Raw genomic sequence first — 57,125 nt, 5'->3', positions numbered from 1 at the left:
CGGAAGGCGGGCAGCCGCCAGCCGCGGGCCGTCCGCATGTAGTCGGTGTCGAGCACGACCGCCGTCTCGCGGCGGACGACCCGGGAGATGGTGCAGATCGGGCCGATCACGATCGCTGCGACCGGCAGGACGAACGACGCGCCCCCGAACCGGGGCGCGTAGGCCGGCGGGAAGAGCGGCACCAGCCCGATGCCGAGGGCGAACATCACCACCAGGAACGAGGCCATGATGTAGCCCGGGATCGAGTCGAGGAAGCCGGTGACCACCCCGAAGGCGACGTCCAGCCACCTGCGCCGGCCGCCGCGCGTCAGCACGCCGATGACCATGCCGAGCGGGACGGCGACCAGCAGGACGACGACGATTCCCGTCACCGCGATGGTGGCGGTGAAGGGGAGACGGTTCATGATGATCGTCTCCACCGGCTGCCGGTACATGAACGACGTGCCGAGGTCCCCGGAGAAGACGCCGCCCGCGTAGACGAGGAACCGTTCCCAGATCGGGCGGTCGAGCCCCAGCTCGGCCCGGACGCGCTGGACGTCGGCGAGATCCGCGTTGGCCCCGGCGACGCCGACCGCCGGGTCACCGGGGATGAGCTGGACGATGAGGAACGACACGACCAGCAGCGCGATGAAGATCACGACCAGGCTGGTGAGCCGTCGTGCGGCGAAACCGGGCCAGGCGGAGGAGCTCCGCGACCGGGCTGCCGGACCAGGCGTGGAAAGAGAGGTCATGGCGGCTACTTGAGGATGCGGAGGGTGGCGGGGTCGAGGTAGTCGTCGAAGGTGCGGATGGCGAATCCGCCGGCGACGACGGTGGTGGAGGGCAGGGTCGACAGCGGGACCGCGTCGACCCGCTGGAGGAACGACTTCTGCGCGGACTGGAGGGCGGCACAGCGCCCGCCGTTGTCGATCGCGCTCATGGCCTGGGTGACGAAGCCGTACCCCTCGTCGTTGACCGATCCCGTCTTGTTGCGGCCGCCCTTCTCGGTCACCGGGCCCATCACCCGGAGCAGGGAGGAGGTGAGGGTGCCCAGCTGGTTGTTGTCGCCCTGGACGTTGATGTCCCAGTCCGAGCCGCCGGCCGTGGTCAGCGTGGCCCAGTTTGCGTTGTCGAGGGAGTTGACGGTGACGGTCGCGCCGGCGTTGCGCAGCGCCTCGCCGATGTAGTCGTTGCCGCCCTGCAGCAGGGTCGTGCCGACGAGGCGGATGCGCACCCCGGCCAGCTTCTTCGCGGCGGCGGCGGAATCCTGGGGGGTCAGCAGCGACCGGTCGGTGTTGACGCAGGGGAGCTTGGCCGATCCGACGGACAGGGTCGTGCTGCCCCGCTTGCCGCTGATGATGTCGCTGAACGTCTGCGGATCGACGGCCTGGGCCACCGCGGTACGCAGGTCGGCCTTGTCGGCGAACGCCGTTCCCGGACGCTCGTTGAACAGCAGGTACGTCGTGGTGTTGGAGGCGCTCGACGTCGAGAAGCGGGTGTTGCCGTCGAACCGGGCCACGTTCTCGTCGGCGACCACGCCGACGTCCAGGCTGCCGGCCAGCAACTGGGTGGCGATCGTGGCGTAGTCGGTGATCGGGGTGAGGTTCAGCTGCTTGGCGGGCACGCCCTCCAGGGGCTTGGCGAACGCCGGCCAGGCCGTGTAGCCGTCGCGCAGCGTCAGCTGGTAGGACACCGCCGCCTGGGACGAGGTCAGCGTGTAGGGGCCGGAGAACGCTCCGGCGGCCTTGCCCGCGGCGAGTCCCTTGAGGTCGCTCAGTCCCGCCGGGCACACGATCCCGGCCTGCGGCAGCGTCAGCCCGGTGAGGAAGTCGAACCACGGGACGGACAGGGCGGCCTTCACCGTGCCCGCCTTGTCGTCGGCGGTGAACGTCGCGGTGCCCGAACCCAGCGCCAGCGTACGGCCCGAGGAGCCGGTCTCCTTCGCCGCGAACCGCGTCAGCGAGGCGGCCACCGCCGACGCCGTGATCGGCGAGCCGTCCGAGCAGGTCAGCCCGCCGCGGATGGTGAACGTGTAGTTCGCCGCGTCCTCCGCGCGCCACGCGGAGGCGATGCCGCCCACGAGGGCGTTGCCCGAGTCCTTGCGCACCAGCGTGTCGAACAGCAGCCGGGCCACGGTGAAGTCGTCGCCGCCCTTGGCCAGCGCCGGGTCGAAGGTCGCCGGATCGGTGTTCAGCGACATGTTGATGGTGTCGGTTGCCCCCTCGGCGACGCCGCATCCGGCCAGGCCCGCCACGAGCACCATCGCGAGAATGGAATTGCGCAACACTGATCCTCCAGCGCACTCGCGAGAATGAATGGCGCCGAGCCTAGGTGTCGCCTGCCGATCTCAGGTCTTTCGCGACGCAGAGCGCACGGAATTGCGCGATATCGCGGCCCGGGCGCACGATCCTTCCCGCGGGCTTCGCCGGCGGTTTCCTTCACGTTACGGCCGCCTGCACGCGAGCGTGCCTCATCCCGGCCGACGAGCCGATCTTACGCGGTGGTCCGGCAGGCGGTACACGATTATGGGCGGATCCGGCCTTTGCCTGCAGGATGAGCGCATGGTCGACGGGCTGGACTTTCAGATCATCAACGCGCTCCAGATCCACCCCCGGGTCCCGTGGGTCCAACTCGGCAGGATTCTCCGGGTCGATCCTTCGACGATCTCGCGCCGCTGGTCGGCCCTCACCCAGCAGCGGCAGGTGTGGACGAGTTGCTTCGAGTGCGAGCCGCGTACCGGCCAGCAGGAGATCTCGGCCCTGGTCGAGATCCGATGCGCGCCCGGCCTGCGGGGCGACGTGATCGCCGAGCTCAGCCGGCAGGGGCCCATCATCAGCGTGCACTGCACGTCGGGCGCCCGCGACCTCTATGTCATGATCTCGATGCGCACCCTGCTCGCCATGGACCGCTACATCGACGAGCACGTCGCCAGTGTCCCCGGCATCGTCGGCACCCGTACCCACTACCTGCGCAGGATCTTCCTGGAGGGGTCGGGCTTTCGGCTCAACGTGCTCTCCGACGCGCAGGCCCGCGCGCTGCACCTGCTCCGGCCGTCCGAGCCGCCCGAGCACCGCAAGCCCGCCCACCTCGACGTCGTCACGGCGCTCAGCACGGACGTGCGCCGCACCGCCGCCGACATGCAGCGGGAGCTGGGCCGCTCGATCTCGGTCATCTCCCGCGACATCGACGCGCTGCTCGCGGCGGACTGGGTCAGATGGCGCGTGGACTTCGCGCACACCCTGCTGGGCTGGTCGGCGGCGGCGGTGCTGTGGCTCGACGTCAAACACCCCGACCTGGAACGCCTCATCGCCTCCCTCCGGCTGCTCTGCCACGTGCGGCTGTGCGCCTCGGTGACCGGCGAGGCCAACCTCGCGGTCTTCCTGTGGCTGCGCAACCTGCAGGAGCTGGACGAGATCGAGGGCCGGCTGTCGTCGTTGTTCCCGAAGCTGCTGGTCAAGGACAGGTGGATCGTGCCGAGGATCGCCAAGCGCACGGGTTACATTCTCGATCTCGACAGCCGGCGCCTGCGTTACGTGCCCGTCGGCGGCCAGCCGGTGTTCGATGACCAGCTTCGTGCGGGCTCGGCGCGAAAATCCGATGTTTCATGCGGGATCAACGCCGATCTACGCCCATTCGCGGCGTCTTTCCTAGCCTGAGCGGGACGACCGCCCGGCCGTTGATCATTTCGCAGAGAAAGAGGTCGTGTGGACATCGAGGAGCTCAGGGCATTCCGGCGAGAACTGCATCGCAATCCGGAACCCGCGTTCGTGGAGATCGGCACGGCGGCCCGGATAGCAAGGGCCGTCGAAGACCTGCCGGTAAGCGTCCTGACCGGAAAAGACGCCCACGACCTCTCCCCCGTCGTGAACTATCCGTCGCCGCGCACGCTCGGCGAATGGGCGGCCCGCGCCGTCGATTCCGGCATCCCACCGGAAAAGGCCAGGTATTTCAGGGAGAACGGCACCGCGCTGGTCGTCGAACTGGCCGGCGTCCGGCCGGGACCGCGCTGGGGCCTGCGCACCGACATCGACGCCCTGCCGATCCGGGAGTCCGCCGACCCGGCCCATTTCCCGGCCGCGAACGGCTTCGCGGCGGTGAACGGCGCGATGCACGCGTGCGGCCACGACGCGAACGCCACCATCGGCGTGGGCCTGCTGCACCGCCTGGCCGACCGCGACTTCGCGGGCTCGCTGAGGGTGCTGTTCCAGCCCGCGGAAGAGGGGGTGCGCGGAGCGCAGACGATGATCGACGCCGGCGTGGCCGACGACATCGACATCATGCTCGCCGTGCACATGGCCGGCGACCTGGACGTCGGCCACGTGGTGGGCAGCTTCACCGGCGGCATGGCCACCCGCAAGCTGAAGGTCGACTTCACCGGCCGGGCCTCCCATGCCGCCGGCGCGCCCGAGTCGGGGCGCAACGCGCTGCTCGCCGCCGCCATGGCCGCCCTGGCGATCATGGCCATCCCCCGCTACCGGTCCGCGGACACCAGGCTCAACGTCGGCACGCTCGTCGCCGGTGAGGGCGTGAACATCGTCCCGTCCTCGGCGGTGATGACCTGCGAAGCGCGCGCCACCGACGACGAGGTCGTGGACGAGCTGGTGGACCGGATCCGGTCCATCGTGGACGGCGCCGCCCGCACGCAGGACGTGGCGGCGGCGCTCGCGATCACGGGCCGATCCGCCACCGTGTCGCCCGACGACGACCTGGTCGACCGCATCGTGGAGGTGGCCGGAGGACGCCCCGGCGTCACGGAGGTGACCAGGACCCAGGCGTTCGCCGGCAGCGACGACGCCAACCTGCTCATCCGGCACGTCCAGCGGCGCGCGGGCAAGGGCGCGTACCTGATGATCGGAGCCGGCAGCCCGGGGCCCCACCACAGCGCGGACTTCGACGTGGCGGAGGAGTCGATCCCGATCGGGATCGACCTCCTCGAATCGCTGATCCGCCAAGAATGAGCGCCGCTCACCGGAAGGCGGGGACGGTGGGCGGCAGGCCCATGAGGACGGCGCCCGCGGCGTCGTACATCGCCGGGCTGAGGAAGGCGTGCTCCTGCGGCACCAGCGCGTCGCCGAGCAGGGCCGGCAGCGGGTGGTCCTGGTAGATCGCGGCGGTGCCGGAGAGCGAGACGACCTTGTGGACCACCTCCGAGGAGGTCCGCGCGAGGTGGGCGGCGGACAGCCGCAGGTGGGCGTTCTGCTCGTCGCTGACCAGGCCGCCGGCGACCAGCGCCTGCCAGGCCTCGTCGGCGACCTCGTAGAAGTAGGCGCGGGCGGAGCGCAGCGTGGCCTCGGCCTCGGCGATGCCGGCGCGGTAGTAGGCCCGGTCGGCGAGCTTGGGGGCGCCGGTGATGCTGCCCCGGCCGCTGCCGACCTCCTCGGCGAAGTCGAGGGCGGCGCGGGCGACGCCGGCGGAGACCACGGAGAGCGACTGGGCGACGTACGTGATCGCGGGGTAGCGGTAGAGCGGCTCGTCGATCACGGGCTCCCCGCCGCGGATGAAGGTCCACTCCCGGTCGACCTCGACGTCTTCGGCGACCAGGTCGAAGGAGCCGGTGCCCCGCATGCCGACGACGTCCCAGTCCCGCACGATCTCCAGGCGTTCCGGGCGCACCAGCGCCCCGCGCGGCTTGCCGGAGGTCAGGTCGTCGCCGGGGATGCCGACACAGATGATGTCGGCGGCCATGCAGCCGCTGGCGAACTTCCACCGGCCGTTGACGAGGAAGCCGCGCTCCGTCGGGGTGGCCTGCTGGATGGGGAACAGCGCCCCGGCGAAGACGACGTCGGGGCCGCCGGCGTACAGCTTGGCCTGGGTCTCCAGCGGCAGCGAGCCCAGGTAGACCAGCTGGGAGCCGAAGCTCGCGACCCAGCCGGTGGAGCCGTCGACGGCCGAGATCCGCTCGATCTTCTTCAGGAACTCGGCGGGCGGCATCGTCTCGCCGCCGAACCGCTCCGGCGTCGCGGACCGGTACAGGCCGAGCCGCTTGAGCCGCTCGACGAAGTCTCTGGGGACGTAGCGCTGCTCGCGGAACTCCTGGCGACGCTCGGCCAGCTCGGCCAGCATCGCGTCGAACGCGGCGGGATCGTCCTGCGCCATCCTTGCTCCTCATGGGTCTCGCGGTGTGCTCTGAGGTTAGGAAGAACGCTCCCGCCCGTCAGTCGTCATTTCCTCACCTTGACGTAGGGGATATCTTCATCGTCTGCCCCTTCTCCGGGTGACTTACCCTGTGTCGGTGCGAGTAGATCCGCGGGCTCCCGAGCTCGTCGCCGCGGACTTCGTGGCGATGATGAACGCCTCCCGGATGTGCGTCCTCGTCCACGACGCGGCGACCAAGAACATCCTGTGGGCCAACCCGGCCGCCTGCGAGCTGCTGGAGTTCACCCTGAGTGAGATCCGGCCGCTCAAGGCCGACCACATGAGCAGCTCGGCGCAGCAGTACGACCGGGTCATCGGCCGGGCCTGGCTGCAGGACGCCGTCGAGAAGGGCACCAGCCGGATCGAGTGGCACTACCGCTCCAAGTCCGGCCGGGTGATCCCGACGGACGCGCTCGCGGTGCGGGTCGAGCTCGCGCGGGGACCCGCGGTGATGGTGCAGTTCCGCGACATCGAGCGGGAGCAGCGGGTGGAGCGCGAGCTGCGGCTCACCACGTCGTACGTCGACGCGCTGGCCCACTACACCTCCACCCTCGCCCTGATGCTGGACGAGACCGGCACGATCAGGTTCGCGACCGACACCGCGCTCACCGCGATCGGCGCCCCGGTGGAGGGGCCGATGCGGCCCCTGACGGCGTTCGCCCGGCTGCGGCTCGACGGTCGCGACGCCAGCTGGGCCGACGTGCTCGCCCGCGCCACCCCGGTCACCCCCGTCCAGTTGGAGGCGGGCCGCGTGTGGCTGGAGGGCTCGCTGGAGCGGCTGCGGGAGGAGGACACCACCGCGCTGCTGATGATCCTGCACGACGTCTCCGACCGGGTTCAGGACCAGGTCCGCCGGGCCCGGGAGCTGCACAGGGAGAACTACCTGGCCCGCTACAACGCCATGGGCGACATGGCGATGGCGATCGCCCACGAGCTCGGGCAGCCGCTGGCCGCGGCCGCCAACTTCCTGGCCGGCGTGCACAACCGCGCCGCCCGGCTGCCGGAGGCCGGCGGGCTGGCCCAGGGCGTCGCCAGCGCGGTCAGCCAGATCGAACGCGCCTCGGCGATCGTGAGCTCGGTGCGGGCCTTCGTCGGCCATCTGGAGCAGGTGGAGCAGGTGGCCGACCTCAACGACGTCGTCGAGGAGTGCCTCTACTTCGTGCGGCTGCGGGCGGCGCCGCTCGGGGTCGAGGTCCGGGTCCGGCTCTCCCCCGAGCCGGTCCCGGTGCGCTGCGAACGGGTGCTGACCGGCCAGGTGGTGCTCAACCTCTGCTTCAACGCCGTCGACGAGATGGGGCAGTCTCCGGCGGCCCCGAAGCGGATCGACGTGGCCACCGCCCCCGACGGCACCTTCACCGTCGAGGACCGGGGCCGGGGGCTGCCGCGCGACCCGTTCGCGGAGTCGTTCACGTCCAAGGAGCACGGCAGCGGGATCGGCCTGGCGCTCAGCCACCGGATCATCACCCGCCAGCACGGCACGATCTGGGCGGCCAAACGGGAGGAGGGCGGGTCGCGGTTCGGGTTCGCGCTGCCGCTCGCCGAGCCGGAGCGGCCTGCCGGCGAGTAGGGGAAATCCTCAGCCGGCGCGGATAAAGTCTCGATTTCGGCGCCGGCGGGCGCGGCCTAGCTTCGGAGGGAGCCGATCACATTCAGGAGGCAGCCGTGACCGAGGCGCAGCGCCGTTTCCGTGCCGCGATGGCGAACCTGTCCGCCGCCGTCAACGTCGTCACCACCGACGGCCGTCACGGCCGGGCCGGGGTGACCGTGAGCGCGGCGTGCTCGGTCACCGACTCCCCGCCGACCATGCTGGTCTGCGTCAACCGCTCCAGCAGCTCGCACGACATCGTCATGGCCAACGGACGGGTCTGCGTCAACGTGCTCGGCACCGACCAGGAGGAACTGGCGATGCACTTCGCCGGCGCGACGAACGTGCCGACCTCCGAGCGGTTCGGCGCGGGCTCCTGGGACTTCGGCACCTACGGCGTGCCGGTGCTGCGCGACGCGCTCGCGTCGGTCGTCGGGCGGATCGTCACCAGGCGCAGGCAGGGCTCGCACACGGTGGCCTTCGTCGAGATCGACGCGGTCACCTCACGTCTGGACAGCGGTGCCCTGGTCTATTTCCAGCGCCGTTTCCACAGTCTCACCGCCTGAAGCCGCCGGGCTCGTCTCTCAGAGCTCGATCCGGCACTGGAGGACGTCACGGACCAGCGCGCCCAGGCTTTCCGCGCCGGTCTTGGCCTTGATCCGGGCCCGGTGCACGTCGACGGTCTTGACGCTGGTGCCGAGCCGGCGGGCGATGAGCTGGCTGGGCAGGCCGTCCACGACCAGCCGGAGCACCTCGCGCTCACGCGTGGTGAGCGACTCGACCCGGTCGCCGACGACCCGCCGGTGGGCGTGCTCGCGGAAGCGTCGCCCGGCCTCCCGCAGCTGTTCCTGGACGACTTCGAGCATCTGCTGCGGTTTGTAGGGCTTCTCCAGGAAGTTGACCGCGCCCCGTCGCAGGGCCCGTACCGACATCGCGATGTCACCATGGGCGGAGCAGAAGATGATCGGGGCGGGATAGTCGAGCCCGAGCAGCCGTTCCTGCAGCTCGAACCCGCTCAGGCCGGGCATCCGCACGTCGACGATCAGCACGGCGGGCTCGGCGGCGTCGTACTCGGCCAGGAACGTCGCGGCGTCGGGATAGGTGAGCGCCTGGACCCCGACGCTCTCGAAAAGGAAGACGAGCGACTGTCTCAGGTCGTGGTCGTCGTCGACGATGTGCACCACCGGACTGACCACGTCCCTGTCGGTGTCGCTCATCCCCGCACTATGCGCGGCCCGCGGGAGCGGATCAATCCCGGCGGTTCGGCCAGCGAAACGCGAGGACGGGGTCCGCTGATCGGACTGGCCGGCTTGAGGGCGGAGCGCGGGCGGACATTCACTTCCATTGGCCCCGTACGCAATCAAAGGATGGAAACACGTGCACCACCGCATCGGCATCCTCGGCACCGGCAACATCTTCGGCCGGTACGTCACCGGCATGGCCCGCTACCCGGAGCTGGAGATCGTCCGCGTCGGCGACATCGACGCCGGCCGGGCCGAGCGGGCCGCCGCGGAGCACGGCATCCCCGCCTGGGGAGACGGCGACGAGCTCTACGCCGACGACTCGATCGACATCCTGGTGAACCTGACCCCGCCGGCCCACCACGCGAGCACCGTCATCAGGGCGCTCGAGTCCGGCAAGCACGTCTACGTCGAGAAGCCGCTGGCCGCGACCGTCGCCGAGGCGCGGGAGGTGCTGGCGGCGGCCGAGGCCGGCGGGCGCGTGCTGGGCTCCGCGCCGGACACGTTCCTGGGCAGCGCCTCCCAGACCGCGCGCAAGGCGCTGGACGACGGGCTGATCGGCGAGCCCATCGGCGTGTCGGCGTTCGTCCGGCACAGCAAGGCCGAGACCTGGCACCCGGACCCGCGCTTCCTCTTCCAGCCAGGGGGCGGGCCCGTCCTGGACATGGGGCCGTACTATCTGGCCATACTGGTGAACCTGCTGGGCCCGGTCAGGTCCGTGGCGGGGGCCGCACGCGTCGGCGCGCCGGTGCGCGCGGTGACCGCGCCGGACCGCGTCGTGGACCGGATCGACGTCGAGGTGGCGACGCACGCGTCCGCCGTCCTCGTCTTCGATTCGGGGGTCATCGGCACCACGCTGATGAGCTTCGACGTCTGGGACAGCGGTCTGCCCGCCATCGAGGTCTACGGCACCGAAGGGACCCTCACCTTGCCCAACCCCAACCACTTCGACGGCGACGTACGGGTGCGGCGGCACGGAGACGCGGACTGGTCGGTCCTGCCGCCCGTCGTCGACCTGTTCGGCGCGGTCGGCACCAAAGAACAGACGCGCCGCGGGCTCGGCGTCCGGGATCTGGCCGACGCGATCGAGGGCGGCCCGCACCGCGCCAACGCCGCGTTCGCCTTCCACGTGCTCGAGGCCCTTTCGGCGATCGACGGGCCGGGCCAGGTCGTCCGCCTGGAGAGCACGTGCGAGCGCCCGGCCCCCCGCTTCGCCGAGTGACCCCGCCGCAGGCCGCGACGCTGAGCGCGGTCGTCGACACGATCGTCCCCGCCGACGACTACCCGAGCGGCACCGAGGCGGGCGTCCTGGACTACCTGGCGGGGCAGTTCGACCGTGACCTGGCCGGGCTGCGCGCGTACTACGCCGCCGGGCTCGACGCCGTCGAGGCCGAGGCGCGCGAGCGGGACGGCGCCGCCTTCCCCGAGCTTCCGCCCGCGCGGCGCGAGGCGCTGCTGCAGGCGTTGGAGGCCGGCGACACCCGCGTGCCGTGGCCGTTCGAGGCGGCGGCGTTCGTGGACACGGTGGTCGGGCACGTCATGGAGGGCTTCTACGGCGACCCCGGCAACGGCGGCAACCGCGACGCCGTCTCCTGGCGGATGATCGGATTCGAGGTCGCCGAAGTTGAGGTCGCCCGATTCGAGGTCGCCGGATTCGAGGGAGAAGGCTGATGCGGGTGGACGCGGTCGTGATCGGGTCGGGGGCCGGGGGCGGGGTAGCCGCCGCGGTCCTCGCCGAGGCGGGCAAGCACGTGCTCGTGCTGGAGCGCGGCCGCGACCTCACCTTCGAGGAGATCGGCCGCGACCATCTGCGCAACCACCGGCTCACCCGCTACCCGCACCGGTCCGGGCCCGACTACGAGGGCGGCCCGCGCGTCGTCGTCGACGCGACGGGCCGCGAGCAGGTGGTGCGGCCGCACGAGCCGGGCTTCCACGGCAACGCCACGCTGGTCGGCGGCGGCACGCGGCTCTACGGGGCCCAGGCGTGGCGGTTCCTGCCCGCCGACTTCACCATGGCGAGCACGTACGGCGTGCCCGCCGGCAGCAGCCTCGCCGACTGGCCCATCGGCTACGACGACCTGGAGCCCCACTACGAGCGCGCCGAGTGGGAGGTCGGCGTCTGCGGCGACCACGCGGCGGCCGGCCGCCACTGGCGGCGTGCCAGGCCGTACCCCATGTCCCCGCTTCCGGCGGGCCCGCAGGCCCGCGTCCTGCGCAGGGGGGCCGCCGCCCTCGGCTGGGACGTGCTGCCGGTGCCGCTGCTGATCAACTCGGTGCCGTACGGCGGGCGGGCCGCCTGCACCCGCTGCCGGCACTGCGTCGGCTTCGCCTGCCCGGCGGACGCCAAGAACGGCTCGCACAACACCGTCCTGAGCCGCGCGCTCGCCACCGGCCGCGCCCGGCTGCTGCCGGAGGCCGTCGCCGAACGGATCGAATGCGACCCGTCGGGCCGCGTCACCGGCGTGCGCTGGGTGGACCGCTCGGGGGCGCGCCACGTCGTCGAGGCCGAGGTCGTGGTCTGCGCGGCCGGCGCGATCGAGACGGCGCGGCTGCTGCAGAACTCGCCGACCCGGCGCGAGCCCCACGGGCTGGGCAACAACCACGATCAGGTGGGGCGGCACCTGCAGGGCCACGCCTACGCGTGGGCGCTGGGCGAGATGGACGAGCCCGTGTACGACGGCCTGGGCCCCGGCGTCTCGCTCGCGACGCTGGAGTTCGTTCACCACAACGACGGCCTCGTCGGCGGGGCGATGCTGGCGGACGAGTTCATCGTGCTGCCGCTGGCCTTCTGGGCCCGGAACCTGCCGCCGGACCTGCCCCGCTGGGGCGCGCGCAACAAGGCGTACCTGCGGGAGAACTACCGCCGCGTCATGCGGGTGGGCGGCCCGGTCCAGGAGATCCCCAGCCCCGAGGCGAGGACGCGGCTCGACCCCCACGTGCGCGACCGGTGGGGCATCCCCGTCGCCCGCCTGTCCGGCACCACCCATCCGGAGAGCGTGCGCACCGGGGATTTCATCGCCGATCGGGCCCGCGAATGGCTGCTCGCCTCCGGGGCGCGCCGGACGTGGTCGGCACCGATGCCCTTGACCCTGCACGCCGGGCAGCACCAGTCGGGCACGTGCCGGATGGGCGACGACGAGCGGACGTCGGTCGTGGACCGGTGGGGCAGGGTGCACGGCCACGACAACCTCTACGTCGCCGACGCCTCCGTGCACGTCACCAACGGCGGGGTCAACCCCGTACTGACGGTCATGGCGCTGGCGTTCAGGACCGCCGAGCGGCTGTGCGCCGAGTGGTGACGCCTGCGGGACTTGCCGAGCCGGTTACGGGGCGAGGCCGGGCAGGCCCGCGAGCTCGTTCACCAAGGCGGCGACGGTCTCGGGGTGCTCGTCGGTGACGAGGTGTCCGGCGTCGGGGATGGCCCGTAGCCGGGTGTCCAGCAGGGCTTCGGCCGCCGGGGAGAGGCGGCGCGGGGGCAGGAAGGTGTCGTGTTCGCCGGTGGCGACGAGGGCGGGGACCAGCCGGCGGCGGGCGAGCAGCGGTGCGGGCAGAGCCGGCGGGGCGAGGGTGGTGCGGCAGTGGCGGGCGATGAGGGTGTACCACTCGGTCAGGTCGGGCGGTGGGGTGTGGCCGGGGGCCAGAAAACGGCGTACGAGCGCGCCGCTGGTCTTGGGGGTGGGCCGGGCCATCCAGGCCATCGTGGCGGTGAGGGTGGCGACGCCGAGCCGGAGCCGGGTCAGGCCGCCGGGGGCGATCAGCACTCGGCCGGCGATGCGCGGGGAGTCGCAGGCCAGGGCGATGGCGCCGCCCAGGGAGTGACCGAGCACGATCGCCTGGTCGATGCCGGTCGCGTCGAGGACCTCGCCCAGCCAGTGCCCGTACCAGGTCAGCCGGTCGGCGCGGGGACGTTCGGGGCCACTGAGGCCGGGTTGCCCGGGAAGATCGGCGATGACCGTGGGCCGGTGGGCCGCCAACGCTTCGGCCAGGGGTAGGTAGGTGGCGGCGTTGGCGCTGGTGCCGGGGATCATGACGACCGTACGAGGGCCTGAGGCCGGTCCTGCGGTGAGCAGGTGGGTCTGGCCGTGGGAGGTGTGCAGGTCGCGGCGCCGGTGCGACACGGGCCACCGGTCCAGTCGGCGGGCGCACCAGTCACGGACGATCTGCTGTCCCTGTGGGGTGCGGTAGGCCGATTCGGTGTCAGCGGGCATCGGGCACGTCCTCTCCGGTGGCGCTCGCCACGATGGCCAGGGCGCGGGTCATCAGGTCGTCGAGGTCGGGATCGCCGTCCTGCTCGACCCAGCGGACGAGTGCGGCGCTCGCGGCCGACAGGCAGACGCCGACGCTGACCCAGAGCCGGAATTCCTGCTCCCCGTCCTGCCGGTGGCCGCGCAGGGCTTCGACGATGGCCTTGTGGGTGGCGTACTGGTGGTCCCACTGGCGGGCGCGCAGCGCGGGCGTCGCCAGGGTGAGCCGCAGCCGGTCCAGCAGCATGCGGCGGTCGTCGGGAGAGAGCTCGGCGACGCCGAGCAGCAGGCCCTCGCACAGCCGCCGCATGAGGGGCTGGTCGGCGGGGCGGGAGGCGATGCGGTCGGCCATCAGCGGGTCGTACTCGTCGGCGAGTACGAGGTCCTCTTTGGTGGGGAAGTAGCGGAACACGGTCATCGAGGAGACCTCGGCGGCCTGCGCCACGTCGCTGACGGTGGTGGCGTCGTAGCCGCGTTCGAGGAACAGCCGCATCGCGTGCTCCTGTATGGCGCGCCGGGTGCGGGCGCGCCGACGCTCACGTAGCCCTGCGGTTTCGTCGCTCACATGTTAGAGACTAACAGATGTTAGTCTCTAACATATAGCACGGCACCGTTCAGGAGGTGGTGACGTCGAGCACCACCTTGCCGGTGACGTGGCCGTCCTCCACGAGCGCGAGCGCCTCGGCGGCCGCGGCGAGCGGGAAGACCCGGCGCACGCACGGGTCCAGCTTCCCTGCGGCCACGAGCTCGGCCAGGGCCGACAGCGTCCCCGGGTCCCCGGTCCGCGAGAGCGGGCGCGCGCCGAAGCGCGCCGCGGTCTCCTCGGCGGCCACGGTGAGCACGCGCGTCCCGGCGGTGAGGACCCCGGCGACGCCGTGGAGGGCGTCACCGCCGACCAGGTCGAGAACGGTGTCGGCGCCCCCGGGAAGGAGCTCCCGCAGCCGGTCCCCGACGCCGTCGTGGTCGTAGGCGACCGCCGTGGCGCCCAGGGATTCCACGAACGCGCGCTTGGCCCCGCTCGCCGTGCCCACGACCCGGACCCCGTCCATGGCCGCGAGCTGGGCCGCGACCGCGCCGACTCCCCCGCCCGCGCCCAGGATCAGCAGCGTCCGCCCGGCCGCCGGGGCGAGGGTGGCGAGCCCCTCGTACGCGGTCCCCGCCGCGATCGGCAGCGCCGCCGCGTCGGTGAAGCTCAGCCCGTCCGGCATGCGGGCGGCCCGATCCGCCGGCAGCACCGCCAGCTCGGCGTACCCGCCGCTGCCGCCGACCGTGCTGCCGAAGACCGCGTCCCCGGCGGCGAGCCCGGTGACTCCCGGCCCGGTCCCGACCACGGTCCCGGCCACCTCGCGCCCGAGGATCGCGGGCAGGCTCAGCGGCAGGAACGCGCGATGCATGCCGGCGCGGACCTTCCAGTCCACCGGGTTGACCCCGGCCGCGCGCACCTCGACGAGCACTTCGCCCTGGCGCGGCTCGGGTGCGGGAACGTCGAGGAACCGCTGGACGTCCGGACCGCCGTAGTCGATGAAGCCGTAAGCGAGAGGCATGGTCAGGGACGCTACTTCCCGGGCCCCGACCGAGGTGAAGGGCTGTTCCGGTCAGCGAACCGGCGCGGGAGCCGCCCGAAATTTCCGGCTCTAGGGTGTGAGGCCACCACCTGAAGAACGGTGACTCCGCGTCCGGCAACAATTCGGGCAATTAGTACGATGCCCGACACCTCGTTACACCGCACGCCCCCAGATTGTCTCGAGGAGTACCAATGTCACTGACGAAGTCAGTTTGGCGCCGTCGTCTCGCCACGGGCGCCGCCGGCGCGGCCCTGCTCGCCTCCGCCGCGTGCAGCGCCGCCAACCAGGGCGCCATCGGGAACTCCGCGAGCGCGAGCGAAGGCCCGGTGCGCGGGGGCGGCACCCTCATCGTCGCCCAGACGAGCGACGCCGACCCGGGCTCGTTCCTCAAGACCTCCTTCGGCAACGTCGTGGCCGAGTACGCGGTCTTCGAGACGCTGACCCTCATCGACGGCAAGACGGGCCAGCCCAAGGGCGTCCTGGCCGAGTCCTGGACCCTGGCCCCCGACGGCAAGAGCCTGGACGTCAAGCTCCGCGACGACGTGACCTTCCACAGCGGCCGCAAGCTGACCGCGGACGACGTGATCTTCGCCATCCAGAAGGTCCAGGACCCGGCCACCGGCGCGGCCAACCAGTCGATCGCCGCCCAGATCTCCGACATGAAGGCCAAGGACGAGCACGAGCTGACGCTGACGTTCAAGCAGCCGCTGCCCAACATCTTCGACCTCTTCGAGACGATGCCGATCCTCAACAAGGACTCCTACGCCGACTACGCGGCGGGCACGAAGGTCGACGGCACCGGCCGCTTCACGTGGAAGTCGTGGACCCCCGGCGGCAAGCTCGTGCTCGGCAAGTACGCGAGCTACCGCGACGCGGCGGGCACCCAGCTCGACACCATCGAGATCAACCTGATCAAGGACCCCACGGCCATGGTCGCGGCCATCCGCAGCGGGCGCGTCCAATACGGCGTCGGCATGGCGGCCCTGGACGCCAGGACCCTGAGCCAGCAGCCCGGCTTCTCCCTCGTGACGTCGGGCGGCGCGGCGATCCCGCTGGCGTTCGACGTGACCAAGCCACCGTTCGACAACAAGGCCGTGCGCCAGGCGGTCCACTACGCGATCGACCGCGACCGCATCGTGCAGCAGGTCATGGGCGGCCAGGCCGACCCGACCAACGTGCCCTGGCGGACCTCCACGGTCGGCTACGACGCCGCCCAGGCCAAGCAGTACGCCTACCAGCCGGACAAGGCCAAGCAACTGCTGGCCGAGGCGGGGGTGAAGAACGTCTCGTTCGACGTGCTCACGCTGAACTCGCCCGAGGCCACCGGCGTCTTCCAGATCGTCAAGAACAACCTGGCGGCCGTGGGGCTGAACGCCAACCCGGTGGTCGTGCCCGTGGCCGACTACGACGCGCGGATCGCCAAGAAGGACATGGGCGCCCCGGCCTTCCTGATGCAGAACAGCAACGGCCTGTCCCCGGCGACCGCCGTCGTCAGCCGGCCGGAGCTGCTGGCGGACGGCAACGTCTCGCACTTCAAGAGCCCCGAGTACACGAAGCTGGTCAAGTCGGTCACCAGTGCCAGCACCACGGAGGACCAGCAGAAGGCCCTGCGCGACTATGACGCCTACTTCATCGACCAGGCGTTCGTGCTCCCGCTGGTCACCCGCCCCACCCTCACTCTGCGTGCGAACTCCGTGAACGGCATCAAGTCCACGCAGATGGGCTTCCTCGACCTCAGCCAGGCCTGGCTGTCCAAGTAACCGGAGGCAGGACGAATGGTCCGGTTCCTGATACGCAAGCTCCCTTCGCTGGTGTTCGTGCTGCTCGCCAGCTCGATCGTCGCCTTCGCCCTGCCCCGGCTGGCGCCGGGCGACGTGGCGGTCACGCTCGCCGGGGCGGATCCGACCGCGGCCAACATCGCCGCGATCCGCCAGCAGCTCGGCCTCGACCGGCCCCTGGTGATCCAGTACGCGGACTGGATGGCCGGGCTGCTCCAGGGCGACCTCGGCCAGTCGTACCTGCTGCGCCGCAGCGTCGCGAGCCTCATCGGCGACCGGCTGGAGAGCACGGTCGAGCTGGCCGCCCTGGCCACGTTGCTGGTCATCGCGATCGGCACGGCCCTGGGCGTCGTGGTCGGCTCGGTCCGCAGCCGCTGGGCGCGGGCCGGCCTCGACCTGGTCAACAGCTTCTTCGTGGCCGTCCCGTCGTTCGTCACGGGGCTGGCGCTGATCCTCGTCTTCGGCGTGCTGAACCGCTGGCTGCCCGTCAGCGGCGAGGTCGCCTTCCTGGACAATCCGGTGATCGGCTTCCAGTTCCTGATCCTGCCGGCGATCGCGCTCGCGCTGCCGCCCGCGGCGGTCGTGGCCCGCCTGCTGCAGGCGGAGATGCTGGTCGCCAGGAACGAGGACTACGTGGACCTCGCGCTCAGCAAGGGAGCCTCGGGCGCCCGGATCACGATCAGGCACGTGCTGCGCAACAGCGTGGGCACCGCCGTCGTCGCGGTGGGCCTGCAGGTCGGGAACCTGCTCGCCGGCGCGGTCATCATCGAGGCGATCTTCAACCGCAACGGCCTCGGCCAGCTCGCCGTCTCCAGCGTGCAGTCCCGCGACTTCACCGTGCTGCAGGTGCTGATCCTGGCCGTCGTCTTCGTGGCGGTGATCTGCCAGATCCTCACCGAGATGATCCTGGCAGCACTCGACCCCCGGATCACGTTGGGAGCGTAGGCATGGCAGACATTCCACTCGAAGGGGGAATCCCGCGGGCACACCGGCTGAACCCGACGCTCGCCCGCTACCTGTCGGCGTTGCGCACGCCGAAGGGCCTCATCGGGCTGTCGATCCTCGCCGTCATGAGCCTGGCCGCCCTGCTCGCCCCCGTGATCTTCCCCGGCGGGTACGACGAGCAGGGCCGGGACGCGCTGACCGGGATCTCGGCCGGGCACATCTTCGGCGTGGACGAGTTCGGCCGGGACATCCTGGTCCGCAGCGTCTACGGCCTGCGCGTCGACCTCAGCCTGATCTTCACCGCGGTGCCGCTCAGCATGGCGATCGGGACCCTGCTCGGGCTGGCCGGCGCGCTGTCGGAGCATGTGGGCTCGGCGGTGCAGCGGCTGCTCGACGTGATCATCGGCTTCCCCGGCCTGATCCTGGGGATCTGCCTGGTGGCCATCCTGGGGCCGGGCTGGCCGGCGCTGTTCCTGACCATTCTGATCAGCGGGCTGCCCACGGCCGGGCGGCTGGCCCGCGGCGCCTGGCTGGCCCAGCAGGGCAGGGAGTACGTCCTCGCCGCCCGGGTCCTCGGCGTAACCCGCGCGCAGCTCCTGGTCCGGCACGTCCTGCCGAACGCCATGGACTCGGCCGTCGTCAACGCGGCCGTGTGGATGGTCGTCGGCGTCTACATCGAGGCCGGGCTGAGCATCGTCGGCCTCGGCGTGCAGCCGCCGACGCCCTCGCTCGGCGTGCTCCTGAACAACGGGCTGCGGTTCGTCACGCAGTCCCCCACCTACATCGTCGGCCCCGCCCTCCTGCTGCTTCTGCTGGCGGTGGGCTTCAGCCTGGTGTCCGACGCGCTCAACGAGGCGGTGAACCGTCGGTGACCTCCACCGAATCCCTGGTCCCCGTGACGGCCAAGGACGTGCCGCTGCTGCGGGTCGAAGGCCTGCGCACCGAGTTCCGTCTGAGGAACGGCGGCGTCAAGGCCGTCAACGACGTCAGCTTCGACATCTACCCGGGCGACGTGCTCGGCATCGTCGGCGAGTCCGGCTCGGGCAAGTCGGTGACGGCGCGCTCCATCATGCGCATGCTGCGCCCGCCGGGCGAGGTCGTGGCCGGCTCCGTACGGCTCGGCGGGGAGGACCTGCTCGCCCTGCCCGAACGCGAGATGCGGCGCCGCCGCGGCAGCAAGGTCGCGATGGTGTTCCAGGACCCGCAGGCCGCGCTCAACCCCGTCATGAAGGTCGGCGACCAGATCGCCGAGGCCATGACGCTGCACGGCGCCGACCGGCAGACCGCGCGCAGGCGCGCGGCCGAGCTGCTCGACCAGGTCGGCATCCCGGACGTGCGGACGAAGATCGACCATTACCCGCACCAGTTCTCCGGAGGCATGCGCCAGCGGGTCGTCATCGCGATCGCGCTGGCCAACGACCCCGCGCTGCTGATCGCGGACGAGCCCACGACCGCCCTCGACGTGACCATCCAGGCGCAGATCCTGCGCCTGCTCGCCCGGCTGCGCACTGAGCTCGGCATCGCCATCGCGATCATCACCCACGACATGGGGGTCGTGGCCGAGCTCTGCACCGACGTCGTCGTCATGTACGGGGGTCGCACGGTCGAGAAGGGCACCGTCGAGCAGGTGTTCGAGCATCCGCGGCACCCGTACACCGCGGCGCTGCTGGCGGCCATGCCCAGGCTCGACGACGACCGGATCGGACAGCCGCTGCCGGCGATCCCGGGAGCGCCGCCCGACCCGGCCGCGCCGCCCCCTGGCTGCCCCTTCGCCCCGCGGTGCCGCTTCACCGAGGACGCCTGCGAGCACGAGCCGCCTGAGCTGCTCCAGATCGGCTCCGCCGGGCAGGCGGCGGCCTGCTTCGTCGCCCAGCGCGCCACCACGGACGTCTCGGTCCCCGCCCCCGAGCCGCCCACCGCCGACGTCCCCGGGCCCCAGACCGTCCCGGACACCACGACGCCCGTCCTCGAAGTGCGTGACCTGCGGATCGACGTCGGGTCCCGGCGGCGCGGGCTGTTCCACCGCGACCCACCCGTGTACGCGGTCGACTCGGTGAGCCTGTCGGTGCACGCCGGACGTACGCTCGGGCTGGTGGGCGAGAGCGGCTGCGGGAAGTCGACGCTGTCGAGGAGCATCGTCGGGATCAACCGGGTCGCGGGCGGGTCGGTGCTCGTCGACGGCGCCGACGTGAGCACGATGGGCCAGGCGGATCTGGGACGGGTCAGGTCCTCGGTGCAGTACCTGTTCCAGGACCCGTACGCGTCGCTGAACCCGCGCCGCACCATCCGGCAGTCGCTGGCCGAGGCGCTCGCGTTCAGAGGCATCGGCGGGCGGGAGCGCGAGGAGGCGGCGCGGTCCCTGATGGCGCAGGTGGGGCTGCGCGCGGAGCACCTCGACCGCTACCCCCACGCCTTCTCGGGCGGCCAGCGCCAGCGGATCGGCATCGCCCGCGCGCTGGCCAGGCAGCCGCGCGCGCTCATCCTCGACGAGCCGGTCTCCGCCCTGGACATGTCGATCCAGGCGCAGATCATCAACCTGCTGGAGAAGCTGCAGCAGGAGCTCGGGCTCGGCTACCTGTTCATCGCCCACGACCTGTCGGTCGTGCGCCACCTCAGCGACACCGTCGCGGTGATGTATCTCGGCCGGATCGTGGAGCACGGCGACGCCGCCGACGTCTACGCCAACCCGCAGCACCCCTACACCGCCGCCCTGCTGTCGTCCTCGCCCGTCCCGTCGGTCTCGGCGCGCACGCGCGAGCGCATCGTGCTCCCTGGCGACCTGCCCAGCCCCGCGAACCCGCCGTCAGGCTGCCGGTTCCGCACCAGGTGCCCGATCGGGCCGCTGGTCAACCCGGACCGGACGATCTGCACGGAGATCGACCCCCAGCTCACCCCCACGGCCACCGGCCAGCGGGCCGCCTGCCACTTCGCCGGCGAGCTCGCCAAGAAATAGCCGCCGGAACAAGAGAGGAATCTGAATGACCGCGAAGATCGCGCTCAACCCGATCCAGTGGATGGCCAGCGCCGACGGCTGGCTGGACCCGTCGCTGGCCCCCGCTCCGAAGGAGCTGCTGACCCGGATCAAGCAGGCCGGCTTCGGCCACGTGATGTCCGAGCTGCCCGCCGGTTTCAGCGTCGAGGAGTACCGGGCGCTGCTGGACGAGGTCGGCCTGTCGCTCGCGCCCGGCTACTTCCCCTGCCGCTCGGACGGCAGGGACGGCAACGAGGCCACGGTCGTGGCCGCCGCCGCCGAGGTCGCCCGCACGCAGGCCCAGCTCGGTCTGACCGAGATCGGCCTGGGCCTGGGCATGGGCAAGGAGGCGCCGCGCGTCCTGAACCCGGCGCTGGCACACGACGCCGACCCCGCCCGCGTCGAGGCGGTCACCGAGCTGATCGGGAAGATCTGCGACGCCATGGGCGCCGAGGGCGTCCGGCCGTGCCTGCACCCGCACGTCGGCACGTGGATCGAGTCCGAGGAGGAGGGCCGGGCGGTGCTCGAGGCCCTGCCGGCGGACCGGCTCGGCTTCCTGCCCGACACCGGGCACCTGGCGTGGGCGGGCGCCGACGTGGCCCGGCTCGTCGCGGACTACGCGGACCGGATCCCGTTCGTGCACGTGAAGGACTGCCGGCTCAGCGTCGCCGCGGAAGGCCGCGAGAAGGGGTGGGACTACCGTCAGACCGTGCTCGCGGGGCTCTGGGTCGAGCCCGGCCGCGGCGAGCTCGACCTGACCGGCATCATCGGCAACCTGCCCGACGCGTTCGACGGCTGGCTGATGGTGGAGGTCGACCGGCCCGACATCGCCGACCCGTACGAGAGCGCGCAGGTGTCGGCCCGCTGGATGCGCGGCGCGTTCTGACCCCAGGCTGATCGTCAGCGTTCCCGTTCGACGGCGCGGGAGATGCCGTCGGCCGCCGCGAGCAGTCCGGGCACCAGCCGCCTGGCTCCCAGGCGGGACAGCGGCGCGGCGGCCGACACCGACGCGAGGACCGTTCCATCGGCCCCCATGACGGGCACGGCGATGCTGCCGAAGCCCAGCAGGACCTCCTGCCGCTCGACGGCGTGACCCCGTTCCCTGACGACCGCGAGCTGGTGCCGCAGGTCCTCCACGGACGCGACCGAGCGCGGCGTCAGGCGCGGCAGGCCGGTCCGCGCGAGGCGGCGGAGCCGTTCTTCGAGGTCGGGGAGGTTCGCGAGCAGGGCCTTGCCCGTCGCCGTGCACGACGCGGGCAGGCGCCCGCCCACCCGGGAGTGCGTGTTCACGTTCGCCTCCCCGGCGACCTTCTCCACGTAAAGCACGTGGCCGCCGTCGAGGACCGCCAGGTGGATGGTCGCCCTGGTGGCCGCGAACAGGTCGGTGAGGAGGGGGCGGGCCACCCGGCGCAGCACGGCGGAGATCGGCACCCGCTGGCCCAGCTCGAACATGCGCACGCCGAGCTGGTAGGAGTCCCCCTTGCGCTCCAGTAACCCCCATTGCACCAGCTCCTGTGCGAGCCGGTACGCCGACGCCTTCGGCACCCCCGACCGCCGGCTGAGCTCGGTGAGCCGGAGCTGGACCGCCCCCGACTCGAACGCCCCGAAGATCAACTGGGCCTTGCCGAGGACCGAATTGGGGTATTCCTCATCGCCGTCGGGGTCCGTCGGCACCGCCACGAACACCTGTGAGGACATCGGGACTCCCCTCGCGACCACTTTCCATTTGTCCCATGAATAGTGCAGAACGTCTGAAATGTATAGGTTTCGCCGGGCGGGCCGATGTAAAGATCAGGTGACGACCCGGCATGAGGGAGGACCCCTTGGACATCACGGCGCCGCTGCGCTTCGGGTACGCAGACTCGCCTTTCGGCCAGCTTCACTACGCCGAGCAGGGCACGGGCGACCCCCTGCTGCTCCTGCATCAGACCCCCAGGTCGTGGGACGAGTTCCGCGAGCTGATGCCCCTGCTGGCACCGCACCGGCGCGTGCTGGCCATGGACATGATCGGCTTCGGGGCCAGCGCGAAGCCCCCGGCGCCCCACACGATCGAGCTGTTCGCGGCCGGCGCCCTGGCGCTGATGGACGGCCTCGGCATCGAGCGCGCCGACGTGCTCGGCCACCACACCGGCGGCGCGGTGGCCGTCGAGCTGGCGGCGGCCGCGCCGGAGCGGGTCGGCCTGCTGGTCCTGTCGTCGGCGCCGTGGACCGACGCCCGCTACCGCGCGTCCCACGCGGGCGGCCCGGGGGTGGACGAGGCGGAGGCGTCCCCGGAAGGGGATCATCTGGTCAAGCTGTGGCGGCTGCGGCAGCCGTACTATCCCGAACCGGTCACCGGCCTGCTCGACCGGTTCGTCCGCGACGCCCTCGCGCCGGACGTCGATCCGGCGGAAGGCCACCGGGCGTGCGCGCGCTACGTCATGGAGGACAGGATCGGCCTGGTGACGGCGCCCGTGCTGCTGCTGGCCGGCGCGGCGGACCCGTTCGCGCTGCCGAACCTGGCCCCGCTCCGGGAGCGTCTCACCGGGGCGGCGAGCGTGACGTCGGCGGTCATCGAGGGCGGCACGATCCCGCTCATGGAGCACAAACCCGCCGAGGTCGCCGCGGCCGTGGCGGCGTTCCTGACGGCCTGATCAGGTCCTGCCGCCGTCGGCGGCCATGATCGACTTCGTGATGCGCCTGCTCACCATGCTGAGCAGGCCCACGTACTTGTTGACGTCGGCGCGGAAGGTCGGGGCCGTCACCGACAGCGCCGCGACCATGGTCCCGGTGGCCCCGGTGAGCGGGATGGCCACGCTGAGGTAGCCGACCCGGGTCTGCTCCCGCTCGACGGCGTACCCGGCCTTCCTGGCCTGCTGGATCTCCTGGGCGAGCAGTCTCGGCGCGGTGACCGTGCGCGGCGTCACGCGGGCCAGCGGGGCGGCCACGACGTCGCCGAACAGGGCCGCCGGGCCGAAGGCCAGCAGGGCCTTGCCGGTCGCCGTGCAGTGCAGCGGCATGCGCCCGGCGATGCGCGACGGCCGGGACACCTGGCCGTGGCCGGAGACCTTCTCCAGGTAGATGACCTCCAGCCCGTCCAGCACCGCCAGGTGGATGGTCTCCCCCGTCGCCTGGTAGAGGTCCTCCATGAACGGCCGGGCCGCCTCCCGCAGGATCCGCTGGCGCGGCACGCGCTGCCCGATCTCGAACAGGCGCATGCCCAGCCAGTACTCGGACCCGCGCCGCTCCAGCAGGCCCCACTGCAGCAGCTCCTGGGCCAGCCGGTGGACCGACGCCTTGGCGACGCCGGTGCGGCGGACGATCTCGGACAGGCCCAGGCTCTCGTCGTCCGGGCCGAACGCCTCCAGGATCAGCCGCACCTTGCCCAGTACGCTGTTCGCCGCCGCGTCGTGCTCGGGTGAAGGGACGGGTGAAGGGACGATGGCCAGGGGCTGGACGTCGTGTGGCGTCGGGGAGTGCATAAGAGCCATTGGCCGATAATCGGGCCCATGCCCGTTCCGGACAACGGCACCGTCTCGCTGAGCGGAACGGGCCCGGCGGCTACCCGAACGTGACGACCGCACGCCCGCGCACCCTGCCGGCGCGCAGCGCCTCCAGGGCCTCGGCGATCTCGGACAGGTCGAACCGCTCGACCTCCACGCCGAGCTCCCCCGAGGCCAGGCGGGCGACCAGCGACGGGGCCACCTCGCGCGCCCGGCGCTCGTGCCGGACCATGTTCACGGGCAGCAGCGCCACGTCGTCGAGCAGCCACGACGGCAGATCGACCGTCACCGACGCGCCCAGCACGTAACCGATGACGACGGCCCGGCCGCCTGGGCGGACCCAGCGCGTCCGCTCGACCAGGCCGGCGCCTCCGAGCGTGTCGACCAGCAGGGACGCCGAGCGCGCCGAGGCCAGCTCCGCGAGCGCCGCGGCGTCGTCGGCCGCCACCGCGCGCACCCCTTCGGGCACCCGGTCGAGCTGATCGGCCCGCCCGACCAGCCCGGTCACGGTGGCCCCGGCCAGCCGCGCCTGCTGGGCGACCATCGCGCCGACCGCGCCGGCGGCACCCGCCACGACGACCTCCTCGCCCGGTTCCAGGCGGGCGACGTCGTGCAGGGCGACGTACGCCGTCGTGGCCGGGACGAAGAACGACGCGGCGACCTCATGGGGCAGCGGCGCGGCCAGCGGGCTGACCGCCTTGGGGCTGACGCTGACCCGCTCGGTCCAGCAGCCGTCGCGCAGCAGCCCCAGCCCGCCCCCGCGAAGGAGCACCTGCGTGCCTGCGGGCAGGTCGTCGGCGGCCAGGACCACCCCGCTGGCCTCGACCCCGCCCACGTACGGGAGGGCGGGCTTCATCGCGAAGGACCCGGTGGCGACGGTCAGGTCGAGATGGCTCAGCGCCGCCGCCTTGACCTCGACCAGCACCCTTCCCGGCTCGTGCACGGGCTCGGGGACGTCCTCCACGACAGGGGACGCGCCCCAGCCGTGGAACCGCGCCGCGCGCGTCACCGGCCCGACACCCGTCCGGAGAAGCCCGCCGCCGAGCTCTTGGCCAGGAAGGACAGGCTGAGCGGGTTGTAGCGGGCGGCCTGCTCGTGCTGGGGCCAGTGGCCGCACTCCTCGAACAGCTCCAGCTGCGAGCCCGCGATGGCCTCGTGCATGGCGGTCGCCTCCGGCACGTCGCCGAACGGGTTCTTGCGTCCCCAGACGATCAGCGTCGGCTGGGAGATCCTGGCCAGGTCGTCGGGGCGCAGGATGTTGCGCTGCCGGGTCTCCATGTCCTGCAGGCAGAGCAGGTTGTCGACGCCTGCCACGAACGCGGGCTCGTGGTAGATGGCGTGGCGCACCTCCACCAGCTCCTCGGTGGCGTCGGCCGGGTCGGCCATCAGCAGCCGCAGCCGCTTGCGGGTGAGCTCCACGTCGTCGCTGAGCACGGCCTCGCGCGTGCTCGTCCTGATGCGCTCCATGACCTGCGGGTTGGCGACGGTGCCGCCCGCGCAGAGGAGCTGCAGGCTCGCCACGCGGTCGGGGTGGTCGATCGCGGCGCGCCCCCCGACCCAGCCGCCCAGCGACTCCCCCACGATGTGCGCGCGCTCGATGCCCACCGTGTCGAAGTACGCCAGCAGGTGCTCGACGTAGCGCGGGATCTCATACGGATAGTCCGGCTTGCCGGTGTAGCCGTGGCCCAGCATGTCGATGGCGTGGCACTCGTACCCCTCCGCGTGGGCGGCCAGGTTGCGGGTGAACGCCTCAAGGTGCCCGCTGGTCCCGTGCAGGAACACCACGGGCTCGCCCGAACCGGCCCGCAGGCTGCGGGTCGGCACTCCCCCGGCGTCCACGTACGAGACGCTCAGGCTCAACGGGCTCAACTCGGTCCATATGGTCATCGTCACGTCACCTTCAGCGATCGAGAGAGGGTTTGTCCTGGTTGATGCGGTGCACCTGGGTGTTGCTCCGCGCCGCGAGCAGGCGGGCGAGGAGCACGGCCAGCACGACGGCGGGCACGGCGATCAGCAGCTTCCTCATCCGGCGACCCCCGTCAGGAACCCGGTGACCACCGCGTGGTACGCCTCGGGGCGCTCCTCCTGGAGGTGGTGTCCCGCGTGGTCCATGACGTACAGGTTGCCCCGGGGCACCATGCGCGCCAGCATGAGCGGATAGTCGGGCGTCAGGAAGGCGTCCTGCATGCCCCACATGAACAGCGCCGGCGCCTGGATCTCGGCCAGTTCGGCGGTGAGGTCCTGCCATTCGCCGCGCGGCGAGTCCGACATCGCGGCCAGCGCCCGCTCCTCGGGGTCCAGGCTCTGCTCGTAGCGCAGGTCCAGCGTGGACTCGGGCAGGCGGTCGCCGTCGTACCACTCCAGCCGGGTGATGAGGTCGCGCATCTTCTCCCGCGTGGGCCCCTCGCCGCCGTAGTAGACGTCCCGCGCGTTGCGGCCCCGGCGGCCGCCCTCGGGCAGGGGCGCGAGCGGGCCGTAGAAGACCGGCATGCTGCCGGTGATCACCAGCGAGCGCACCCGGTCGGGGAAGCGCGCGGCCAGGCACAGCGCGATGGTGCCGCCCCAGGAGTTGCAGACGAAGTCGGCCCGCTCCACGCCCAGCGCGTCCATGAGCGCGACGGTCCTGGCCGCGTGGAAGTCCCACATCGGGCCGGTGATGACGCACTTCTCCGACTTGCCGTACTGCAGGATGTCGACGATCAGGCAGCGGCGGTCGGCGGCGAACAGCGGCGCCACCGGGCCGAAGTCGCTCCATCCGGTGCAGCCGGGGCCGCCGCCGTGCAGGAAGATCGTGTCCGGTCCCGACCCGAGGTCGAGGTAGTGGTATTTGACGCCGTCGGCGTCGGCGTACGAACCGTTGGGCGGTTCCATGTCGCCTCCTCAGTCGTTGGTCTCGTCGATCTCGGCGCGCGTGCGCGTGACGGTGTCGGCCGCCACCCGCAGGAGCACCTCGCACAGGCGGCGCATGGCCCTGACGTCGACGGTGTTCATGCCGAGGGCGAAGTCGACGTCGACGCCTTCCGGCGCGACCTTCGGCATGCCCACGCGGGCGGTCGGGATGCCGCGCGCCCGCAGGATGTTGGCGTCGGTGGCGCCGCTGTTGCCGTCGACGGGCTCGTGCGGGCGCCCGTTCACGCTCTCCCAGGCGCGGATCGCGCTGCGCACCACCCAGCTCTCCGGCGGCGTGCGCGTGCCGGGGATGGCCAGCGCCATCTCGACCGTGAGCTCCGTGCCCAGCTCCGCCGACACCTGCCGGACGTACGCCGCCAGCTCGCGCTTGGCCTCCAGCGGGGTCGTGCCGGGCGCGATGCGCAGGTCGAGCCGGATGCGGCAGGCCGCGGGCGTGACCGCGAGCATGCGCTCCCAGCCGCCCGCGATCGACCCGACGATCCCCTGGGGGGCGGCGGTCGCGGTGCGGTGCCGCTCGGGATAGTCCGCCAGCCACCGCTCCAGCCGCGTCACCACCTCGGCGGCGGTCACGATCGGGTTCCGGTACGGCAGGCGGTGCCGGCTCCCCGCGTACGTGTGGGTCCCCGGGACGACGATCTCGAACCAGCACAGCCCGACCTCGTCGTGCGCGACGAAGTCCCCCGGCTTGGCGATCACCGCGTGGTCGGGGTGCCAGCCGCGTTCGAGCAGGAACGAGCAGCCGACGCCGTGCCCCGTGTTCGCCCGGCCGGCGCCGTCGATCGCGTTGGTGGGCATGCCGCCCGCCCCGAAGGCCACCAGCAGGTCGCCGGCCGGCCTCGGGCGCAGGGCGGCCAGGGCCTCGCCCACGACCAGGACGCACGCGGCGTGGCCCTTGGGGTTGCTCGCACCGAGGCCGCTGACGTAGGGGCCCTCGCAACGGGCCTCTGCCCGCATGTCGGGGCGCAGCTCCGGGCCGATCCAGGGCACGTCCAGGTCCGGGTCGCCGGTGGTCAGGGTGTCGATCGGGGCGTACAGCATGAGGTCGGCGCCGGTGCCGTCGCCCTTCAGCCGGCCGACCGCGTTGGCCTGGCCGTCGTCGATGCGCTGCGCCTGCGCCTCCAGGCCGGCGGCGGCGAGCCGGTCGGCCAGCCACCGGGCCAGCGGCGCCTCGCCGCCCGTGGGGCTGGCGATGGAGGTGACGTCCACCGCCGCCGCGCGCAGCCGGTCCTCGGTGATCGAGGCGAGGGCCTTTCTTACCAGCTCGTCGCCGTTCACGACGACGGCTCGATGACGGCGACTCCCATGCCGGTCAGCCACTCGGGCATCGGCTCGTAGGCCAGCGTCCGTCCGGGCGCGAAGCCCAGCGCCGCCGCCATGGCCAGCCACGACCGCAGCTCCTGGCCGCCGTTGCCGGCCGCCTCCTCGATCTCCGCGGTGGACAGGCCCGCGTAGCGCTCCAGCTCGCCCCGCTCCAGCGCGGCCAGGAACTCCCCGTCGAACTCGGGGAAGATGGTCGGCCGCGCGGCGGTGATGATCTGCCGCCGGCGCGCGTCGTAGCGCTCCCAGTCGCCCCGGCCCTCCCGCCAGGCCTCCACCAGGAACTCCTCGTCCGCCCCCTGGGGGTCCTGCCAGCGGCTCGGCCACGGCAACCGGTGCGAGAGCCCGCCCGAGGCGATGACCGCCACCCGCAGCCCGTCCGGCAGCGCCGCCACCGCCGCGGCGAGGTTGCGCCCCAGCTCGGCGCAGCGCCGCATCAGCGGCAGCGGCGTGGCGAACACGTTCACCACCAGCGGGATCACGGGCACGTCGAGGTCGCGCAGCAGGTACTGGATGGCGTGGCTCTGGCCGTGGTCGATCTGCAGCTTCGCCGAGATCGCCACCTCGGTACCGGCGGCCACGAGGGACTCCGCGACGGCCTGGGCGACGGCGGGGCTGGTGCGCTGGGGGCCCGACGGCGTGCCGGACTCGCCGGACGCGACGACCTCGTCCACGCCGAGGGTGAAGGCGGGGATCAGGTCCAGCCAGAAGCCGCGGAAGTGGTTGGACCCGATGATGACCGCCACGTCGGGGCGGGCCGCGGCGAGGGCGTCGCGCGCCGCCCCGAGCGCGTCGCGGAAGCGTTCCGCCCGGTCCTTGTGCTCGACCTGGTCCCAGTGGGTGTTCATGAGCGTCGAGTGGGACGCGCCCACGCCCAGGACGATCTCGCCCATCAGCCGAGGTCCCCGGCGCTCTTGAGGCGTTCGGCGCGCTCCTCCGTGATCTCCTCGGCCAGCTTGCGCCACTGCAGGAGCGAGTCGTCGGGACGGTAGAGCCGCTCCGGCGGCGCGTCGGTCACCTCGACCATCCACTTGTCCTGGCCGGAGAACTGGCCGTGGAAGAGCCAGCGGATGGCACCCAGGTATTTGGCGTAAAAGGGCAGCGTCCTGATGCCCTTCTCGAAGTTGGCCATCACGCCGACGTAGAGGTGGTTGTCCGCGTCGACCGGCACGTAGAACTCGTAGTGGATGAAGGTCGGGTAGACGATGCGCAGCACGCCCGGCATGCTGACCGAGGCGAACCCGGGGAACTCCTCGGCGGCGATGGCCGGGTTCACCTTGCGGTGGCTGCCCGTGTTGCCGATGTTGGCGACCTGCTTGGGCGGCTTGAGCTTGTACCACGCCTGGTTGCTCCACGGGCCGAGGCCGGGGAAGTCGGCGTCCCAGTGCTGGGCGTCCTGCACCCGGTAGATCCACCGGCCGCGGCGCACGATCCGGGTCTCGTTCCAGACCGGCATGGCCTTGAACAGCCGCCACAGCGCGGTGCGGTGCAGGTACTTCGCGTGTCCCTCGTCGTAGCCGTTCTCGCAGGCGAAGCGCCAGTTGCCCTCGCGGGTCTGGATGCGCGCGCCGATCACGGCGGGGTTGTCGCGCAGCTCCTCGGGGAGCTGGTCGTCGATGGGCGGGGCGTCCTCGCCGTCGCCCACGAAGATCCACACCATCCCGAGGCGCTCTTCGGCCTCGTACGTCGGCTGCGTCACCTTGCCGCAGATCGGCGACTGCGGCCCGTCGGTGATCACCGCCTTGAGCTCGCCGGTCTCCAGGTCGAACGTCCAGCCGTGGTACGGGCAGGAGATCGTCCCGGGGAACTGCTGGTTGCCGTAGCTCAGCGGCACGCCGCGATGCGGGCAGCGGTCCTTGAGCGCGTAGACCTTCCCGCCATCTCTGATGACGGCGATGCGCTCCCCGAGCAGGGTGATCGCCTTCGGCTTCCCCGTGATGTGCGAGGAGAACGCCACCGGATACCAGTAGCCGCGGAACCCGCTGGCCGCCGCCTGATAATGGGGCCAGCTCGACCAGTCCTGACGACCCGGCAGCCGCCCCCGCCGCGACGGCCGGCGCCTGGCGTCACCCCCGGTCGCAGCCGGCGTACCCGCCTCCGCACTCATTCTCGCCTCCGCTTCCATGGCTTGTCGGCGGCTCCTGATGCGCCGCGACAGGCAGTTCACCATCCGCGGGGCCGAGTGGCCCAGTGCGGCATCCCGCCCAGCGGACCGTGTCCCGCTGAGCGAGCCGTGTTCCGGTCAGCGGGCCGCGACCCGTGGGAAGCCGCCCCGGCGCTGTGTAGCTTCCGTGGCCTGAAAGGAGACCGACGTGGAGATCGAAACCGATATCGCGATCATCGGAGCGGGGCCGACCGGGCTCTACGGCGCCTACTGCGCCGGCTTCCGCGGCCTGCGCGCCGTGCTCGTCGACGCGCTGCCCCAGGTCGGCGGGCAGATCTCGGCGCTGTACCCGGAGAAGGAGATCAGGGACGTGGCCGGCGTCCCCGGCGTACTCGGGCGTTCGCTGGTGGCGGCGCTCGCGGCCCAGGCGGCCGCGTACGACCCGGTCCACCTGCTCGGGCGGCAGGCGGTCGAGCTGCGCCGCGACGGGGACCCGCGGCCGGTCGTGGTGCTGTCCGACGGCACGGCGGTCCGCGCCGGGGCCGTCGTGCTCACCTCGGGCATCGGGACGTTCACCCCGCGGCCGCTGCCGGCCGGTGAGGAGTGGCTGGGCCGGGGGCTGACGTACTTCGTGCCGGACCCGTCCGCGCACGCCGGCCACCACGTGGTGGTCGTGGGCGGCGGGGACAGCGCGGTCGACTGGTCGCTGGCCCTGGCGCCGCTGGCCAGGTCGGTCACGCTGGTGCACCGCAGGGCGGCGTTCCGCGCGCACGCCGGCGGCGTCGCGGCCGCCCGCGACGCCGGGGTCCGCATCGTCGTGGACAGCCAGGTGGTCGGCCTGTCCGGCGAGGAGCGGGTGGAGCGGGCGCACCTGCGCACGCGCGGCCAGGCCGACAGCACCGTGCCCGCCGACTCCGTCGTCGCCGCGCTCGGGTTCATCAGCGACCTCGGCCCGCTCGCCGGCTGGGGGCTGTCGCTGCGCGGCAGGTCCGTCCTGGTCGACCAGCGCATGCGTACGGGCCTGCCCCGCGTGTACGCGGCCGGCGACCTCGCCGAGTACGACGGCAAGGTCCGCCTGATGTCGGTGGGCTTCGGCGAGGTGGCTACCGCGGTGAACAACGCCGCCGTCGAACTCGACCCCGAGCTGTCCCTCTTCCCCGGGCACTCCACGGAAAGCGTCTGACAGGAGACATTCATGAGCTACGTCATCGGCCCCGCCTGCGTCGACGTCAACGACCGCGCGTGCGTGGACGTGTGTCCCGTCGACTGCATCTACGTCGGCGACCGCAAGAGCTACATCAACCCCGCCGAGTGCATCGACTGCGGGGCGTGCGAGCCGGAGTGCCCGGTGGACGCGATCTTCGTCGACCGCGCCGCCCGGGGCGACGAGACGCGCACGCTCTTCCTCGACGACTCCAGGGCCTTCTTCACCGAGGTGCTGCCCGGCCGCGACGAACCCCTCGGCAGCCCGGGAGGCGCCCGCAAGGTCGGCGACCTCGACGCCGACACCGCGCTGGTGACCGGCTACGGCACCTGATCAGCGGCCGGTGAACCGCGGGGGGCGCTTGTCCAGGAACGCCTGGAGCCCCTCGGCGGTGTCCCCGGTGCGGATCAGCTCCAGGACCGCCTGCCACTCCAGTTCGAGCGCCTGGTCGAGGGGCAGGTCGTACCCGGCGTCCACGACGCGCTTGAGCAGGCCGATCGTCGCGGTCGGCCGGGCCGCCAGGTCCTCGGCGTGCCCGGCCACCACGCGGTCGAAGTCGTCGTCGTCGGCCACCACGTCCACCAGCCCCAGGTCGAGCGCCTCGGCGGCCGACAGGCGGGCGCCGTCGATCATCAGGCGCTTGGCGCGATGCGGGCCGAGCAGGCGCGGCAGCCGCTGGCTGCCGCCCGCTCCGGGGAAGAGGCCCAGCTTCATCTCGGGGAAGCCGATGGTCGCCGAAGCCGCCAGGATGCGCAGGTCGCAGGCGAGGGACAGCTCGGCGCCGCCACCCAGGGCGTGGCCGTTCATCGCCGCGATCACCGGCTTGGGCGCGCGTTCGAGCAGGCGCTGCACCTCGACCCAGCGGCGCATCCTGACGTGGTTGGCCTCGGAGAGGTCGCGCATCACGGCGATGTCGGCCCCCGCCACGAAGAAGCGGCCGCTCCCGCGGATGACGAGGCAGCGGACCGACGGGTCCTCCGCCAGCGGCGGGATCACCTCCAGGAACTCCTCGATCAGCGCCGGGTCGACGGCGTTGGCGGGCGGCCGGTCGATGACGACGGTGGCCGTCCCCCCATCACGCAGCACATCCAGATATTTCGCCATCCGCGCTCCTATTCCAGGACGCCGGCGTCACGCAGCCGGGCGAGCTCTTCGTCATCCATGGCGAGCAGGTCCTTCAGCACCCGATCGGTGTGCTCGCCCAGCAAGGGGGCCGGTGCGGTCAGCGCTCCCGGGGTGGCGGACATGCGTACCACGATGCCCTCGTGCCGTACCGGGCCGATCAGCGGGTGCTCCAGCACCGGGTAGAAGCCGCGTGCGGCCAGGTGCTCGTCGCCCTCCACCAGGTCCCGGCCGGTGGCGACGACGGCGGCGGCGATGCCGAGCCCCTGCAGCTCGGCGGCCAGCTCCGCCCCGTCGCGCTCCGCGCACCAGGCCGCCAGCGCGGCGTCGATCTCGTCCTCGCGGCGGCGCCGCTCCTCCAGGCTCGCCGACGCCGGCTGCGGGAGCCCGGCGTGCCCGGCCAGCCGCCGCCACTCCTCGTCGCCCTGTACGGCCAGCGCGATCCAGCGGTCCTCGCCCCTGACCGGGTAGACGCCGTGCGGGACCATGCGCGGGTGCCGGCCGGGCCGGGCCCCGGATAGTGGGCCGGAGCTGCGCTCACCGAGCTCCGCCTCCAGGACGGCCGGTCCCATCGACGCGGCCATCGCCTCCAGCTGGGAGAGGTCCACGTGTCCCCCGCGCCCCGCCGCGACCAGGTCCAGGACGGCGAGGACGGCCGAGTTCGCGGCCACCATGTCGCCCAGCCCGAAGGTCAGCCCCTGCGGCGCCTCGCCGGGATCGGCGGTCTCGCTGGTGAGGCCGGACATGGCGGCGAGCGTGTCGGCGAAGGTCACCGCGTTGCGCCAGGGGCCGCTCTGCCCGACCCCGGCCATCGACACCAGGATGACGCCGGGCCGCAGCTCCGCCAGCCGGTCGTAGGACAGCCCCCACCTGGCCAGGACCCCGGGGCTGAAGTTCTCGACGACCACGTCGCACTCGGCGGCCAGGCGCCGCAGCACGTCGAGGCCGGGCTCGGTGCGCAGGTTGAGGGCGACGCCGCGCTTGCCCCGGTTGAAGTTGACGAAGTAGCCGCCGTCGTCGATCCCGGCATCGGGCCGCAGCCGCATCGACGGGGCGAAGCGCGTGGGGTCGCGCCGGTGCCGGGATTCGATCTTGATGATGTCCGCGCCGTGCTCGGCCAGCGTCCTGGTGGCGTACGGGCCGGCCAGCACCCACGTCAGGTCCAGGACGCGGATCCCGTCGAGCGGGCGCGCGGCGGGTCCGCGGCTCCCGTCCCGGCGGTCACGGGGGCGCTCGCTCCGCCAGGGCGCCTCGGCGGGGGCGGGCCGCGGCTCGGTGAGGCGTACCGGACGGGGCAGGGCCTCGAACGGGAACCCGACGTCGACGACGCCGTCCTCGGGCAGCCCCTCGCCCAGGACGCGGGTGAAGAACCCGCGATCGGCGAGTTGCGGGTTGGCGGGCAGGCTCGTGGCCGTGGCGACCTCCGCCCACGGCAGCGCCCGGGTCCGCCCCTGCTCCGCGAGGGAGGCGGCGGAGCGCCTGGCGGCGAACCTGGCCACCACCTCGTCCACGTGCTCACGCCCCCGCCAGCGGAAGACGGGGTCGGACCACTTCTCCTCGGTCAGGTCCTCCGCCTCGCCCGATTCCGCCATCCAGGCGAGCAGGTCGGTCCACATCCGGTCGCTGCCGGAGTATCCGCCCGCGACGTGCCCGTCGGCGGCGCGGAAGATCCGGTGGGCCACGTGCTCGTACACGCCGCCGGTGCGGGACGGGTAGCGCCCCGCGTGGATCCAGGCGATGGCGCCCGTCTCAAGGGTGGCGGCCACCGCCTCCTGCGCGGAGACGTCGATGAGCTGCCCCTGTCCCGTACGGTCGCGGGCGATGACGCCGAGCAGCGCGGCGATGGCGGCGTGCGCCCCCGCGAGCTGCGTGGCCTGCTCGCGGGGCGGGGGCTTGGGCGGCCCGCCGGGCTTGCCGCCCAGCCAGGCCATGCCGCCGGCCGCCGCGGCCACGAGGTCGTCGGCGCGCCAGCCGCTGCGGGGGCCGGTCGTGCCGAACGGCGTGACCACGACGTGGACGGCGTGCGGCCAGCGCGAGGCGACCGCGCCGGACTCCGTCCGCACGCCGCGCAGCTCCGCGAGCGGGCCGCTCTCCACGACCACGTCCGCCTGCCCTGCCAGCCGGTCGAGCGCGTCAGGGCTCACCGGCGCGCTCACGACCCGCTTGCCCGCGTGCCAGTGCAGGGCCTCCGCCCGCGACAGCGCCGGGAGCCGCGGGCGTTCCACGCGTACGACGTCCGCGCCGAGGCCGACCAGCAGCCGCGCCCCGTTGAAGGCCAGATCGTCGGTGAGGTCGAGAACCCGCAACGTCGTCTCCTCCCGTATGTGCCGGAGGCTCGACGCTAGAGCCCGGAATTCACCGGGCGCGACCGTACCGGTCTGTCCAGCGGTCCACGTCGTCACGTCGGCGTGGCGCAGGCGTCCCACGCGTCGGACGGCACCCCCTGCTCGCGCAGGTCGCCCTTGACCACCTTCGTCGAGGCGTTGCGCGGCAGGGCGTCGAGGACGCGCACGTACCGGGGGACGGCGTGGCGCGGGAGGCGGTCCAGGCACCAGGCGTGCACCTGTGACGGGCTCAGCACGGCTCCGGGCGCCGCGGTCACCGCCACCAGCACCTCCTCCTCGGTCAGCTCCGACGGCACGCCCACCGCGGCCGCCTCCAGGACGCCCGGCATCGCGGCCACCGCCTGCTCCACGTCCCAGGTGGCGATGTTCTCGCCGCGCCGCCTGATCACGTCGGCGCGGCGGCCGGCGAAGTGGAGGAAGCCGTCGTCGTCGAGCCGGCCGCGGTCGCCCGTCATGAACCAGCCGTCGCGCAGGACCTTGCCGGTCGCGGCGGGGTCGCCCGCGTACCTGCTGAAGATCATCCGGTCGGCCCTGGGCCTGACGGTGATCTGCCCGATCCCGCCCGCGGGGACCGGCAGGCCGTCCTCGTCCCTGATCACCACCTCGTACTCCGGGACGGGCCGTCCGGCCGAGCCGGGCCGCCGGGCGCCGGGCGAGCTGGCCGCCACGTCGCCGAGCTCGGTGCACGCGTACGCCTCCAGCAGCAGCACGCCGAACCGCTCCTGGAACCGCCTCGTCAGGTCCGCCGGCGCCGGCCCCCCGTAGGCGCGGCGCACCTGGTGCCGGGTGTCGGAGCCGGTGGCGGGCGCGCGTTCCAGGATGGCCGCCACGGCGCCCATGAAGTTGAACGCGGTGACCCCCTCCCGCCGGCAGATCTCCCAGAACCGGGAGGCGGAGAAGCGCGGGTGGGCCACCAGCGTGGCGCCGGAGATCAGCGCGGGCAGCAGGCCCGCGTGCCGGACGTTGATGTGGTTCCAGGGGAAGACGTTGAACAGCACGTCCCCCGCCTCGTAGCCCATGGTGCGGGCCACCCGCCGGGCGTGCCGCACCCCGGCGAAGTGCGGCAGCAGCGCGCCCTTGGCGCGGCCGGTGGTCCCCGAGGTCGCCATGACGACGGCGGGGTCCGCCGGTCCTGGCCGCCAGGCCGGAAGGCGGCGCGGGGCGGCGAGCAGGTCGTCGAGATCGGCCGCGCCCGGCAGCCCGGCCTCCTCCCGCCCGGTCACGAGCACCACGTGCTCCGTCGCCTCGGCCAGCGCGATCAGCTCGGGGTTGGCGCGCAGGGCGTCCGTCCCGGCGATGAGCAGGCGCGCCCCGGTTGCCTCGGCGAGCCGCCGGGCCGCGTCCAGCCGCACGTCCAGGGGCAGCGGCACCTCCACGGCACCCAGCCTGGCCAGGGCGAACATCACCTCGACCAGCCTCGGCCCCGGCGGCAGGCACGTGAGGACCCGGTCCCCGCCGGTCACCAGGCCCGCGAGCCCGGCCGCGACTGCGGTCGCCCGCTCCAGGCACTCCCCGACCCGCAGCGAGGCGCCGTCGTCGAACCGTACGAGCTCCGCCTCCGGCGCGGCGGCTGCCCGGCGCTCCAGCAGGTCGAGCATCGTCTCCGGCGAGGCCGCGACATCGTCCATGTTCTCCCTCACGATCAGGACATTCCACCCATCGGACGTGGATGACAGGATGTCCCATCCCTCGGCGGAGGGCCCACCGGGGGTGCCCAGCGGGGGTGCCCGCGGGCCGTTCCCGCCCGCGGGGCCTGGTCGCCGATAGGCTGGCCGGCAGCTGGCGCCGCGGCGACGTCCCTGTTCGGGCGATGTCGCCGAGTCCTCCTGCGCCGTCGGCCGGCCCGCGCGACCCGACGACCAGGAGGCGACCATGACTTCCGTCCACCATCTGACCGAGGACGTCGACGGCCTGAGCGTGTTCCACCGCGAGGCGGGCCACGAGGACGCGCCGACGATCGTGCTGCTGCACGGCTTCCCCAGCAGCTCGCACATGTTCCGGCACCTGATCCCGGCCCTCGCCGACCGCTACCACGTGATCGCGCCCGACCACATCGGCTTCGGCTACTCCTCGGCGCCGCCGGTCGAGGACTTCACCTACACCTTCGACTCCCTGGCCGAGGTGACGGCCGCCTTCCTCGCCCGGCGGGGCATCCGCGAGTACGCCGTCTACGTGCAGGACTACGGCGCCCCGATCGGCTGGCGGCTGGCCATGGGCGCGCCCGGCCGCATCACCGCGATCGTCACCCAGAACGGCAACGCCTACAGCGACGGGTTCGTCGACGCCTTCTGGGCCGGCCTGTTCGCCTACGCCGCCGCTCCTGGCCCGGACACCGAACCTCCGGTACGGGCCGCGCTGGGCCCGGACGTCACCCGCTGGCAGTACGAGAACGGCGTCCCCGACCCCTCCCTCCTCAGCCCGGACTCCTGGACCCTGGACCAGACGCTGCTGGACCGGCCGGGCAACGCCGACGTCCAGCTCGCACTGTTCCGCGACTACCCGGCCAACGTCGACCTCTACCCCAGGGTCCAGGAGTACTTCAGGACCAGCCAGGTGCCGCTGCTGGCGGTCTGGGGCGCCAACGACGGCATCTTCGGCCCCGCCGGCGCCACGGCCTTTCTCCGGGATCTGCCGGAGGCCGAGGTGCACCTGCTCGACGCCGGGCACTTCGCGCTGGAGAGCCACCTGGACGTGATCGCCGGATACATGCGCGGCTTCCTCGGCAGAGTGCTGTGACTTTTCGCTACCGGACGATCACCGACAGGGGCGCGCTCCTCGTCGCGCCGAGGGCGTTGGCGAACTCCACCACGTACTCGTACTCCCCCGCCGGCTTGCCCGTGACGTCGAGCGACGCCTGCTGCGCCTTCGGCGTCGCGGCCACGAGGTCGCCCTGGCCCACCTGCACGCCGTTCTCGAAGAAGCGGTACCGCGTGGCGTTGGTGCCCCACCACAGGTCGGCGCGGACGGTGAAGGTGCCGTCGTGGTCCCGGTTGTCATCGCCGAGCGACGGCGTGCCGGGGCCTGCGTCGCGCACCGTGACCTTGAGCGGGTCGACGGCGCGGACGCCCTTCGAGTTGACCAGCTCGCCGGTGTAGACGTACGAGCCGTTCCGCCGTCCCGAGAGCTTCACCTCGGCGTGCTGCGCCCCGGGCGAGTTCATCGTCAGCGGCGTGGTGCCGATCAGCTCGCCGTTCTCGAAGAGGCGGAACCGGGTGGCGTTCTCGCCGTGCCAGAGGTTCATCGAGATCGTGTACGCGCCGTCGAGCAGGCCCGTGTCCCACCCGTTGTCCGACGTGAGCCGGCCCGCGGCCGGGACGGTCGCGGCCCCGTCCTCCACGGCGGTCACGGTCCACCGGTCGAAGTCGTAGACGACGGAGGCGCCGTCCAGCGACGCGGTGAACGTGGACCCCAGCTTGTCCTGCCGCAGCCACGGGGTGTCGAACAGTTTGAACGAGTCGTAGTCGATCGCCGTGCCGTTCACCAGGTGGGCGGGGCCGGGCGCCTGGGCCGCGGAGTCGAAGGTGATGTCGAGTTCGTCCCCGTTCAGGCTGTGGTAGACGAGCCGGGGCTCGGCGTCGTCGAGCCGGCTGACGTCCATGCTCGTGGTACGCACCAGGGCGCTCGCGAACGCGTCGAGGTCGGCGTACGCGGACTTGTCGGCCGTCTCCAGCGCCCACCCGTTCCTGTCGGCCTGGCTGCGCAGGATGTCGTAGCTGTAGCTGAGCGCGGCGGTCGGGTGGGTCTGCGCCGTCGTCTTGACCTTGTTCGCCGGGTCGTTCGGCGTCTGGTGGTACCACTTGCCCGGCTTGACCAGCTTGTACGCGAAGTACATGGACCCGGCGTCGGCGACCGTCCACCCGTCGACCTCACGCCGTTCGCGGATCGACCCGGAGGTGGGGAACAGCGCGTTGAGGTAGTTGGAGGTCTGGTCGCCCGACGACTTGTAGACGCCCACCGCCGTGGGGCCGTGCTGCATCACCCGCTGGTTGGCGGGCTGGTTGTAGGTGCCGATCGGCGCGGTGCCCTGGTCCGCCGACAGCCGGAACAGCGGGTTCGCGGCGTCGGAGTGCCAGCGGAGCACGACGGGCAGGTCCTCGATCCAGTTGTCGACCCGGCGGTACTGGACCTCCGTGCCGAGCCCCCAGGTGGGCCGCACGTAGCTGGTGCGGTAGATGTCCATCGCGCGCCCGCTCGAGTTCTGCAGGTTCGTCTTGTGGGAGGTGTACGACTTGTCGGTCAGCCGGCCGATCCGCACCGCGAGCTCGGGCGGCGCGTACGTCATCCCCTTCCAGGCGGCCAGACCGGCGTACTCCAGGTTCGGACGGTACGCCGCCGGCGCCGGGTTGTCCGATTCGCCGACGCCCTGCTGCGCGCGGTGGGCGCCGAAGTACGTCCAGGCGAGCGTCGAGTGGTCCGCGGCCCGCCACGTCGGGTCGTTGGCCGCGTGCGCGTCGCCCTTGGCCCGGCTCTCCGACGAGATCATGTAGCCGTCGATCCAGTCGTTGGCCCACTCGAACCACATGACGTCCATCGCCATCTTCACCCGCCGGCGGAGGTCGGCGTCGTCGGCCCACTGGTAGACGGCGTTGAGGCAGAAGTACGTCATGAAGGTGTACTCGGGGCTCTGGTACTCGGCCCAGCCCCGCCGCACGCCCGCCTCCACCATCTCGAGGATGTTGGCCTTGTTGACGCTCTTCAGCTGCGCCCCGGAGTTGCCGTTCAGGTCGGCGAGGTCGGGGAAGTACTGTCCGACGAGGTAGCCGGTGGCGTAGTTGCTCATCCGCAGGTTCTCGGTCTGCGCGAGCTTCTGGTAGGCGTACGAGGCGAAGTAGCTCCGCACGTGCGCCAGCATGCCGGCGCTGAACTGGTCGCCCACCATGAGGTACGCGTACATCTTCGCCATGGTCTTGTACTGCTCGTAGTCGTAGCTCTGGAAGAGCGTGTCGAGCTTGGCGAGGTTGGCCGCCACGTTCTCGTGGTCGGCGAGCTGCGCCGCGTACTGCGCCACGTTGACGGCGCCGCTCTCCTCCTCCATGGCCTTGGTCTTGTCCCACAGCCAGCCGGCCCGGGTCTCGTGGGTGCCGGGGAACGGGGCGGGCGACTCGGGCACGTACGGGCCGGTCGCGACGGTGAGCGGGGCGCTCGGCGCGCTGACGTTGCCGCTGGCGTCCTTCGCCCGCACCGTGAACTCGTAGCTCGTCGCGGGCACCAGGCCGCTCACGACCGCGGAGGTGGCGTTCCCGCCGGCGGACGCGGCCAGGTAGCCGTCCCGGTAGACGTCGTACCCGGTCACGCCGACGTCGTCGGTGGACGCCGTCCAGCTGAGCGAGACGCCGCTGGCGGACACGTTCCCGCGGGTGAGCGCCGTCGGCGCGGTCGGGGGCCCCGCGTCGGAGACGCTGCCCAGCTCGTAGACCCCGAGGTTGTCGACGGTGATCGCCTCGTCGGTGCCGCCGGTGTCGACGCGCACCGAGAATCCGAGCTCGACCGTCGAGATGACCCGCTGCCCGCCGTTGGGCACGATGGTGAAGCGGTACTGCGGGAGGTCGGTGTCGTCGACCCGCGACAGCGCGCCGGAGGTGCCGGTGTAGGCGGAGGTGGTCGTGACGCTCACGGCCGGGACCGGGAAGCGCGGCACCAGGTTGTTGTCGAAGTTGCCGAACTGGATCTGCGCGTAGATGTCCTTCGCGACCGGCTTGTCGCCGGCCGCGCTCCGCTTGAGGTCGTAGGCCAGCGTGAACTGCTGGGCGGGGCTGCCCACGGGCTGGCGGTAGACGGCGTTGATGCGGTCCTTGAGCGTGCCGGCGGACCACCGCCGGTAGAAGTAGCTCGAAAGGTTCGCGCCCTGGGCCGCGTCCCGGAGTTCGACGGCGTTGTCGCCGTCCACGCTCACGATCTGCTGCGTGCCTCCCGACGCCGGGTTGGCCACGGTCAGCGAGCTCGTGCCGCTGTCGAACCCGGTGTCCATGTCCGCGGCGAGGAGGTTGGTCGGCGACGGGTCGGCGACGGCCGCGTGGGGGGCTCCTTGGGGGGCAACGAGCAGCGCCGCGGCGCATAAGGAGGCCAGTGCCCCGGCCAGGATGGTCATGAGTCACCCTTTCGCTGGTGTGCGGGTCGGCTACTTGACGGCCCCCGTCGCGAGGCCCTTGCTCCAGAACGACTGCAGCGACAGGAACATGGCGACCACGGGCACGACCGAGACGAGCGCGCCTGTGACGACGGTGCTGTAACCGATGGGATAGCCCTGCAGTTCGCGCCAGCCGACGAGGCCGACGGTCACCGGCTGGAGCCAGGTGTCGGCGAGCATGAGCGAGGGCAGCAGGAAGTTCGTCCAGATCGCGACGAACTGGAAGAGAAAGATCGTGACCATCGCGGGCGCCATGAGCCGCACGCCCATCGCGAAGATGCGCAGCTCTCCGGCGCCGTCGATCCGGCCGGCCTCCAGCAGGGCGTCCGGGATCGAGGACGCGGCGTAGATCCGGCTGAGGTAGACGCCGAAGGGGCTGACGATGCTCGGGATGAAGACGGCCCAGAACGTGTTGATGGTGCCGGTGAAGCTGAACACGAGGTAGAGCGGGATGGCCAGCACGGGCGCGGGCAGCAGCACCGCGGCCAGCACGGTGCCGAAGACCGCCTCGCGCCCCGGGAAGGAGAACTTCGCGAGCGCGTACCCGCACATGGACGCCAGGATCGTGGAGACGATCCCGCCGCCCACCGCGTACAGCAGCGAGTTGAGCAGCCAGCGTGCGTAGATGCCGCCCTGGGCCTGGAACAGGGTCTGGACGTTCTCCACGAGGGCGAAGTCCTTGCCGAACCAGAAGCCGTTGCCCGAGAAGATCTCCCCGCCGCCCTTGGTGGCGGAGACGACCAGCCACCACACCGGGAGCAGGAAGTAGACGGCGAAGATGGTCATGACGGCCAGCACGAACGCGCGTGAGACGGGGCTCACGGTCCTCAGCGGATGCGTCCGGGGCCGCTTGCGGCGGCTCGGCGCCTTGGCGGCGGGTTCGGTTCGCGGGGGCGATTGCAGTGCGGCGGTCATCGGGTGACGCTCCTGGCCGATGCGCGGAAGACGAGGACGGACAGCACGCAGATCAGGGCGCCGAGCACCACGGACTGCGCGGCCGCGTAGTTGAAGTCATTGGCCGAGAGCGAACGCACCGCGGCCATGATCGGGGTGTAGGTGGAGGGCAGGTTCGGCGCCACCGACTTCATGGTGACCGGCTCGTTGTAGAGCTGGGAGGTGCCGATGATGGAGAAGACGAGGGTGAGCAGCAGGGCCGGCCGGATCAGCGGGACCTTGATGAGCAGCGCGGCCTTCCAGCCGGAGCAGCCGTCCAGGGCGGCGGCCTCCATCGTCTCCTCGGGGATGGCCTGCAGCGCCGCGAAGATCAGGATCGTGTTGTAGCCGGTCCAGGCCCACGTCAGGATGTTCGCGATGGAGAACGGCAGGGCGCCGTCGGTGACGAAGCTGACGTCGACGCCGATCGAGGCGAAGAGCCGGGTGACGGGGCTCAGCGTGGGCGCGTACAGGAACGACCACACCAGGGCCGCGATCACGCCGGGCAGCCCGTAGGGCACGAAGTACGCGATCCTGAAGAACTTGCGTCCCCTCGGCACGGACGAGTCCAGCAGCAGAGCGAGGACGAGCGCGATGCCCAGCATCACCGGCACCTGGATGACGCCGATGAAGCCCACCCGGCCCAGGGACGCGATGAACTCCCCGTCCTGGAAGACCCGCACGTAGTTGCCGAGCCCCGCGAAGACGGTCTCGGCGCCGCCGAGGCCCAGGCCGGAGCGTTTCACCGCGAAGAAGCTCTGCACCACGGAGTAGCCGGCCGGCACCAGGTACACGACGAAGAAGAGCAGGAGGAACGGCAGCACGAACGGCGCGGCCCGCCGAAGCTCGCGAAGTCGGCTCGGCCGCTGTCTCGTCAGAGGGGACACGGTGACCTTGTCTTTCGAAGTACCGGGGAACGCTCGGGGCTACTTGCTGACGGAGAAGCCCTGGGCCTGCAGTGCGGACACCGTGCCCGTCTGGGCGCCGTTCAGGGCGTCCTGGAGGGTGGCGCTCTTGGCGGGCACCTTGCCGAGGCCGTCGCCGAGCGTCGAGGCCGTGGTGGACATCACCGGCCCCCACCGCCAGTTCGGGTTCACCTTGGCCGACTCCGCGCGGAACAGCTGGTAGATGGCCTGGCCGCCGTAGTAGCTCTCCGGGGCGTCGAGCGCCGGGTTGGCGAGCCCGGACTTGGAGGCCGGCAGGATGGCCGCGGATTTGATCAGGTTCGACACGGACTTGTCGTCGGTCGACATCCACAGGGCGAACTCGGTGGCCTCCTTGGGATGCGCGCAGCCCTTCATGACGGCCGTGGCCGAGCCGCCGGAGTTGCCGACCGTGTCTGTGGTGGCGTCCCAGCGGGGCATGGGCGCGACGGCCCACTTGCCCGCGGAGCCGGCGGCGTTGTCCCGGATCAGCGACGCCGACCAGACGGGGCCGACCTCGGCCCACACCTTGCCGCTGTTCCACGCGGTGTAGAGGGCCGCGTCGAAGGCCGGGTACGACGTGACGAGATCCTGGTCGAAGAGCCCCTGCCAGTAGCCGGCGACCTTGCTGTTGGCGGCGCTGTTCAGGGAGACCGTCCAGGCGTCGCCGTTGACCCCGAACCAGGGGGCGTCGCCCTGCCAGGCGAACCCGGCGTAGAGGTACGGGTCGGTCGGCAGGTTCATGATGCGGGACTTCGGGTCGGCGGCCTTCACCGCGGCGGCGGCCTTGCTGAACTCCTCCCAGGTCTTCGGGACCTCGATCTTCGCGTCCTTGAAGAGGTCGGAGCGGTAGAACAGGCCCATCGGCGCGGTGTCGACCGGCACGCCGAAGGTCTTGCCGTCGATGCCGACGTTGCCCCACACCCAGTCGGGGAACTCGGCGCGCCGGGCTTCGGTGTGCTCGCCGACGTCCTGCAGTAATCCGGCGGCGAGGAAGCTGGCGAACGTCTCGTAGCCGATCTGGGCGAGGCACGGGGCCGTGCCCGCCTTCGCGGCGGTGAACATCTTGTCGTAGCCGCCCGCGCCGCCGTTGGCGATGGCCTCGTACTTCACCTGGATGCCGGGGTGGGACTCGTTCCACAGCGCCACGGACTTTTCGTAGCCCGAGGCCCAGCCCCAGAAGGTGATGGTCGCCGGGCCGCTGGTGCTCGCCCCGGTGGTGCTGGAGCACCCGGTCAGCGCGAGTCCGGTGGCGGCGAGGGCGGCGGCCGCAGTGAGTCGCGCGTTTCGGTTGAGCATGACGTCCTCTCAACTGTTCGTTCAGGTCTTTGTCGGGTGATCACCGGCGGCATGCACGAGCCTTCAGCGCCTGCTACGGGGTCCGGCGGCTGACCGTGTCTCGGAGGGCATTTATTTCCCCTTTACGACGATCAGGTTAATGGCTGGATACTTGCATACAAGCCCCTGGCATGCAACGATCAATTTCGTGAGTTCCCATCGAGCGCTCGTTCCCGAGCCCACGCCCGCCGGGCGCGATCCGATGCTGTCGCCGGTCACCCGAGACCGTGCGCCGGCACGGACCTCCGATCGCGTCTATGACGAGTTGGTCTCCGCGATCCGGGACCTGCGGCTCGCCCCTGGAGCCTCTTTGTCCGAGACGGACCTCGCCGAGCGGCTGCACGTCAGCCGCACGCCGGTGCGGGAAGCCCTCGCGCGGCTCGTCGACGCGGGGCTCGTACGGGTCGTGCCGCAGGTCGGCACCCGGGTCGGGTTGATCAGCATGCGCGATGTGGAAGAGGCGCGCTTCGTCCGCGAGAGCCTGGAGGTCGCGGCCTTCGAGGTGGTGTGCGCCGATCCGGCGCCCGACGTCACCGTGCTGCGCGAGCTGCTCGACCGCCAGGAGCACAGCTACCGCACGGAGGACTACGACGCCTTCTTCGCCGCCGACGAGGCGCTGCACAGCGAGATCTTCTCGCTCAGCGGCTATCCGCGCGCGTGGCAGGCGGTGCAGCGGATGAAGCTGCAGCTCGACCGGCTGCGCCGGCTCGCCCAGCCCGACCTGGCCGCGGTGCGCGAGCTGATCGACGAGCACACGAAGATCGTCGACGCGCTGGAGGCCGCCGACCTGCCGACCGGCCGCGCCCTGATCAGCCGGCACGCCAGGCGCGCCCTCGAGCTCGGCCCGTCGCTGCGCGCCAAGCACCCCGACTACTTCACGGACTGAGCGCGTCACCCATGACCATCCGCATCTCCCTGGGCCACATCGACAGGTACGACTCCCGCGTCGCGACCTTCGCCCACCAGCTCGGCCTCACCGGCGTTCAACTGCACACCCCCGACCTGCTACCCGGCACCGACGGCTGCTGGAGCCTGGCCGAGCTGCGAGCCCTGCGCGAGCGCTGCGACGCCGACGGGCTGTCGATCGACGGCCTGGAGAACGTCCCGCTCGCCCACTTCTGGAAGATCCAGCGCGGCCTGCCCGGCAGGGACGAGCAGATCGAGAACTACCGGAAGACCCTCCGCAACCTCGCCGCCGTCGGCATCGACCTGCTCGGCTACAACTTCCTCGCCACCTACGTCTGGCGCACCGACATGGCCGCGAAGGGCCGCGGCGGCGCCATGGTCACCGCGTTCGACCTGGACGACGCGCACCGCGGCAACGCGCTCGCCGGCTACCGGCTGACCCCGGACCAGCCCGTGGACGAGCCGATCACGGCCGGCCAGATGTGGGCAAACCACCAGTACTTCCTCGACGCCGTGCTCCCCGTCGCGGAGGAGGTCGGCGTGCGGCTCGCCCTGCACCCGGACGATCCGCCCGTCGACGAGCCCCTCGGCGGCGTCGGCCGGATCTTCACCTCCCCGGCGGCCATCGGGAAGGCGCGCGAGCAGGCCGGGGGCAGCCCGTCATGGGGGCTGAACCTCTGCCTCGGAACGGTGTCGGAGATGGCCGGCGAGCAGAGCGTCAACGAGGTCATCGACCTCCTGGGGCCGGCCATCTTCTACGTGCACTTCCGGGACGTACGCGGGACGGTGCCGCGCTTCAGCGAATGTTTCCTCGGTGAGGGGAACTACAACCCGGCGCGGGTGATCCGCCGGCTCGCCGACTCGGGGTTCACCGGGTTCCTCATCGACGACCACGTACCGGCCATGATCGGCGACCTGGACACCTGGGGCGACACCTCGTCCGAGGCGTACTGCAGCCGGGGCCGGGCACACGCGATCGGATACCTGCAGGGCGTGCTGAACGGCCTGGCACTCGACGAGCCGGACGGCAACCGGGCGCGCCCGGCGGACGGCACCCGTGCGCGACCGGCGGACGGTCAGCTCCCGGCCGGGGTGTGACGCGCGGGCGGTTTCTCCGAGCCCCTGAGGATGAGCCGGGTGGGGAGCACCCGGTCGGCGAACGGCGAGGTGTCGCCGTTCAGGCGGGCGAGCACGAGCTCGGCGGCGGTGCGCCCCATCAGCTCGATGTCCTGGCTGACCACTGACACGGGAGGGTCGCCGAGCAGGGACGTCTCGAAGTCGTCGAAGCCGACGAGGGGCAGCCGCCGCCCGGCCTGCTGGAACGCGAGCAGCGCGCCGATCGTCGCGCGGTTGTTGGCGGTGAAGAGGGCGTCGGCGGAGCCGTCGCGGAGCACGGCGCCGACCTCGCGTTCGGCCTGCTCCCGGGTGTGCGCCGCGGTGATCGTGCGCGCGTCGCCGGCGCCGCCCAGCCCGGCCTCGGCGAGCGCCGCGGCGTATCCGGCGTGCCGTTCCCGGATCGTGTAGATGTCGAACGAGTCGCCGACGAAGGCGATGCGCCGGGATCCGGCGGCGGCGAGCGCGAGGGTGGCCGCGCGCGCCCCGCCCGCGTTGTCGGCGAGCACGGCGTCGGCGCCGGCGTACGGCACGGGCCGGTCGAGGAGGACCAGCGGCGGGATCGGCGCGGCGACCTCGGACCAGTCGCGGGCGACCCGCCGCGGCGGCACCACGATCAGGCCGTCCACCCGCTGCTCCATGAGCCGGTCGACGAGGCGATCGTGGCGCCGGCCGTCCTCTTCTGAGCTGGCGATCGTGACCAGGTAGCCGGCGGCGTCCGCGACGCTCTCGATGGCGCGGGCGAGCGTGGAGTAGTAGGGGTTGGCGAGGTCGCTGATGACCAGGCCGATGGTCTTGCCGGTGCGGCCGGGCCGGATGCTCGCCGCGGAGAGGTTGCGGCGGTAGCCGAGCTTCACGATCGCCGCGCTGATGCGGCCGGCGAGGTCGGGATCGATGTTCGTCTCCCCGTTGACGTGCCGCGAGACGGTCTTCAGGCTGACTCCCGCCTCGTGCGCGACATCCTTCATCGTGGGGTTGCGAAGCACCAGGTCTCTCCAGTCCGGCGGCCGGACCGCCCGTTCGCAGCCTGCCGGGCCCCGGCAGGCAGGTGCAGTGTACGTTCGCCGCGTCCTCATCGCTCGGCGGACCGCCGAGACCCGCGTCTCCCTCGCCCGGCGGACCGCCGAGACCCGCGCCCTCATCGCTCGGCGGACCGCCGAGACGTGCAGGCTCCTCGCTCAGCGGGCCGCCGAGACCACCCGTACCCCGCCCGCGGGGACCGTGATCTTGCCCTCGTGGACGGACCCGTCCAGCAGGTCGGTTCCGGCTCCGGGGACGGTGGACTCGGTGTCGCCGTGGTTGATGAGGAAGACGTACTCGTGACCGGCCGAGCGGCGGGTCACGACCTCCAGCCCGCCCGCCGGACCCCGCTGCGCGACCGCCTCCAGCAGGCGGGCGCGGGCGCCGGCGTCCAGCTCGACGCCCACGTACCAGGCCTCCCCCGCGCCCCGGGCCGCGCGCGTGATCGCCGGCGCGCCCGCGAAGTCGCCACTGAGGTAGCGGGCCGCGGCCACCGCGTCCGTCAGGTCGATCTCCTCGTGCCAGGTCGAGACCCGGGCGGGCCCCGTGACCCCATCGATCTCCACCGAGTCCGCGTCCGTCATGGGCGCGAACTCCTCCACGCGCACCCCCAGCAGCTCGCGGAACGCCCCGGGGTAACCGCCGAGCCGTACCCGGTCGAGCGGGTCGACGATGCCGGAGAAGTAGGTGACGATCACGGTCGCCCCCGCGGCCGCCGCGGCGGCGACGGCGGCCGCGTCCTGGTCGGAGACCAGGTAGAGCATGGGCACGACGATCAGCCGGTAGCCCGACAGGTCGGCCGACGGCGGCACGACGTCGACGGTGACGCCCGCCTCCCACAGGCTCCGGTACCAGCCGAGGGCGGACTCCGCGTAGGACAGGCCGTTGTGCGGATGCGACTCCCGCTCGGCAGCCCACCACGACTCCTCGGAGAACAGCAGCGCGCAGTCCGCCACGACCCGGGTCCCGAGCACTCCGGCGCAGGAACTCAGCTCCGCGCCGAGCGCCGCCACCTCCCGGAACTTCCGGCTGCCGGCGCCGGCGTGCGGCAGCATCGCGGAATGGAACCGCTCGGCGCCGGCCCTGGCCGCCCGCCACTGGAAGAAGCAGATCCCGTCGGCCCCGCGGGCGACGTGGGCGAACACGTCCCGCCTGAGCTGCCCGGGGCGCTTGGCGGGGTTGACGGAACGCCAGCTCGTGGCGCCGGCGGCGGTCTCCATGAGCAGCCACGGATCGCCCTTCGACAGGCCGCGCGCGCGGTCGGCCGAGAACGACAGCTCGACGTGCGCGTCAGGCGCCGGCCGCAGGTAGTGATCGCTCGCGACGAGGTCCAGGTCGGCGGTCCACGAGCTGTAGTCCATGTTCTTCCCGGCGTCGAAGAGCACCATGTTCGTGGTGATCGGCACGCCCGGGGTGACCCGCCGCAGCACGGCGATCTCCGCTCTCAGCTGCTCGCGGAGCTGGTCGGAGCTGAACCGGTCGAAGTCCAGCACCTGCGTGGGGTTCGAGTCCGTGAACGTGAGCCTCGGAGGCTGGATCTCCTCCCACGCCGAGTACGTCTGGCTCCACGCTGCGGTCGTCCAGGCGGCGTTCAGGTCGTCGAGCGAGCCCTGGTAGCGCTCCTTCAGCCAGGCCCGGAAGGCCACGGCGCTCGCCTCGCCGTAGCAGCGCGAATTGTGGCCGCCGAGCTCGTTGGAGACGTGCCACAGCGCGAGAGCGGGGTGCTCGCCGTAGCGTGCCGCCATCTTCTCCACCAGCGCGAGCGAGTGCTCGCGATAGACCCGCGACGACGGCGACCAGGCCTGGCGTCCGCCCTGCGACATCGTCCGCCCGTGCCGATCGACGGGCAGCACCTCCGGGAAGCGGGTGGTCAGCCACGGCGGCGGCGAGGCGGTGGCCGTGGCGAGGTCGACGGCGATGTCGTTCGCGTGCAGGAGGTCGAGCACGCGGTCGAGCCATTCGAAGTTCCAGCGGCCGGGCGCCGGTTGCAACGTCGACCAGGCGAAGACGCCGACCGTGACGAGGTTGACCCCGGCCGCGCGCATCAGCCGCGCGTCCTCGTGCCACACGCTCTCGTCCCACTGCTCGGGGTTGTAGTCGCCGCCGAAGGCCATGGGTTCGCCGCCGAACCGGGCCACGACGTTGGCGGGCCACCGGATCCATTCAGCCGTCACGCGCTCTTCTCCTCACCGTCAGGCCGCGGGGTGATCAGACTAGCGGCTTGAGACAACGTTGTTTTAGAGTGATCCCGCGTAAGCGGCTCGCAGCCCGTCCTGGCACGACTGCCGCGGTGATCGGGCACCCACCCGCCGCGGCTGACCTCCGGCGCCGCCCGTGGACGACATCGAGGGAGTGGATCGTGGCGGAGTTCGACGGCAAGGTCGCCATCGTCACCGGTGGGCACAGCGGCATCGGGCGGGCCACGGCCCGGCTGCTCTCGGCGCGCGGCGCGACGGTCGTGGCCGCGGGCATGCCACCGACAGGCGGCGCCGACGCTCCGCTTCCGGGCGTCGAGCACGTCGAGCTCGACGTCACCGACGAGAGCGCCACCGCGCGGCTGGTCGAGCACGTCGCCGCCGCGCACGGCGGGCTGGACATCGTCGTGGCCGCCGCCGGGATCCAGCGCTACGGCACCGCGGCGGAGACCGGCGCCGACGAGTGGAACGAGGTGCTCGCCGTCAACGTGACCGGCGCCTTCCACGCCGTCAAGCACGCGCTGCCGCACCTGCGCGCCCGCGGGGCGGGCTCGATCGTGATCGTCTCCTCTGTTCAGGCCTTCGTCACCCAGAGCGCCGTCGCCGCGTACACCACCAGCAAGGGGGCGCTCAACGCCCTGGCCCGCTCGATCGCGATCGACGAGGCGAAGAACGGGATCAGGGCCAACACCGTCTGCCCCGCGTCGGTGGACACCCCGATGCTGCGGGCCTCGGCCCGCGCCTTCTCCGACGGCACCGACCAGGGCGCTCAGGAGCTGGTCGAGTCGTGGGGACGCATGCACCCGATGGGGCGGGTGGCACGGCCGGAGGAGGTCGCCGAGGCCGTCGCCTTCCTGGCCGGTGACCGCGCCAGCTTCGTCACCGGCGTCGCGCTGCCCGTCGACGGCGGGCTGCTGGCCAACGCCGCGGTGGTGCTCCCCGGATGAACATGAGGATCGAGGTCGCGGTTCCCGGCAGGGCCCGGGTGGGCGAAGGACCGGTGTGGGACGCCGGGACCGGCCGCCTGCACTGGGTCGACATCCCCGCCGGCCACCTCCACACCAGTGACCCGGCCACCGGCCGGACCAGCAGCGTCGAGTTGCCGACGCTGGTCGGCGCCGCGGTGCCCCGGCGCGGTGGAGGCTTCGTCGCCGCGACGCGCGAAGGGTTCGCGACCGTCGAGCCCGACGGGTCGATGACCGTACGGCGCGCGATCCTGCCCGACGGGGAGCGCATGAACGACGCCAAGTGCGACCGGCACGGGCGGTTCTGGGCCGGCAGCACCGCGATGGACTTCGAGCCCGGCAAAGGCGCGCTGCACGTCCTCATGCCGGACTGGACGAGCCGCGTCGTCCTCGACGACCTGGCCCTGCCCAACGGGCTCGACTGGAGCCCCGACGGGCGCACCTTCTACCTCGCCGACAGCATCGCCGGCGAGATCTCGGCGTTCGACAGCGAACCCGGGTCCACCGCCATCAGCCGGCGACGCACGCTGTTCCGGATCCCCGCGCGCTCCGGGATGCCGGACGGCCTCACCGTCGACGCGGCGGGCTGCCTGTGGGTCGCGGTCTGGGGCGGCGACCGCCTGGCCCGCATCTCGCCGGACGGAGACCTGCTCGGCGAGATCCCCATGCCCGTGCACCAGCCGTCCTCGTGCGCGTTCGGCGGGCCCCGCCTCGACGTCCTGTACGTCACCTCGGCCAGGGAAGGGCTCGACCTGCCCGACGACGACCCCGCCGGATCGGTGTTCGCCCTCGACCGGCCGGGCGCCGTCGGCAGGCCCTCGACGGCGTTCGCCGGCTGAGCCCGGGGCCGTCAGCCGGGCAACCAGCTGTATACCAGGACCTTGTTGAACAGGTCGTCCTCGACGGCGATCTGGTACGAGCCGTCCGACCGCTTGACGGCGTTCAGGCCGTACGGGATGTCGACCCAGCCGGTGCGCGAGACCCCGCCGACGTTCGCGCCCGGCAGCCAGTTCCCGGCCGCCGCCCCGTCGGCGGCCCGCCAGGCCCACACCTGGCCGCGGGTGGTCACCCCGCAGCTGAAGAGGTAGTCGCCGGCCAGGGCCCAGGACACCGTGGTGACGGGCGGCGTCGCCGACACGTTCCACGGCAGCAGGATGGTCCAGGTCGGCGTGGTGTTGCCGGTGCTCCACCGGTCGTAGCGGGCCAGGACCTTGCCGCACTCCTTCCAGTACGCGTTCTCGAACGGCTGGGCGGCGGTGTACCCGGACATGTACATGACGTCCGTGGCGACCTCGTAGTGCAGCCGCCGGACGTTGGTGAACGGCTGCGGCAGGGGTGACGTCACCCGGCTCGTGTAGTCGTACATCGGGTTGGCCTGAGCGTCGAAGCCCTGCAGCGGGTAGCGGCGCAGGTTGCGGTCGCCGCCCTCCCAGATGTCGCCGCGGTCGTCCACGAACCACACCCAGCAGTTGCCCGGGGAGTTCGCGCCGGTCCCGGTCGTGATGTACTCGTCGGCGGTGAACTTCCCGTCGCCGTTCTTGTCCCGCCAGATCCACTCGCCGGACGCGGGCTGGTACGGCGGCCAGGTCGGGTCGTCGCCGGTCCAGTGGGCCTTGAAGACGGCGCCGGACGGCTTGGCGATCTCGCCCTCGTAGCGGTAGATGAGCAGGTGCGAGCAGTACATGCCGGTGGCGTACATGTACAGCCGGTTGTTGTTGAGCCGCCTGAGGAACGGCGAGCTGACGTGGTGCTGGTGCCCGGTCAGGAACAGCCGCGGGTCCTGCGGGTACTTCACGGAGTCCAGGGAGTAGCCCACCCAGGTCGCGTTGCTGCCTGGCGGTTTGGTGTAGTCCATCCGGTAGTGGTTCTGCTGGCTGAAGACGTCCCGCCCGTCCGTGGCCGGGTCGAAGTCGGCCGTGGTCACGAACTCGGCGCCCATCAGCTGCCACACCAGGTTCCCGCTCGGGCCGTACTTGCGCAGCCACGTTCCGAACTCGCACATCGCGACGTACACGTTGCCCGCCGAGTCGCCGCCGACCCCGGTGATGCCGAACAGCTTGTCCGGCCTGACCAGCCCGGGGTTGCCCGCGCCGATGCCGCCGGCCTGGCCCAGGCTCCTGGCCTTCGTCGGCGTGGCCGCGGACAGGCCGGTGTAGGTGTGCACCTGGCGCAGCGGGCCGTTGTCGCCGACGAGCAGGTTGCGGTCGCGGTCGATCGCGAGCGAGGTGGGGATCCAGTCCGGCGACGGGCCGGCGATGGTGCCGGGCAGCGCCGCGCCGGTGTTGGAGAAGTGCAGGATCTGCGCGGGTCTGGCGGGATCGACGTGCCAGAAGTGGCCGTCGTTGGTGTCCCTGGTCACGTTGGCGACGACCCAGATCTCGCCGCTCGTCCTGTCGACCGCCACGGCGCCCGGCTGGTTGACGCTCCACGTACGCGTCAGCGCGCCCGTCGTGGCGTCGAAGACCATGACGCGGTTCCTGGTCCGGTCGGTGGCGATCACCTGGGTGTCGGTCGCGGCCGCGGCGGCGGGCGGGCTGCCGACGTCGAACGTCAGCGACGTGGCGACGCCGGCCAGCGTGAACGCGGTCAGGCCGGTGCCGATCGACAGGTAGGCGTTGGTGCTGTTGACGGCGACCGCGTCCCCGTTGGCGCGGGGGCAGTTGCCCGTCATGTGAGCGTCCTTGTAGACGCCGGCGTAGTTGCCCGCCTCGTCCCAGAAACTGACGGTGTAGATCGTCCCGTCGGGCGTGACCGCCATGTTGAACACGAAGTCCTGCACCCACTCGGTGGCACCGGAGAAGGTGTTCCCCACCCAGGAGGTGGTGACGTTCGGGGCGGCGGCCCGCGCCGGTCGCTCCCCGGCGAACAGCGTGGTGAACAGGACGGCGCCGCCGCCCTGGACGAGGACCTGCCGGCGGGTGATGTGGGGTTTGTCGTCCATGGCCAGAATCCTTTGTTCCAGGCGATGGGAATGGTCAAGTGAACGTTCACTCGACCCAGAATGACGTTAAGATCGCATTACTGCGGTGTCAACGGCTTGTAATGTGCCGGGATCCGACATATCGTCACGTGAACGTTCATGGCGAGGAGACGCGATGGCAGGCCGGCCGACCATGCGCGACGTCGCGGCGCGCGCCGGAGTCTCGCACCAGACCGTCTCGCGGGTGGTGAACGGGGAGCCGTCGGTCACCGAGCCCGTCCGGCAGCGCGTGGTCGCGGCCATGACCGCGCTCGGCTACCGGCCCAGCGCCGGCGGGCGCGCCATGGCCCGCGGCCGCACCGAGGTCGTGGGGCTGGTGGTGCCGCACGACCCGGGGTTCACCTTCGCCAACGACCACCTGATGCGCCTCATCGGCGGCGCGGAGCAGGAGGTGGCCGCGCGCGGTCACGGGCTGCTGCTGTCCACCCGCGAGGCGGCCGGCGACGCGGCCTCCGCCTACCGCCGCTTCGACCGGCGACGCCTGGTCGACGGGCTGCTCGTAGAGGGCGGCGCCGGGCTGCGCGCGCTGTCCGGCCTGCTCGCGCAGGGCTACCCGACCGTAGTGATCGGGTACGCCGAGGACGACCTGCCCATGGTCCACCCCGACGACGAGGGCGGCGCCTACGCCGTCACCCAGCACCTGCTGGCCCTCGGCCACCGCCGGATCGGCGTCGTCGACGGGGCGGCGGAGAACCGCCTGGCCATGGCCGCCCGGCTGCGCGGCGTCGAGCGCGCGTTCGCCGACGCGCGGCTCGCCCCTTCCGCCGAGCTGACGGTCCGCGGGGACTTCACCGTCGAGTCCGGCTACACCGCCGCCGGGCTGCTCTTCGACCGCCCCGACCCACCGACCGCGGTCTTCGCGTTCAACGACGGCATGGCCCTCGGGGTGCTGCGCTGGCTGCGGGAACGCGGACGCGCCGTGCCTGGTGACGTCTCGGTCGCCGGATTCGACGACACGTCTGCCGGTGCCTTGTCCGAGCCGCCTTTGACGAGTGTCGCGCTGCAGAGCGTGGACCTGGGACGGCGCGCCGCCCAGATCCTCCTCGACCTGCTGGACGGCAAACAACCGGCCGAACGCCGCACCGTGATACCCAGCCGCCTCATGGTCCGCCACTCCACCGCACCCCCGCCCCCCCTCCCCACCACCCCCGTAACCGGCACCCCCTCATCACCACCCCCGTAACCGCCACCGGCCGCCGTTCGCCCCCACCGCCACCATCACCGTCGCCCCCACCACCGCCGTAACCATCGCCACCGCCTCTCCACCGCACCACAACCGCCGCCACCGCCACCGCCACCATCACCTTTCCTCACCGCCACCGCCCCCGGCGTCGCCTCACTCACCATCACCGCCGCCCCCGCCCCCTCCCTCCGCTGTTGCCGTGGCCTCCGCCGTCGCCTTCGCTGGCGCCGTTGCCCCCGTCACCGGGAAAGGACTCCCTGCGCCCATGACCACCAACCCCCGGCTCTCCCGCGCCGAAGACGCCACCCGCGGGCGCGGGCCACCTCCACCTCCGCCTCCGCCAACCCCTTCACCCCGACAAGGCGTCCCCCACCCGGCGGTAAAGTTGTCCGCACGAGACAACGACGGCACCAGCTCGGGGCCACCGACCTGGAAGGGGCCGCACCCAGGTGAGCACGCCCAGCGCGGAACGGAGCGGGCCGCGCCGCCCGACGATGACCGACGTCGCCCGGCTGGCCGGCGTCAGCCTGAAGACCGTCTCTCGCGTGGTCAACAACGTGCCCACCGTCGATCGGGAGCTGGCCGACCGGGTCACGAGCGCGGTGGCGGAGCTGGGCTTCCGGCGCAACGACATGGCCAGAAACCTGCGCGCGGGCAACACCTCGGCCACCGTCGGCCTGCTGATCGAGGACCTGGCCAACCCGTTCTACGCCGGCATCGCCGCGGCGGCGGCACAGTACGCCCTCGAACACGACACGATGCTCATCACGGCCAGCTCCGAGGAGGACGCCGGGCGGGAGCGCGCCCTGCTGCTGGAGATGTGCCAGCGGCGGGTGGACGGCCTGCTGGTGGTCCCGGCCGGCGACGCCGACCACGTCTACCTGCGCCCCGAGATCGAGCGCGGCACGCCGGTGGTCTTCCTGGACCGTGCGCCGCGCAACCTGCTGGCCGACACGGTCCTGATCGACAACGCGGGCGGGGCCCGGAAGGCCATCGAGCACCTGGTGGCCGCCGGGCACGAACGCATCGGCGTCATCTCGGACTGGCTGAGCATCTCCACGATGGCCGAACGGCTCTCCGCCGCGCAGGAAGCGCTGGAGCTGGCCGGGGTGCCGTACCGGGCGGACCTGATCAAGTACGGCCTGCACACCGTTCCCGACGCCGAGGCCGCGGTCGCGGAGATGCTGGCCGGACCTGAGCCGCCGACCGCGATCTTCGCCCTGAACAACCGCCTCACGCTCGGTGCCCTCGGCGCACTCGACAACCACCTGAGGCCGGCCACCCACGCCGGAATGAGCACCCACCCAGCCCCGGCCACCCACGTCGGAATGAGCACCCGCCCAACCCCGGGTGCCCGCGGTGGGATGGGCGGGTGGCCGGGGTCGGGTGGTGGCGTGGGCGGGGCGGTCGAGCTGGTCGGGTTCGATGACTTCGAGACGGCGGCGTTCGTGCCGTGGCGGCTGACCGTCGTGTCCTACGACGTGCGCGAGATCGGCCGGATGGGTGCCGAGCTGCTGTTCAGGCGCATCGCCGGGGACAGGTCACGGCCGCGGAAGGTCGTCGTTCCCACCGAGCTCGTCGTGCGTAGCGCGGGCTGAGCCCGCGTCCCCGCGAAGATCCTCGTCGTGCCATGAGGCTCTAGACAACGTTGTCTCAACGTGATTATGGTTCCCCCAACCCTTCGAGAGGAGCGGCGATGGCGAACCTCGCCGACCCGCGTCGGCTGTGGGCCGACGGCAGCGCGATTGACGTGCACGGTGTCACCGTGACGCGCCTGACCGCAGGCCCCTCCCCCAGCGTGCCCGCCACCGGGGGCGACGCCGTCGTCGAGGTCGTCGGAGTGGCGTCTGAGACAACGTTGGTACGGATGGACACCCCGCTCCACGGCGCCACCGGCTTCTGGCACCCCGCTGCCGGCTGGGAACGGCACCTTGCGGCGGACTGGATGGCGACCGGCCGGCGCACCGTCGGCCTCGTCGACTCCACGCCGCTCGGCTGCCTCTACGACGACGCGGGCCGCGCGGTCCTGGGATTCGCCACGGACCGCCTCGTTCGCACGACCCGGCTCAGGTTCGGCGTCGGGGAGCGGACCGGGCGGTTCGGCGTCTGGCTCGCGATGGACCTGGGTCCCGGCGAGCTCTGCCGCATCCGGATCGCACTCCCGGGCGCGGCGGTCGCGGAGACGGTGCGATCGCTGGCGCGCTGGCAGTCCGGCGCCGCTGCGCTTCCGGCCCCTGAGGCCGGACGCCTCCCCGCGTACTCGACCTGGTACTCCTACCACCAGGAGGTCAGCGCGGCCGCCATCGAGGCGGAGGCCGAGCTCGCGGCCGGGCTGGGGTGCGGGCTCCTCATCCTCGACGACGGCTGGCAGCGCGGCGCGTACGGCGGGGGTTACGCGGGCTGCGGCGACTGGGAGCCCGACCTGGAGAAGTTCCCCGACTTCGGCGCGCACGTCGAGACCGTGCACGGCCTCGGTATGAAGTACCTGGCCTGGATCGCGCCGCTGCTCCTCGGC

General features: G+C 72.1%; 49 protein-coding genes (2 of these 49 running past the window's edge). 23 read left to right on the top strand and 26 right to left on the bottom strand.

What is annotated here, in order from left to right:
• Positions 1-731 carry the 5' portion of an ABC transporter permease gene (locus ABZS69_RS22395; RefSeq protein WP_355375496.1) on the bottom strand. 286 nt of this gene lie to the left of the window's left edge, so 731 of the gene's 1,017 nt are visible here — the first part of the coding sequence; the start codon lies at positions 729-731; the stop codon falls past the left edge of the window.
• A gap of 5 nt (positions 732-736) precedes the next feature.
• Positions 737-2,263 (bottom strand): ABC transporter substrate-binding protein, encoded by a 1,527-nt coding sequence (locus ABZS69_RS22390; RefSeq protein ID WP_355375493.1) that lies wholly within the window; start codon positions 2,261-2,263, stop codon positions 737-739.
• Positions 2,264-2,540: 277 nt separating this feature from the next.
• Here ABZS69_RS22390 and ABZS69_RS22385 point away from each other — a divergent pair, with 277 nt between their 5' ends.
• A complete protein-coding gene (locus ABZS69_RS22385) occupies positions 2,541-3,635 on the top strand; it encodes an Lrp/AsnC family transcriptional regulator (RefSeq protein ID WP_355375490.1) in 1,095 nt (364 codons plus the stop codon).
• Between the two features lie 48 nt (positions 3,636-3,683).
• Positions 3,684-4,937 carry an amidohydrolase gene (locus ABZS69_RS22380; protein ID WP_355375487.1) on the top strand — a complete coding sequence of 418 codons (1,254 nt, stop codon included), beginning with the start codon at positions 3,684-3,686 and terminating at the stop codon, positions 4,935-4,937.
• 7 nt (positions 4,938-4,944) lie between these two features.
• Here the strand turns inward: ABZS69_RS22380 and ABZS69_RS22375 are convergent, their stop codons facing one another.
• Positions 4,945-6,075 (bottom strand): acyl-CoA dehydrogenase family protein, encoded by a 1,131-nt coding sequence (locus tag ABZS69_RS22375; RefSeq protein WP_355375484.1) that lies wholly within the window; start codon positions 6,073-6,075, stop codon positions 4,945-4,947.
• Between the two features lie 136 nt (positions 6,076-6,211).
• Here ABZS69_RS22375 and ABZS69_RS22370 point away from each other — a divergent pair, with 136 nt between their 5' ends.
• Both ABZS69_RS22370 and ABZS69_RS22365 read left to right on the top strand, forming a co-directional pair.
• Positions 6,212-7,681: an ATP-binding protein gene (locus tag ABZS69_RS22370; protein WP_355375481.1), complete on the top strand. Its 1,470-nt coding sequence runs from the start codon at positions 6,212-6,214 to the stop codon at positions 7,679-7,681.
• Positions 7,682-7,776: 95 nt separating this feature from the next.
• On the top strand, positions 7,777-8,265 hold the full coding sequence (locus ABZS69_RS22365) for a flavin reductase (RefSeq protein ID WP_355375479.1): 489 nt from the start codon (positions 7,777-7,779) through the stop codon (positions 8,263-8,265).
• An 18-nt stretch (positions 8,266-8,283) separates the two neighbouring features.
• On the opposite strand, the gene ABZS69_RS22360 is transcribed toward ABZS69_RS22365, so the two are convergent.
• Positions 8,284-8,916 (bottom strand): response regulator, encoded by a 633-nt coding sequence (locus tag ABZS69_RS22360; protein WP_355375476.1) that lies wholly within the window; start codon positions 8,914-8,916, stop codon positions 8,284-8,286.
• A 160-nt stretch (positions 8,917-9,076) separates the two neighbouring features.
• On the opposite strand from ABZS69_RS22360, the gene ABZS69_RS22355 reads away from it, so the two are divergent.
• Genes ABZS69_RS22355 through ABZS69_RS22345 form a run of 3 tightly spaced genes read left to right on the top strand, consistent with a single transcriptional unit; the run spans position 9,077 to position 12,239 of the window.
• On the top strand, positions 9,077-10,162 hold the full coding sequence (locus tag ABZS69_RS22355; protein ID WP_355375473.1) for a Gfo/Idh/MocA family oxidoreductase: 1,086 nt from the start codon (positions 9,077-9,079) through the stop codon (positions 10,160-10,162).
• On the top strand, positions 10,159-10,611 hold the full coding sequence (locus ABZS69_RS22350) for a gluconate 2-dehydrogenase subunit 3 family protein (protein ID WP_355375470.1): 453 nt from the start codon (positions 10,159-10,161) through the stop codon (positions 10,609-10,611). The genes ABZS69_RS22355 and ABZS69_RS22350 overlap by 4 nt, the downstream gene beginning before the upstream one ends.
• Positions 10,611-12,239, top strand: coding sequence for a GMC family oxidoreductase (locus ABZS69_RS22345; protein WP_355375467.1), 1,629 nt, complete (start codon positions 10,611-10,613; stop codon positions 12,237-12,239). Before ABZS69_RS22350 ends, ABZS69_RS22345 begins: the two co-directional genes overlap by 1 nt.
• Positions 12,240-12,263: 24 nt before the next feature.
• Here the strand turns inward: ABZS69_RS22345 and ABZS69_RS22340 are convergent, their stop codons facing one another.
• From ABZS69_RS22340 to ABZS69_RS22330, 3 genes are read right to left on the bottom strand one after another with little or no spacing between them, the layout of a single operon-like run.
• A complete protein-coding gene (locus tag ABZS69_RS22340) occupies positions 12,264-13,148 on the bottom strand; it encodes an alpha/beta fold hydrolase (RefSeq protein WP_355375464.1) in 885 nt (294 codons plus the stop codon).
• Positions 13,138-13,749, bottom strand: coding sequence for a helix-turn-helix domain-containing protein (locus ABZS69_RS22335; protein WP_355375462.1), 612 nt, complete (start codon positions 13,747-13,749; stop codon positions 13,138-13,140). Before ABZS69_RS22335 ends, ABZS69_RS22340 begins: the two co-directional genes overlap by 11 nt.
• 49 nt (positions 13,750-13,798) lie before the next feature.
• Positions 13,799-14,728: an NADP-dependent oxidoreductase gene (locus tag ABZS69_RS22330; protein WP_355375460.1), complete on the bottom strand. Its 930-nt coding sequence runs from the start codon at positions 14,726-14,728 to the stop codon at positions 13,799-13,801.
• A 212-nt stretch (positions 14,729-14,940) separates the two neighbouring features.
• Between ABZS69_RS22330 and ABZS69_RS22325 the strand changes: the two genes are divergently transcribed.
• The 5 genes from ABZS69_RS22325 to ABZS69_RS22305 are packed head-to-tail and all read left to right on the top strand — an operon-like array spanning position 14,941 to position 21,329.
• Positions 14,941-16,509, top strand: coding sequence for an ABC transporter substrate-binding protein (locus tag ABZS69_RS22325; protein WP_355375457.1), 1,569 nt, complete (start codon positions 14,941-14,943; stop codon positions 16,507-16,509).
• Positions 16,510-16,524: 15 nt separating this feature from the next.
• Positions 16,525-17,472 (top strand): ABC transporter permease, encoded by a 948-nt coding sequence (locus ABZS69_RS22320; protein WP_355375455.1) that lies wholly within the window; start codon positions 16,525-16,527, stop codon positions 17,470-17,472.
• Between the two features lie 2 nt (positions 17,473-17,474).
• On the top strand, positions 17,475-18,344 hold the full coding sequence (locus ABZS69_RS22315; RefSeq protein WP_355375452.1) for an ABC transporter permease: 870 nt from the start codon (positions 17,475-17,477) through the stop codon (positions 18,342-18,344).
• Positions 18,341-20,425 (top strand): ABC transporter ATP-binding protein, encoded by a 2,085-nt coding sequence (locus tag ABZS69_RS22310; protein ID WP_355375449.1) that lies wholly within the window; start codon positions 18,341-18,343, stop codon positions 20,423-20,425. Before ABZS69_RS22315 ends, ABZS69_RS22310 begins: the two co-directional genes overlap by 4 nt.
• Before the next feature lie 25 nt (positions 20,426-20,450).
• Entirely contained in the window at positions 20,451-21,329 is an 879-nt protein-coding gene (locus ABZS69_RS22305; protein WP_355375446.1) for a sugar phosphate isomerase/epimerase, read from the top strand.
• A gap of 14 nt (positions 21,330-21,343) precedes the next feature.
• On the opposite strand, the gene ABZS69_RS22300 is transcribed toward ABZS69_RS22305, so the two are convergent.
• Positions 21,344-22,141, bottom strand: coding sequence for an IclR family transcriptional regulator (locus ABZS69_RS22300; RefSeq protein WP_355375443.1), 798 nt, complete (start codon positions 22,139-22,141; stop codon positions 21,344-21,346).
• 125 nt (positions 22,142-22,266) lie between these two features.
• Here ABZS69_RS22300 and ABZS69_RS22295 point away from each other — a divergent pair, with 125 nt between their 5' ends.
• The gene (locus tag ABZS69_RS22295; RefSeq protein ID WP_355375440.1) at positions 22,267-23,076 is read left to right on the top strand and encodes an alpha/beta fold hydrolase; all 810 of its coding nucleotides are present in this window, start codon (positions 22,267-22,269) and stop codon (positions 23,074-23,076) included.
• Here ABZS69_RS22295 and ABZS69_RS22290 read toward each other — a convergent pair whose 3' ends face one another.
• The 8 genes from ABZS69_RS22290 to ABZS69_RS22255 form a co-directional block, all read right to left on the bottom strand.
• Entirely contained in the window at positions 23,077-23,913 is an 837-nt protein-coding gene (locus tag ABZS69_RS22290) for an IclR family transcriptional regulator (RefSeq protein WP_355375437.1), read from the bottom strand.
• A gap of 70 nt (positions 23,914-23,983) precedes the next feature.
• Positions 23,984-24,934 carry a zinc-binding dehydrogenase gene (locus ABZS69_RS22285; RefSeq protein WP_355375435.1) on the bottom strand — a complete coding sequence of 317 codons (951 nt, stop codon included), beginning with the start codon at positions 24,932-24,934 and terminating at the stop codon, positions 23,984-23,986.
• Entirely contained in the window at positions 24,931-25,812 is an 882-nt protein-coding gene (locus tag ABZS69_RS22280; RefSeq protein WP_355375432.1) for an alpha/beta fold hydrolase, read from the bottom strand. The genes ABZS69_RS22285 and ABZS69_RS22280 overlap by 4 nt, the downstream gene beginning before the upstream one ends.
• 13 nt (positions 25,813-25,825) lie before the next feature.
• Entirely contained in the window at positions 25,826-25,951 is a 126-nt protein-coding gene (locus ABZS69_RS22275) for a hypothetical protein (RefSeq protein ID WP_355375430.1), read from the bottom strand.
• Entirely contained in the window at positions 25,948-26,796 is an 849-nt protein-coding gene (locus ABZS69_RS22270) for an alpha/beta hydrolase (RefSeq protein WP_355375427.1), read from the bottom strand. Before ABZS69_RS22270 ends, ABZS69_RS22275 begins: the two co-directional genes overlap by 4 nt.
• Before the next feature lie 9 nt (positions 26,797-26,805).
• Complete coding sequence (locus ABZS69_RS22265; protein ID WP_355375425.1) at positions 26,806-28,110, bottom strand: peptidase dimerization domain-containing protein; 1,305 nt, start codon at positions 28,108-28,110, stop codon at positions 26,806-26,808.
• A complete protein-coding gene (locus ABZS69_RS22260; RefSeq protein ID WP_355375422.1) occupies positions 28,107-29,045 on the bottom strand; it encodes a hypothetical protein in 939 nt (312 codons plus the stop codon). Before ABZS69_RS22260 ends, ABZS69_RS22265 begins: the two co-directional genes overlap by 4 nt.
• Complete coding sequence (locus tag ABZS69_RS22255) at positions 29,045-30,259, bottom strand: Rieske 2Fe-2S domain-containing protein (protein ID WP_355375419.1); 1,215 nt, start codon at positions 30,257-30,259, stop codon at positions 29,045-29,047. The genes ABZS69_RS22260 and ABZS69_RS22255 overlap by 1 nt, the downstream gene beginning before the upstream one ends.
• 205 nt (positions 30,260-30,464) lie before the next feature.
• Between ABZS69_RS22255 and ABZS69_RS22250 the strand changes: the two genes are divergently transcribed.
• Both ABZS69_RS22250 and fdxA read left to right on the top strand, forming a co-directional pair.
• On the top strand, positions 30,465-31,439 hold the full coding sequence (locus ABZS69_RS22250; protein WP_355375416.1) for an NAD(P)/FAD-dependent oxidoreductase: 975 nt from the start codon (positions 30,465-30,467) through the stop codon (positions 31,437-31,439).
• Positions 31,440-31,451: 12 nt separating this feature from the next.
• The gene (fdxA, locus tag ABZS69_RS22245; protein WP_355375413.1) at positions 31,452-31,793 is read left to right on the top strand and encodes a ferredoxin; all 342 of its coding nucleotides are present in this window, start codon (positions 31,452-31,454) and stop codon (positions 31,791-31,793) included.
• Here fdxA and ABZS69_RS22240 read toward each other — a convergent pair whose 3' ends face one another.
• The 3 genes from ABZS69_RS22240 to ABZS69_RS22230 form a co-directional block, all read right to left on the bottom strand.
• Positions 31,794-32,564 carry an enoyl-CoA hydratase-related protein gene (locus tag ABZS69_RS22240; protein WP_355375410.1) on the bottom strand — a complete coding sequence of 257 codons (771 nt, stop codon included), beginning with the start codon at positions 32,562-32,564 and terminating at the stop codon, positions 31,794-31,796. It abuts the gene before it with no gap.
• Between the two features lie 8 nt (positions 32,565-32,572).
• Positions 32,573-34,888: a CoA transferase gene (locus ABZS69_RS22235; RefSeq protein WP_355375407.1), complete on the bottom strand. Its 2,316-nt coding sequence runs from the start codon at positions 34,886-34,888 to the stop codon at positions 32,573-32,575.
• 92 nt (positions 34,889-34,980) lie between these two features.
• The gene (locus ABZS69_RS22230; protein WP_355375404.1) at positions 34,981-36,555 is read right to left on the bottom strand and encodes an AMP-binding protein; all 1,575 of its coding nucleotides are present in this window, start codon (positions 36,553-36,555) and stop codon (positions 34,981-34,983) included.
• A 244-nt stretch (positions 36,556-36,799) separates the two neighbouring features.
• Here ABZS69_RS22230 and ABZS69_RS22225 point away from each other — a divergent pair, with 244 nt between their 5' ends.
• Complete coding sequence (locus ABZS69_RS22225; protein ID WP_355375401.1) at positions 36,800-37,663, top strand: alpha/beta hydrolase; 864 nt, start codon at positions 36,800-36,802, stop codon at positions 37,661-37,663.
• Between the two features lie 7 nt (positions 37,664-37,670).
• Here ABZS69_RS22225 and ABZS69_RS22220 read toward each other — a convergent pair whose 3' ends face one another.
• From ABZS69_RS22220 to ABZS69_RS22205, 4 genes are all read right to left on the bottom strand, one after another.
• On the bottom strand, positions 37,671-41,015 hold the full coding sequence (locus ABZS69_RS22220) for a chitinase N-terminal domain-containing protein (RefSeq protein ID WP_355375398.1): 3,345 nt from the start codon (positions 41,013-41,015) through the stop codon (positions 37,671-37,673).
• Positions 41,016-41,045: 30 nt separating this feature from the next.
• Positions 41,046-41,876: a carbohydrate ABC transporter permease gene (locus ABZS69_RS22215; RefSeq protein ID WP_355375396.1), complete on the bottom strand. Its 831-nt coding sequence runs from the start codon at positions 41,874-41,876 to the stop codon at positions 41,046-41,048.
• A gap of 89 nt (positions 41,877-41,965) precedes the next feature.
• Entirely contained in the window at positions 41,966-42,874 is a 909-nt protein-coding gene (locus ABZS69_RS22210) for a sugar ABC transporter permease (protein ID WP_355375393.1), read from the bottom strand.
• Between the two features lie 39 nt (positions 42,875-42,913).
• Entirely contained in the window at positions 42,914-44,209 is a 1,296-nt protein-coding gene (locus ABZS69_RS22205; protein WP_355375391.1) for an extracellular solute-binding protein, read from the bottom strand.
• A 187-nt stretch (positions 44,210-44,396) separates the two neighbouring features.
• Here ABZS69_RS22205 and ABZS69_RS22200 point away from each other — a divergent pair, with 187 nt between their 5' ends.
• The gene (locus ABZS69_RS22200; protein WP_355375389.1) at positions 44,397-45,134 is read left to right on the top strand and encodes a GntR family transcriptional regulator; all 738 of its coding nucleotides are present in this window, start codon (positions 44,397-44,399) and stop codon (positions 45,132-45,134) included.
• A gap of 11 nt (positions 45,135-45,145) precedes the next feature.
• The gene (locus tag ABZS69_RS22195; protein ID WP_355375386.1) at positions 45,146-46,252 is read left to right on the top strand and encodes a mannonate dehydratase; all 1,107 of its coding nucleotides are present in this window, start codon (positions 45,146-45,148) and stop codon (positions 46,250-46,252) included.
• Here the strand turns inward: ABZS69_RS22195 and ABZS69_RS22190 are convergent.
• Complete coding sequence (locus tag ABZS69_RS22190; RefSeq protein WP_355375383.1) at positions 46,231-47,253, bottom strand: LacI family DNA-binding transcriptional regulator; 1,023 nt, start codon at positions 47,251-47,253, stop codon at positions 46,231-46,233. The genes ABZS69_RS22195 and ABZS69_RS22190 overlap by 22 nt on opposite strands.
• 192 nt (positions 47,254-47,445) lie before the next feature.
• Positions 47,446-49,461, bottom strand: a complete 2,016-nt coding sequence (locus ABZS69_RS22185; RefSeq protein WP_355375380.1) for a beta-galactosidase — start codon at positions 49,459-49,461, stop codon at positions 47,446-47,448.
• A 185-nt stretch (positions 49,462-49,646) separates the two neighbouring features.
• Here ABZS69_RS22185 and ABZS69_RS22180 point away from each other — a divergent pair, with 185 nt between their 5' ends.
• Both ABZS69_RS22180 and ABZS69_RS22175 read left to right on the top strand, forming a co-directional pair.
• The gene (locus ABZS69_RS22180) at positions 49,647-50,429 is read left to right on the top strand and encodes an SDR family oxidoreductase (protein WP_355375378.1); all 783 of its coding nucleotides are present in this window, start codon (positions 49,647-49,649) and stop codon (positions 50,427-50,429) included.
• Complete coding sequence (locus ABZS69_RS22175; RefSeq protein ID WP_355375375.1) at positions 50,426-51,286, top strand: SMP-30/gluconolactonase/LRE family protein; 861 nt, start codon at positions 50,426-50,428, stop codon at positions 51,284-51,286. Before ABZS69_RS22180 ends, ABZS69_RS22175 begins: the two co-directional genes overlap by 4 nt.
• A gap of 11 nt (positions 51,287-51,297) precedes the next feature.
• Here ABZS69_RS22175 and ABZS69_RS22170 read toward each other — a convergent pair whose 3' ends face one another.
• Entirely contained in the window at positions 51,298-53,388 is a 2,091-nt protein-coding gene (locus tag ABZS69_RS22170; protein WP_355375373.1) for a hypothetical protein, read from the bottom strand.
• Positions 53,389-53,542: 154 nt separating this feature from the next.
• Between ABZS69_RS22170 and ABZS69_RS22165 the strand changes: the two genes are divergently transcribed.
• From ABZS69_RS22165 to ABZS69_RS22155, 3 genes are all read left to right on the top strand, one after another.
• Positions 53,543-54,610: a LacI family DNA-binding transcriptional regulator gene (locus tag ABZS69_RS22165; protein ID WP_355375370.1), complete on the top strand. Its 1,068-nt coding sequence runs from the start codon at positions 53,543-53,545 to the stop codon at positions 54,608-54,610.
• A 449-nt stretch (positions 54,611-55,059) separates the two neighbouring features.
• Entirely contained in the window at positions 55,060-56,208 is a 1,149-nt protein-coding gene (locus ABZS69_RS22160) for a LacI family DNA-binding transcriptional regulator (protein ID WP_355375367.1), read from the top strand.
• Positions 56,209-56,306: 98 nt separating this feature from the next.
• Positions 56,307-57,125, top strand: the beginning of a protein-coding gene (locus tag ABZS69_RS22155; protein ID WP_355375365.1) for an alpha-galactosidase. 1,173 nt of this gene lie beyond the right edge of the window; the window shows 819 of its 1,992 coding nt (coding positions 1-819); the start codon lies at positions 56,307-56,309; its stop codon lies off the right edge, out of view.

This window comes from Nonomuraea sp. NPDC005650 (assembly GCF_040605375.1).
In the GTDB taxonomy this organism is placed as follows: Bacteria; Actinomycetota; Actinomycetes; order Streptosporangiales; family Streptosporangiaceae; genus Nonomuraea.
Note: the sequence above shows the minus strand (reverse complement) of the source record. Positions and strands in the feature narration are given on the sequence as shown.

Bases quoted from the DNA above. Each gene is read 5' to 3' on its own strand.
- ABZS69_RS22385 (WP_355375490.1), top strand. From the start codon at position 2,541: ATGGTCGACGGGCTGGACTTTCAGATCATCAACGCGCTCCAGATCCAC.
- ABZS69_RS22375 (WP_355375484.1), bottom strand. From the start codon at position 6,075: ATGGCGCAGGACGATCCCGCCGCGTTCGACGCGATGCTGGCCGAGCTG.
- ABZS69_RS22360 (WP_355375476.1), bottom strand. From the start codon at position 8,916: ATGAGCGACACCGACAGGGACGTGGTCAGTCCGGTGGTGCACATCGTC.
- ABZS69_RS22345 (WP_355375467.1), top strand. From the start codon at position 10,611: ATGCGGGTGGACGCGGTCGTGATCGGGTCGGGGGCCGGGGGCGGGGTA.
- ABZS69_RS22340 (WP_355375464.1), bottom strand. From the start codon at position 13,148: ATGCCCGCTGACACCGAATCGGCCTACCGCACCCCACAGGGACAGCAG.
- ABZS69_RS22330 (WP_355375460.1), bottom strand. From the start codon at position 14,728: ATGCCTCTCGCTTACGGCTTCATCGACTACGGCGGTCCGGACGTCCAG.
- ABZS69_RS22325 (WP_355375457.1), top strand. From the start codon at position 14,941: ATGTCACTGACGAAGTCAGTTTGGCGCCGTCGTCTCGCCACGGGCGCC.
- ABZS69_RS22320 (WP_355375455.1), top strand. From the start codon at position 16,525: ATGGTCCGGTTCCTGATACGCAAGCTCCCTTCGCTGGTGTTCGTGCTG.
- ABZS69_RS22315 (WP_355375452.1), top strand. From the start codon at position 17,475: ATGGCAGACATTCCACTCGAAGGGGGAATCCCGCGGGCACACCGGCTG.
- ABZS69_RS22305 (WP_355375446.1), top strand. From the start codon at position 20,451: ATGACCGCGAAGATCGCGCTCAACCCGATCCAGTGGATGGCCAGCGCC.
- ABZS69_RS22300 (WP_355375443.1), bottom strand. From the start codon at position 22,141: ATGTCCTCACAGGTGTTCGTGGCGGTGCCGACGGACCCCGACGGCGAT.
- ABZS69_RS22290 (WP_355375437.1), bottom strand. From the start codon at position 23,913: ATGGCTCTTATGCACTCCCCGACGCCACACGACGTCCAGCCCCTGGCC.
- ABZS69_RS22280 (WP_355375432.1), bottom strand. From the start codon at position 25,812: ATGACCATATGGACCGAGTTGAGCCCGTTGAGCCTGAGCGTCTCGTAC.
- ABZS69_RS22275 (WP_355375430.1), bottom strand. From the start codon at position 25,951: ATGAGGAAGCTGCTGATCGCCGTGCCCGCCGTCGTGCTGGCCGTGCTC.
- ABZS69_RS22270 (WP_355375427.1), bottom strand. From the start codon at position 26,796: ATGGAACCGCCCAACGGTTCGTACGCCGACGCCGACGGCGTCAAATAC.
- ABZS69_RS22260 (WP_355375422.1), bottom strand. From the start codon at position 29,045: ATGGGCGAGATCGTCCTGGGCGTGGGCGCGTCCCACTCGACGCTCATG.
- ABZS69_RS22255 (WP_355375419.1), bottom strand. From the start codon at position 30,259: ATGAGTGCGGAGGCGGGTACGCCGGCTGCGACCGGGGGTGACGCCAGG.
- fdxA (WP_355375413.1), top strand. From the start codon at position 31,452: ATGAGCTACGTCATCGGCCCCGCCTGCGTCGACGTCAACGACCGCGCG.
- ABZS69_RS22240 (WP_355375410.1), bottom strand. From the start codon at position 32,564: ATGGCGAAATATCTGGATGTGCTGCGTGATGGGGGGACGGCCACCGTC.
- ABZS69_RS22230 (WP_355375404.1), bottom strand. From the start codon at position 36,555: ATGGACGATGTCGCGGCCTCGCCGGAGACGATGCTCGACCTGCTGGAG.
- ABZS69_RS22225 (WP_355375401.1), top strand. From the start codon at position 36,800: ATGACTTCCGTCCACCATCTGACCGAGGACGTCGACGGCCTGAGCGTG.
- ABZS69_RS22220 (WP_355375398.1), bottom strand. From the start codon at position 41,015: ATGACCATCCTGGCCGGGGCACTGGCCTCCTTATGCGCCGCGGCGCTG.
- ABZS69_RS22205 (WP_355375391.1), bottom strand. From the start codon at position 44,209: ATGCTCAACCGAAACGCGCGACTCACTGCGGCCGCCGCCCTCGCCGCC.
- ABZS69_RS22195 (WP_355375386.1), top strand. From the start codon at position 45,146: ATGACCATCCGCATCTCCCTGGGCCACATCGACAGGTACGACTCCCGC.
- ABZS69_RS22175 (WP_355375375.1), top strand. From the start codon at position 50,426: ATGAACATGAGGATCGAGGTCGCGGTTCCCGGCAGGGCCCGGGTGGGC.
- ABZS69_RS22170 (WP_355375373.1), bottom strand. From the start codon at position 53,388: ATGGACGACAAACCCCACATCACCCGCCGGCAGGTCCTCGTCCAGGGC.
- ABZS69_RS22165 (WP_355375370.1), top strand. From the start codon at position 53,543: ATGGCAGGCCGGCCGACCATGCGCGACGTCGCGGCGCGCGCCGGAGTC.